The 54,449-nt window shown below is 70.8% G+C and carries 57 protein-coding genes, 2 tRNA genes and 1 other RNA gene (1 of these 60 only partly in view); 25 read left to right on the top strand and 35 right to left on the bottom strand.

From position 1 onward, the window contains the following. Positions 1–1,484: the 5' portion of an NAD-dependent malic enzyme gene (locus AC1DWP_RS11435; protein ID WP_477614575.1), read on the bottom strand. Its footprint begins 4 nt before the window's first position; only the first 1,484 of its 1,488 coding nucleotides appear in the window; its start codon is at positions 1,482–1,484; its stop codon lies off the left edge, out of view. Between the two features lie 120 nt (positions 1,485–1,604). Here AC1DWP_RS11435 and AC1DWP_RS11430 point away from each other — a divergent pair, with 120 nt between their 5' ends. The 4 genes from AC1DWP_RS11430 to AC1DWP_RS11415 all read left to right on the top strand — a co-directional run bounded on the left by AC1DWP_RS11430 (position 1,605) and on the right by AC1DWP_RS11415 (position 5,099). Further along, entirely contained in the window at positions 1,605–2,141 is a 537-nt protein-coding gene (locus tag AC1DWP_RS11430) for an NADPH-dependent FMN reductase (RefSeq protein WP_477614574.1), read from the top strand. A gap of 90 nt (positions 2,142–2,231) precedes the next feature. After that, positions 2,232–3,626: a Na+/H+ antiporter NhaA gene (gene nhaA, locus AC1DWP_RS11425; protein WP_477614573.1), complete on the top strand. Its 1,395-nt coding sequence runs from the start codon at positions 2,232–2,234 to the stop codon at positions 3,624–3,626. A 48-nt stretch (positions 3,627–3,674) separates the two neighbouring features. Continuing rightward, positions 3,675–4,106, top strand: coding sequence for a phage holin family protein (locus AC1DWP_RS11420; RefSeq protein ID WP_477614572.1), 432 nt, complete (start codon positions 3,675–3,677; stop codon positions 4,104–4,106). 81 nt (positions 4,107–4,187) lie between these two features. Beyond that, positions 4,188–5,099, top strand: a complete 912-nt coding sequence (locus AC1DWP_RS11415) for an alpha/beta fold hydrolase (RefSeq protein ID WP_477614571.1) — start codon at positions 4,188–4,190, stop codon at positions 5,097–5,099. 47 nt (positions 5,100–5,146) lie between these two features. Here the strand turns inward: AC1DWP_RS11415 and AC1DWP_RS11410 are convergent, their stop codons facing one another. Genes AC1DWP_RS11410 through nth form a run of 3 tightly spaced genes read right to left on the bottom strand, consistent with a single transcriptional unit; the run spans position 5,147 to position 7,799 of the window. Beyond that, complete coding sequence (locus AC1DWP_RS11410) at positions 5,147–6,358, bottom strand: MarP family serine protease (RefSeq protein ID WP_477614570.1); 1,212 nt, start codon at positions 6,356–6,358, stop codon at positions 5,147–5,149. Continuing rightward, positions 6,358–7,053, bottom strand: a complete 696-nt coding sequence (locus AC1DWP_RS11405; protein WP_477614569.1) for an NUDIX hydrolase — start codon at positions 7,051–7,053, stop codon at positions 6,358–6,360. The genes AC1DWP_RS11410 and AC1DWP_RS11405 overlap by 1 nt, the downstream gene beginning before the upstream one ends. Continuing rightward, the gene (gene nth, locus AC1DWP_RS11400) at positions 7,050–7,799 is read right to left on the bottom strand and encodes an endonuclease III (RefSeq protein ID WP_477614627.1); all 750 of its coding nucleotides are present in this window, start codon (positions 7,797–7,799) and stop codon (positions 7,050–7,052) included. The genes AC1DWP_RS11405 and nth overlap by 4 nt, the downstream gene beginning before the upstream one ends. A gap of 120 nt (positions 7,800–7,919) precedes the next feature. Here nth and AC1DWP_RS11395 point away from each other — a divergent pair, with 120 nt between their 5' ends. Continuing rightward, on the top strand, positions 7,920–8,597 hold the full coding sequence (locus AC1DWP_RS11395; protein ID WP_477614568.1) for a Crp/Fnr family transcriptional regulator: 678 nt from the start codon (positions 7,920–7,922) through the stop codon (positions 8,595–8,597). Between the two features lie 18 nt (positions 8,598–8,615). Here the strand turns inward: AC1DWP_RS11395 and AC1DWP_RS11390 are convergent, their stop codons facing one another. From AC1DWP_RS11390 to AC1DWP_RS11375, 4 genes are read right to left on the bottom strand one after another with little or no spacing between them, the layout of a single operon-like run. Continuing rightward, positions 8,616–9,434 (bottom strand): MBL fold metallo-hydrolase, encoded by an 819-nt coding sequence (locus tag AC1DWP_RS11390; protein ID WP_477614567.1) that lies wholly within the window; start codon positions 9,432–9,434, stop codon positions 8,616–8,618. After that, on the bottom strand, positions 9,431–10,294 hold the full coding sequence (locus AC1DWP_RS11385; RefSeq protein WP_477614566.1) for an NUDIX hydrolase: 864 nt from the start codon (positions 10,292–10,294) through the stop codon (positions 9,431–9,433). Before AC1DWP_RS11385 ends, AC1DWP_RS11390 begins: the two co-directional genes overlap by 4 nt. 6 nt (positions 10,295–10,300) lie before the next feature. After that, positions 10,301–10,777 carry a RidA family protein gene (locus tag AC1DWP_RS11380; RefSeq protein WP_477614565.1) on the bottom strand — a complete coding sequence of 159 codons (477 nt, stop codon included), beginning with the start codon at positions 10,775–10,777 and terminating at the stop codon, positions 10,301–10,303. Further along, positions 10,777–10,932, bottom strand: a complete 156-nt coding sequence (locus tag AC1DWP_RS11375; RefSeq protein ID WP_477614564.1) for a DUF4177 domain-containing protein — start codon at positions 10,930–10,932, stop codon at positions 10,777–10,779. The genes AC1DWP_RS11380 and AC1DWP_RS11375 overlap by 1 nt, the downstream gene beginning before the upstream one ends. Before the next feature lie 63 nt (positions 10,933–10,995). Between AC1DWP_RS11375 and AC1DWP_RS11370 the strand changes: the two genes are divergently transcribed. Genes AC1DWP_RS11370 through bagB form a run of 3 tightly spaced genes read left to right on the top strand, consistent with a single transcriptional unit; the run spans position 10,996 to position 14,009 of the window. Next, complete coding sequence (locus tag AC1DWP_RS11370) at positions 10,996–11,763, top strand: alpha/beta hydrolase family protein (protein WP_477614563.1); 768 nt, start codon at positions 10,996–10,998, stop codon at positions 11,761–11,763. A gap of 9 nt (positions 11,764–11,772) precedes the next feature. Then, a complete protein-coding gene (bagA, locus tag AC1DWP_RS11365) occupies positions 11,773–12,777 on the top strand; it encodes an ATPase BagA (protein WP_477614562.1) in 1,005 nt (334 codons plus the stop codon). Next, complete coding sequence (gene bagB, locus AC1DWP_RS11360) at positions 12,777–14,009, top strand: ATPase BagB (protein WP_477614561.1); 1,233 nt, start codon at positions 12,777–12,779, stop codon at positions 14,007–14,009. Before bagA ends, bagB begins: the two co-directional genes overlap by 1 nt. Before the next feature lie 104 nt (positions 14,010–14,113). Here the strand turns inward: bagB and AC1DWP_RS11355 are convergent, their stop codons facing one another. After that, a complete protein-coding gene (locus tag AC1DWP_RS11355; protein ID WP_477614560.1) occupies positions 14,114–14,449 on the bottom strand; it encodes a WhiB family transcriptional regulator in 336 nt (111 codons plus the stop codon). 271 nt (positions 14,450–14,720) lie between these two features. Here AC1DWP_RS11355 and AC1DWP_RS11350 point away from each other — a divergent pair, with 271 nt between their 5' ends. Further along, entirely contained in the window at positions 14,721–17,162 is a 2,442-nt protein-coding gene (locus AC1DWP_RS11350) for a transglycosylase domain-containing protein (RefSeq protein WP_477614559.1), read from the top strand. A gap of 76 nt (positions 17,163–17,238) precedes the next feature. Here the strand turns inward: AC1DWP_RS11350 and AC1DWP_RS11345 are convergent, their stop codons facing one another. Beyond that, a complete protein-coding gene (locus AC1DWP_RS11345) occupies positions 17,239–17,703 on the bottom strand; it encodes a GatB/YqeY domain-containing protein (RefSeq protein WP_477614558.1) in 465 nt (154 codons plus the stop codon). Positions 17,704–17,813: 110 nt separating this feature from the next. On the opposite strand from AC1DWP_RS11345, the gene AC1DWP_RS11340 reads away from it, so the two are divergent. The 3 genes from AC1DWP_RS11340 (at position 17,814) to AC1DWP_RS11330 (ending at position 19,684) form a co-directional block, all read left to right on the top strand. Continuing rightward, positions 17,814–18,749, top strand: a complete 936-nt coding sequence (locus AC1DWP_RS11340) for a metallophosphoesterase (protein WP_477614557.1) — start codon at positions 17,814–17,816, stop codon at positions 18,747–18,749. 103 nt (positions 18,750–18,852) lie between these two features. Further along, positions 18,853–18,929, top strand: a tRNA-Pro gene (locus AC1DWP_RS11335). 197 nt (positions 18,930–19,126) lie between these two features. Beyond that, positions 19,127–19,684 carry a dihydrofolate reductase family protein gene (locus AC1DWP_RS11330; RefSeq protein WP_477614556.1) on the top strand — a complete coding sequence of 186 codons (558 nt, stop codon included), beginning with the start codon at positions 19,127–19,129 and terminating at the stop codon, positions 19,682–19,684. 92 nt (positions 19,685–19,776) lie between these two features. Here the strand turns inward: AC1DWP_RS11330 and AC1DWP_RS11325 are convergent, their stop codons facing one another. Beyond that, on the bottom strand, positions 19,777–21,525 hold the full coding sequence (locus AC1DWP_RS11325) for a S8 family serine peptidase (RefSeq protein ID WP_477614555.1): 1,749 nt from the start codon (positions 21,523–21,525) through the stop codon (positions 19,777–19,779). 139 nt (positions 21,526–21,664) lie between these two features. Then, the gene (locus AC1DWP_RS11320; RefSeq protein ID WP_477614554.1) at positions 21,665–21,865 is read right to left on the bottom strand and encodes a hypothetical protein; all 201 of its coding nucleotides are present in this window, start codon (positions 21,863–21,865) and stop codon (positions 21,665–21,667) included. Positions 21,866–22,078: 213 nt separating this feature from the next. Here AC1DWP_RS11320 and AC1DWP_RS11315 point away from each other — a divergent pair, with 213 nt between their 5' ends. Next, complete coding sequence (locus AC1DWP_RS11315) at positions 22,079–25,372, top strand: S8 family serine peptidase (RefSeq protein WP_477614553.1); 3,294 nt, start codon at positions 22,079–22,081, stop codon at positions 25,370–25,372. Between the two features lie 95 nt (positions 25,373–25,467). Here AC1DWP_RS11315 and AC1DWP_RS11310 read toward each other — a convergent pair whose 3' ends face one another. Together AC1DWP_RS11310 and AC1DWP_RS11305 are read right to left on the bottom strand one after the other, a co-directional pair. Next, positions 25,468–25,929 carry a hypothetical protein gene (locus tag AC1DWP_RS11310; protein ID WP_477614552.1) on the bottom strand — a complete coding sequence of 154 codons (462 nt, stop codon included), beginning with the start codon at positions 25,927–25,929 and terminating at the stop codon, positions 25,468–25,470. A 34-nt stretch (positions 25,930–25,963) separates the two neighbouring features. Continuing rightward, complete coding sequence (locus tag AC1DWP_RS11305) at positions 25,964–26,233, bottom strand: DUF7218 family protein (protein ID WP_477614551.1); 270 nt, start codon at positions 26,231–26,233, stop codon at positions 25,964–25,966. 169 nt (positions 26,234–26,402) lie between these two features. On the opposite strand from AC1DWP_RS11305, the gene AC1DWP_RS11300 reads away from it, so the two are divergent. Together AC1DWP_RS11300 and AC1DWP_RS11295 are read left to right on the top strand one after the other, a co-directional pair. Continuing rightward, positions 26,403–26,918 (top strand): DUF6328 family protein, encoded by a 516-nt coding sequence (locus tag AC1DWP_RS11300; RefSeq protein WP_477614550.1) that lies wholly within the window; start codon positions 26,403–26,405, stop codon positions 26,916–26,918. A gap of 19 nt (positions 26,919–26,937) precedes the next feature. Then, positions 26,938–27,588, top strand: coding sequence for an MBL fold metallo-hydrolase (locus AC1DWP_RS11295; protein ID WP_477614549.1), 651 nt, complete (start codon positions 26,938–26,940; stop codon positions 27,586–27,588). 2 nt (positions 27,589–27,590) lie between these two features. On the opposite strand, the gene AC1DWP_RS11290 is transcribed toward AC1DWP_RS11295, so the two are convergent. Together AC1DWP_RS11290 and AC1DWP_RS11285 are read right to left on the bottom strand one after the other, a co-directional pair. Next, positions 27,591–27,740 carry a hypothetical protein gene (locus AC1DWP_RS11290; protein ID WP_477614548.1) on the bottom strand — a complete coding sequence of 50 codons (150 nt, stop codon included), beginning with the start codon at positions 27,738–27,740 and terminating at the stop codon, positions 27,591–27,593. A 100-nt stretch (positions 27,741–27,840) separates the two neighbouring features. Continuing rightward, a complete protein-coding gene (locus AC1DWP_RS11285) occupies positions 27,841–28,089 on the bottom strand; it encodes a DUF2630 family protein (protein WP_477614547.1) in 249 nt (82 codons plus the stop codon). Positions 28,090–28,147: 58 nt separating this feature from the next. Between AC1DWP_RS11285 and AC1DWP_RS11280 the strand changes: the two genes are divergently transcribed. After that, on the top strand, positions 28,148–30,127 hold the full coding sequence (locus AC1DWP_RS11280) for a DUF362 domain-containing protein (RefSeq protein ID WP_477614546.1): 1,980 nt from the start codon (positions 28,148–28,150) through the stop codon (positions 30,125–30,127). Next, positions 30,124–31,257: an NAD-dependent epimerase/dehydratase family protein gene (locus tag AC1DWP_RS11275; protein WP_477614545.1), complete on the top strand. Its 1,134-nt coding sequence runs from the start codon at positions 30,124–30,126 to the stop codon at positions 31,255–31,257. Before AC1DWP_RS11280 ends, AC1DWP_RS11275 begins: the two co-directional genes overlap by 4 nt. Here the strand turns inward: AC1DWP_RS11275 and AC1DWP_RS11270 are convergent. The 9 genes from AC1DWP_RS11270 to AC1DWP_RS11230 all read right to left on the bottom strand — a co-directional run bounded on the left by AC1DWP_RS11270 (position 31,205) and on the right by AC1DWP_RS11230 (position 39,484). Next, complete coding sequence (locus AC1DWP_RS11270) at positions 31,205–31,915, bottom strand: hypothetical protein (RefSeq protein ID WP_477614544.1); 711 nt, start codon at positions 31,913–31,915, stop codon at positions 31,205–31,207. The two genes, AC1DWP_RS11275 and AC1DWP_RS11270, sit on opposite strands and share 53 nt — an antisense overlap. Before the next feature lie 13 nt (positions 31,916–31,928). After that, on the bottom strand, positions 31,929–32,717 hold the full coding sequence (locus tag AC1DWP_RS11265) for a hypothetical protein (protein WP_477614543.1): 789 nt from the start codon (positions 32,715–32,717) through the stop codon (positions 31,929–31,931). Between the two features lie 5 nt (positions 32,718–32,722). Further along, entirely contained in the window at positions 32,723–33,445 is a 723-nt protein-coding gene (locus AC1DWP_RS11260) for a hypothetical protein (RefSeq protein WP_477614542.1), read from the bottom strand. Positions 33,446–33,452: 7 nt separating this feature from the next. Continuing rightward, positions 33,453–33,908: a hypothetical protein gene (locus AC1DWP_RS11255; RefSeq protein WP_477614541.1), complete on the bottom strand. Its 456-nt coding sequence runs from the start codon at positions 33,906–33,908 to the stop codon at positions 33,453–33,455. Then, entirely contained in the window at positions 33,908–35,170 is a 1,263-nt protein-coding gene (locus tag AC1DWP_RS11250) for a hypothetical protein (RefSeq protein WP_477614540.1), read from the bottom strand. The genes AC1DWP_RS11255 and AC1DWP_RS11250 overlap by 1 nt, the downstream gene beginning before the upstream one ends. Positions 35,171–35,350: 180 nt before the next feature. Then, a complete protein-coding gene (locus AC1DWP_RS11245) occupies positions 35,351–35,776 on the bottom strand; it encodes an NUDIX hydrolase (protein ID WP_477614539.1) in 426 nt (141 codons plus the stop codon). 187 nt (positions 35,777–35,963) lie between these two features. After that, the gene (locus AC1DWP_RS11240; protein ID WP_477614538.1) at positions 35,964–37,682 is read right to left on the bottom strand and encodes an AMP-binding protein; all 1,719 of its coding nucleotides are present in this window, start codon (positions 37,680–37,682) and stop codon (positions 35,964–35,966) included. 13 nt (positions 37,683–37,695) lie between these two features. After that, the gene (locus AC1DWP_RS11235; RefSeq protein WP_477614537.1) at positions 37,696–38,895 is read right to left on the bottom strand and encodes a pyrophosphate--fructose-6-phosphate 1-phosphotransferase; all 1,200 of its coding nucleotides are present in this window, start codon (positions 38,893–38,895) and stop codon (positions 37,696–37,698) included. 73 nt (positions 38,896–38,968) lie between these two features. Beyond that, the gene (locus AC1DWP_RS11230) at positions 38,969–39,484 is read right to left on the bottom strand and encodes a L,D-transpeptidase family protein (RefSeq protein ID WP_477614536.1); all 516 of its coding nucleotides are present in this window, start codon (positions 39,482–39,484) and stop codon (positions 38,969–38,971) included. Positions 39,485–39,566: 82 nt separating this feature from the next. On the opposite strand from AC1DWP_RS11230, the gene AC1DWP_RS11225 reads away from it, so the two are divergent. Beyond that, positions 39,567–39,794, top strand: coding sequence for a hypothetical protein (locus AC1DWP_RS11225; protein WP_477614535.1), 228 nt, complete (start codon positions 39,567–39,569; stop codon positions 39,792–39,794). A gap of 13 nt (positions 39,795–39,807) precedes the next feature. Here AC1DWP_RS11225 and AC1DWP_RS11220 read toward each other — a convergent pair whose 3' ends face one another. Beyond that, positions 39,808–40,437, bottom strand: a complete 630-nt coding sequence (locus tag AC1DWP_RS11220) for a M15 family metallopeptidase (protein WP_477614534.1) — start codon at positions 40,435–40,437, stop codon at positions 39,808–39,810. A gap of 1 nt (position 40,438) precedes the next feature. On the opposite strand from AC1DWP_RS11220, the gene AC1DWP_RS11215 reads away from it, so the two are divergent. Beyond that, on the top strand, positions 40,439–40,669 hold the full coding sequence (locus AC1DWP_RS11215) for a hypothetical protein (RefSeq protein WP_477614533.1): 231 nt from the start codon (positions 40,439–40,441) through the stop codon (positions 40,667–40,669). A 137-nt stretch (positions 40,670–40,806) separates the two neighbouring features. Here the strand turns inward: AC1DWP_RS11215 and AC1DWP_RS11210 are convergent, their stop codons facing one another. After that, positions 40,807–41,661 carry a LytR C-terminal domain-containing protein gene (locus AC1DWP_RS11210; RefSeq protein WP_477614532.1) on the bottom strand — a complete coding sequence of 285 codons (855 nt, stop codon included), beginning with the start codon at positions 41,659–41,661 and terminating at the stop codon, positions 40,807–40,809. A 148-nt stretch (positions 41,662–41,809) separates the two neighbouring features. On the opposite strand from AC1DWP_RS11210, the gene AC1DWP_RS11205 reads away from it, so the two are divergent. Continuing rightward, complete coding sequence (locus tag AC1DWP_RS11205; RefSeq protein WP_477614531.1) at positions 41,810–42,313, top strand: hypothetical protein; 504 nt, start codon at positions 41,810–41,812, stop codon at positions 42,311–42,313. A 21-nt stretch (positions 42,314–42,334) separates the two neighbouring features. Here the strand turns inward: AC1DWP_RS11205 and AC1DWP_RS11200 are convergent, their stop codons facing one another. Further along, positions 42,335–43,426: an aspartate-semialdehyde dehydrogenase gene (locus AC1DWP_RS11200; protein WP_477614530.1), complete on the bottom strand. Its 1,092-nt coding sequence runs from the start codon at positions 43,424–43,426 to the stop codon at positions 42,335–42,337. Continuing rightward, positions 43,423–44,694: an aspartate kinase gene (locus AC1DWP_RS11195; protein WP_477614529.1), complete on the bottom strand. Its 1,272-nt coding sequence runs from the start codon at positions 44,692–44,694 to the stop codon at positions 43,423–43,425. The genes AC1DWP_RS11200 and AC1DWP_RS11195 overlap by 4 nt, the downstream gene beginning before the upstream one ends. 154 nt (positions 44,695–44,848) lie before the next feature. Between AC1DWP_RS11195 and AC1DWP_RS11190 the strand changes: the two genes are divergently transcribed. Beyond that, positions 44,849–45,763 (top strand): ABC transporter ATP-binding protein, encoded by a 915-nt coding sequence (locus AC1DWP_RS11190; RefSeq protein WP_477614528.1) that lies wholly within the window; start codon positions 44,849–44,851, stop codon positions 45,761–45,763. Next, positions 45,760–46,911 (top strand): ABC transporter permease, encoded by a 1,152-nt coding sequence (locus AC1DWP_RS11185; RefSeq protein WP_477614527.1) that lies wholly within the window; start codon positions 45,760–45,762, stop codon positions 46,909–46,911. The genes AC1DWP_RS11190 and AC1DWP_RS11185 overlap by 4 nt, the downstream gene beginning before the upstream one ends. Positions 46,912–46,967: 56 nt before the next feature. Here the strand turns inward: AC1DWP_RS11185 and AC1DWP_RS11180 are convergent, their stop codons facing one another. From AC1DWP_RS11180 to AC1DWP_RS11160, 5 genes are all read right to left on the bottom strand, one after another. Further along, positions 46,968–47,354, bottom strand: a complete 387-nt coding sequence (locus AC1DWP_RS11180; protein WP_477614526.1) for a VOC family protein — start codon at positions 47,352–47,354, stop codon at positions 46,968–46,970. 116 nt (positions 47,355–47,470) lie between these two features. After that, positions 47,471–48,022: a DUF5063 domain-containing protein gene (locus AC1DWP_RS11175; RefSeq protein ID WP_477614525.1), complete on the bottom strand. Its 552-nt coding sequence runs from the start codon at positions 48,020–48,022 to the stop codon at positions 47,471–47,473. Continuing rightward, positions 48,015–48,614 (bottom strand): recombination mediator RecR, encoded by a 600-nt coding sequence (gene recR, locus AC1DWP_RS11170; protein WP_477614524.1) that lies wholly within the window; start codon positions 48,612–48,614, stop codon positions 48,015–48,017. Before recR ends, AC1DWP_RS11175 begins: the two co-directional genes overlap by 8 nt. Before the next feature lie 10 nt (positions 48,615–48,624). After that, entirely contained in the window at positions 48,625–49,188 is a 564-nt protein-coding gene (locus AC1DWP_RS11165) for a hypothetical protein (protein ID WP_477614523.1), read from the bottom strand. A gap of 8 nt (positions 49,189–49,196) precedes the next feature. Then, positions 49,197–51,512, bottom strand: a complete 2,316-nt coding sequence (locus AC1DWP_RS11160) for a DNA polymerase III subunit gamma and tau (protein WP_477614522.1) — start codon at positions 51,510–51,512, stop codon at positions 49,197–49,199. A 96-nt stretch (positions 51,513–51,608) separates the two neighbouring features. Here AC1DWP_RS11160 and AC1DWP_RS11155 point away from each other — a divergent pair, with 96 nt between their 5' ends. Together AC1DWP_RS11155 and AC1DWP_RS11150 are read left to right on the top strand one after the other, a co-directional pair. Then, positions 51,609–52,304 (top strand): ABC transporter ATP-binding protein, encoded by a 696-nt coding sequence (locus tag AC1DWP_RS11155; protein WP_477614521.1) that lies wholly within the window; start codon positions 51,609–51,611, stop codon positions 52,302–52,304. Beyond that, complete coding sequence (locus tag AC1DWP_RS11150; protein WP_477614520.1) at positions 52,301–53,704, top strand: hypothetical protein; 1,404 nt, start codon at positions 52,301–52,303, stop codon at positions 53,702–53,704. Before AC1DWP_RS11155 ends, AC1DWP_RS11150 begins: the two co-directional genes overlap by 4 nt. A 102-nt stretch (positions 53,705–53,806) precedes the next feature. On the opposite strand, the gene ffs is transcribed toward AC1DWP_RS11150, so the two are convergent. Continuing rightward, an RNA gene (gene ffs, locus AC1DWP_RS11145) (signal recognition particle sRNA small type) lies at positions 53,807–53,905 on the bottom strand. A 132-nt stretch (positions 53,906–54,037) separates the two neighbouring features. On the opposite strand from ffs, the gene AC1DWP_RS11140 reads away from it, so the two are divergent. Beyond that, a tRNA-Ser gene (locus tag AC1DWP_RS11140) sits at positions 54,038–54,125 on the top strand. Positions 54,126–54,449 lie beyond the last annotated feature (324 nt).

Here is a 54,449-nt window from a genome sequence, read left to right as displayed (position 1 = left end):
CGGGCCGGGGCCTGGCTCGTCGGGATGGCGGGGGTGGCGGCGGGCGGCGCGGTCGCCTCCCGCGTGGCGCTGCCGGTATGCCGCGTGGCCGGGTCGGCGTGCCGTCCCCCGGCCGCCTGCCGCACGGCAGCTGCCACCGAGGGCGCGACGTCGGCGTCGAAGACGCTGGGCACGATGTAGCTCGCGTTGAGCTCGTCGGGGTGGACGCAGTCGGCGATGGCCGCGGCGGCGGCGATCATCATCTCGTCGGTGATGTCGCGCGCGCCGGCGTCGAGCAGACCGCGGAAGAAGCCGGGAAAGGCCAGCACGTTGTTGATCTGGTTGGCGTAGTCGGAGCGTCCGGTGGCGACGACGGCCGCGTGGTGGCTCGCCGCGACCGGGTCGACCTCGGGGTCGGGGTTGGCCATCGCGAAGACGATGGCACGGTCCGCCATGGTGGCGATGTCGTCGCCGTCCAGCAGGTTCGGTGCCGAGACGCCGATGAAGACGTCGGCCCCGCGCAGCACCTCCTTGAGCGTGCCGGTCGTGCGGGAAGGGTTGGTGTTGCGGGCGATCCAGCCACGGAACTCGTCCGCGTGGTCGGCCTCCGGGTCCAGCGCACCGCGGCGGTCGCACCCGATGATGTCGGTCGCGCCCTGGGCGTCGAGGAGCCGGACGATGGCGTGGCCGGCCGCACCCACCCCCGAGACCACGATCCGCACGTCCTCCAGCGTCTTGCCCACCACGCGCAGGGCGTTGCGCAGGGCGGCGAGGGTGACGATCGCGGTGCCGTGCTGGTCGTCGTGGAAGACGGGGATGTCGAGCTCGTCACGCAGGCGCGCCTCGATCTCGAAGCACCGCGGCGCGCTGATGTCCTCGAGGTTCACGCCGCCGTAGACCGGGGCGATCGCCTTGACGATCATGATGATCTCCTCGGTGTCCTGGGTGTCGAGGCAGACCGGCCACGCGTCGACTCCGGCGAACTGCTTGAAGAGCGCAGCCTTGCCCTCCATGACGGGCAGGGCAGCGGCCGGGCCGATGTTGCCGAGGCCGAGGACGGCGGACCCGTCCGTCACGACCGCGACCGTGTTGCGCTTGATGGTGAGGCGGCGCGCGTCCTCGGGGTTCTCCGCGATCGCGAGGCAGACGCGGGCCACCCCCGGGGTGTAGGCGCGGGACAGGTCGTCGCGGTGCTTCAGCGGCACCTTGGGCACGACCTCGAGCTTGCCGCCGAGGTGGAGCAGGAAGGTGCGGTCGCTGACCTTGCGGACCGTGACCCCCGGGACCGCCGCGATCGCCGCGGTGATCCGGTCGGCATGGTCGGCGTCGGAGGCGTTGCAGGTCACGTCCACGACCAGCTTGTCACCGTGGGACTCCACGACGTCGAGGGCCGTGAGCGCTCCGCCCGCCGACGCCACGGCGGCAGCGACGGCACCCGTGGTGTCGATCGCGGCAGGCGCCTCGGCGCGAACGGTGATGGAATATCCCGGGCTCGGTGCAGACATCGCTCGACCTCAATCTTCCACGATACGGACTTCAATTTCTGTTCAACGGAACTCTAGAGCGATGAATCTCTCCAGACAAGGCCGCCCCGGGACCGAGCGGACCGCACCTAGCTTTCGCCCATGGCCTCCACGCGCGTCTCCGTCGTCATCGCCAGCACCCGCCCGCACCGGATCGGTCACCTCGTCGCGCAGTGGGTGCTCGACGCAGTCCCGGCGGGCTCCGAGGTCACCGTCCACGACCTGCGCGAGCTGGCGCTGCCGTTCCTCGACGAGCCCGGCCAGCCCGCGGACGGCAACTACGCCCACGAGCACACGCGGAAGTGGTCGGCCGCGATGCAGGCCACGGACGCGCTCGTGCTGGTGATGCCGGAGTACAACCGCGGCTACAACGCGGCGCTCAAGAACGCGATCGACTTCCTCTACGCCGAGTGGGAGGGCCTGCCCGTGGGCTGCGTCGGCTACGGCTGGCACGGCGCGAGCTATGCGAAGTCGGCCCTGCGCCAGACGCTCGAGCGCGTCAAGATGACGGTCGTCGACGGCCCCGGTCTGGCGTTCGGGAAGACCCTCACCCAAGAGGGTGAGGTGCTCGCCGGCGAGGCCGACCAGCTGGAGCTCGCCACGATGTTCGCCGAGCTGCTCGCCACGGCTCGCACGTAGGATGAGCAGCAGGAACAACTGGTGTGCCGGGAAGCCTGGTCGGCGGCGTCTGCGGACGTCTGACCCGACGTCGACCCCGAAAGGCCCGGTGTGAGCCTCAACCCCCTGCGCCCACGGCTCTTCGCCCGCACGACGTGGCAGGAGGCGCAGCGCGTCAGCGGCGCCCTGCGCACCGAGACCGTCGGCGGCGCCCTCCTGCTGTCCGCGGCGATCGCCGCACTGGCCTGGGCCAACTCGCCCTGGTTCGAGACCTACGCCTCGCTGCGCGACTGGCAGGCAGGCCCCCAGGCGTGGCACCTGCAACTCACCCTGGGGCAGTGGGCCGCCGACGGACTCCTTGCGCTGTTCTTCTTCGTCGCCGGCCTCGAGCTGAAGCGCGAGTTCCTCGTGGGCGAGCTGCGCACCCCCGCAAGGGCCGCGCTGCCCGTGGCCGCCGCCCTGTGCGGGGTCGCGCTTCCCGCGATCGTGTATGCCGTGACGGTCACCCTCCTCGGTGCCGGCGCTGGTGCCGGTGGTGCGGCCGTTGGTGGGGCGGGTGGCGGGGCGTTGCGCGGTTGGGCGGTCCCGACGGCGACTGACATCGCCTTCGCGCTCGCCGTGCTGGCGGTGATCGGGACGCACCTGCCATCGGCCCTGCGGAGCTTCCTGCTGACCCTCGCCGTCGTCGACGACCTCGTGGCGATCACGATCATCGCGATCTTCTACACCCGGAGCCTCGACCTGGCCGAGCTCGCGCTCGCGCTGGTGCCGCTCGCGCTGTTCGCTGCACTGGTGCAACGACGGGTGGCGCACTGGTGGCTGCTGCTCCCGCTGGCGGCCCTGACGTGGGGGCTCGTGCACGCCTCCGGCATCCACGCCACCGTCGCCGGGGTGCTGCTGGGGCTCGTCGTGCCGGTGAAGCCCCGGGGTCGGGCCTCGCGGGTGTCCCGGGTGCCGCGGGTCCGCCCCCTGGACGCCGACGTCGACGTGGCCGAGCGGTTCGAGCACCGGTTGCGACCCCTGTCGGCCGGGGTGGCCGTGCCGGTCTTCGCGTTCTTCGCGGCCGGCGTGCGGGTGGTGGGGGGTGGCTTCGGCGACAGCCTCGGGGACGAGGCGGCCCTCGCGGTGGTGCTCGGGCTCGTCCTCGGCAAGCTGGTCGGTGTCTTCGGTGGCACGTGGGCGTTCGCCCGGTTCACCAGGGCCGAGCTCGACGACGACCTCGCGTGGTGGGACGTCTTGGGGCTGTCCCTCCTGGCCGGGATCGGCTTCACTGTCTCGCTGCTCGTGGGCGAGCTGGCGTTCGGGACGGGCAGCCCCCGTGACGAGCACGTGAAGCTCGCCGTCCTGGTCGGGTCGGCCATGGCGGCGGTCCTGGCGACCGTCGTGCTGCGTGCCCGGAACCGCGTCTACGGGCGCCTGGCCGAGCTCGAGTCCCGCGACGACGACGGGGACGGGGTGCCGGACTGCTTCGAGGTCTCGGATGTGGAGCCCGGACGACGCCGTTAGGGTTGGGACGCCGCACCACCGGACTTCAGGAAGCGCAGGTGAACGCGCATGGCCACCAACCGCGTGAACGACCAGACGGGCACCCAGGCGGGCACCGGCTCAGGCGCCGAACGGACCATCGGACAGCTCGTCGCCGATGCGACCCACGACGTCTCGACGATCGTCCGCAGCGAGATCGCGCTGGCCAAGGCCGAGATCGCGGCCGACCTGAAGAAGGCCGCCGCCGGTGCGGGGATGTTCGCCGCGGCGGGCTTCGTCGCCCTGCTCGGCCTGATCTTCCTGTTCCACACCGTCGTCGCCGTGATCGACATCTGGCTCCCCGAGTGGGCCGGCTACCTCATCACCACCGGGCTGCTCTTCCTCGTCGCGGCGGTCCTGGCGATCGTCGGCCGCAACAGCGTGAAGAAGATCAAGGGCAAGCCCGAGCGCGCCATCAAGAACGCCCAGGACACCGTCACCGCCGTCAAGTCCGGGTCCTGACCCGGCCAACGCCCCCCTTTTCGACCCGGCCAGCACGACACGCGACCCGCCCCCGTCACCAGCCGAACGGCATACCCAGTCATGAGTCTCGATGCCTCGATGGCCCTCATCGAGGGCCCGTGGGAGCACCGGTTCGTCGCAGCGAACGGTGCCCGCTTCCATGTCGCCGAGCAGGGTGAGGGGCCGGTCGTCCTGCTGCTGCACGGGTTCCCGCAGTTCTGGTGGGCCTGGCGGCACCAGATGCAGGCGCTCGCCGACGCCGGCTACCGGGCGTGCGCGATGGACCTGCGCGGCTACGGCGCGTCCGACAAGCCACCGCGCGGCTATGACACGCGCACGTCGGCCACCGACGTCGCCTCGGTGCTGCGCTCTCTCGGGGCCTCGCGCGCGGTCGTCGTCGGTCACGGGTGGGGCGGCTGGATCGCCTGGAGCATGCCGACCCTGCAGCCGACCGTCACCCGCGCCATCGCGTCGCTGTCGATGCCGCACCCGCTGGTGTTCCGCAGGGCGTCCTTCGCGAACCCCCGCCAGCTCAAGGCCAACGCCTACCTCGGCGGCCTGCAGCGGCCGTTCGTGCCGGAGCGCCAGATGACGGTGCACGGCGGCTACGTCCAGCGGCTGCTGCGCGAGTGGGCCTCACCCGAAGGCATCTGGCCCTCGCCCGAGGAGGCGCGGACCTACGCCGACGCGATGGCCCTGCCGTTCGTGGCGCACTCGGCGGCGGAGTACTACCGCTGGGTCGTCCGCAGCCAGATCCGCCCCGACGGCTGGCGGTTCGCCGCGAGGATGCGCACGACCATCACGCTCCCCGTGCTCCAGCTCCACGGCGAGCACGACCGGGCCGTGCTGCCCGACACGTCCAGCGACTCGGCGGACTACGTCACGGGTCCGTTCCAACGACACCTGGTGCCCGGAGCCGGCCACTTCCTGCCCGAAGAGGCTCCGGCGGTCGTCAACGACCACCTCTGCGCCTGGCTCGCCACCCTCCGCTGACCCGCTGACCCGCTGCCGCGCGGGAGCAGCGGGGTATGCCGCGTGGGTCAGCCGGCGACGCAGGCGCCGGTGTCGACCGGCGAGGCGGCGCCTGACGCTGCATCGAGGACCGGACGGGCCTCGTCCATGGTCAGGGCATAACCCGTCCTGGAGTCGTCCAGGGACTTGGCGAAGACCACGCCGACGACCCGGCCGTCCGAGGACAACAGCGGACCCCCGGAGTTGCCGGGCTGGATCTGGGCGAAGAGCGAGTAGACCTCACGACTGGTCCCCGGGCTGCCGTAGATGTCCGAACCCCGCGCGTCGACGACCTCGCGGACACGGGCCGCGTCGAGCCGGTAGGGCCCGTCCAGCGGGAAGCCGGCCACCACACCGCTGTCGCCGCGGGAGAGGTCCGGGCCCTGGCGCAGCGGCTCAGCGGGAAGGCCGGGCACCGAGAGCACGGCGAGGTCGCGTTTGGCGTCGAAGACGACGACCTTGCCGGTGTAGGACCGGCCGGTGCCGTGGATGCGCAGCGTGGCGCTCTCCATGCCGGCCACGACGTGGGCGTTGGTCACCACCCGCTCGCGGGCGACGACCCAGCCGCTGCCCTCCTGACCGCGGTTGCAGGCCGCCGCGACTCCGGTGATCTTGATGACTGAGGCCGCGGCGTCACGAACTCCGGCGGTCTGCGCCACGGACGGGTCCGGGGGCGCGACCGGCGCGATCCGCTCAGTCTCGAGCCCGTCGAACACCCGCGGGAATCCCTCGCGGTCGAGCACCTCACGGAACGATGCGAAGAGCCTCGACGTGCCGGGGGGCACCACGTTGTCGATGGTGCGCAGCACCCGGGACTCACCGATCGCCTTGGCGATGGGTGCCGGGGCGCCACCGCGCAGGGCGCCGGCGATGAACCACACGAGGATCGCTGCGGACAGCACGACGGCCACCGCTCCGAACGTCGCGTCGAACCACTGGGCCGGCTTGATCTTGAGCCGCGACCGAAGCGATCCGCCGATCGCCACGGCCACCGCCTGCCCGCTCGAGGCGAGGATGAACACGCCGGCGATGAGGACGACCGAACGCAGCAACGGTGACGACTCGAGCTCGGTCCAGTGGCCGATCGCCAATGGCAGCAGCCACATGGCGAGTGCACCGCCGAGGAAGAAGCCGGCGAGGGACAGCACGCTGACCACCAGACCCTGTCGGAAACCGGTGAGGCCGTAGCTGATGAAGAGCAGGATCAGGAGGTAGTCCAGGACGGTCAGTCCGAGGAACATCAGGCTCGGCCTTCCGTCGCGGTCTTGGTCAAGGCGTCCTGTGCCCCACCCGGCCGGGAGCGGTCGGGGAGTGGACGCTCAACGCTACGGTCCCACGGAACGGTCAAACCTCCGAAATCGAGCACAGCGGACAACAGCCCCGCGGTGAATCCCCACACGAAGAGGCCGTCGAACTCGAAACCCGGCCCTCGGTAGCCACTCGGGTGGGACACGGTGAACCGGGCTGCCGGGTCGAGCAGGTCGGCCAGGGGCGCCCGCACGGCCCGGTGCACCTCGACCGGGTCGACGGCATCGAGCGGCCCGGCCTCGCGCCACCACCCCAACACGGGCGTGACGACGAACCGGCGTGGGCTGAGGTAGATGTCAGGAAGGGTCGCCACCACGTCGATCGTCCCCGGGTCGATGCCCACCTCCTCCTGCGTCTCGCGCAGGGCGGCCGCGGCGGCCGAGGCGTCCGAGGGCTCGCGCTTGCCACCGGGGAAGGAGATGTCGCCGGGCTGGGTGCGCAGGGTGTGGGCGCGCTCGGTCAGCACGACGTCCTCGCCCTGGCCGTCGTCGGAGGGGCCGAACAGGATCATGACGCTGGAGCGCTGCCCGCCCTCGGGCGGCGGCGCGAACGTCTCGAAGTACCCCTCGTCGGCGGCCGCGATCGCGTCGCGGGCACGGTCCAGCCAAGCGGGTCGTGCCGTGGTCACGAGGCGGAGACCTCCGCCGCGGGTATGCCGCGTGGCTGCGGCGGCGCGGCACCGGGGGCGGGTGCCGCCGCGGCATACGGATTGGTCGCGCCCGGGGCGAGCTCGAACTTGAGCAGCTTGTCGGCCTTGACGGGGTCGGTCTCGCCGATGCCGTACGACGGGCACAGCCGCGCGACGGGACAGGCTCCACAGGCGGGCTTCTTGGCGTGGCAGGTGCGCCGGCCGTGGAAGATGAGGACGTGCGACAGCATCGTCCACTCCTTGCGCGGGATCAGCGCCCCGACGGCGTGCTCGACCTTGACCGGGTCGTCCTCGGCGGTCCAGCCGAACCGGCGGACCAGCCGCCCGAAGTGGGTGTCCACGGTGATGCCCGGGATGCCGAAGGCGTTGCCCAGCACGACGTTGGCCGTCTTGCGCCCCACGCCGGGCAGCGTGACGAGGTCCTTCATGCGCGGGGGGACCTCGCCGTCGAAGCGCTCGACGAGCTCGGCGCCGAGCTTCATCACCGAGCTGGTCTTGGCGCGGAAGAAGCCGGTCGGCTTGAGCAGCGTCTCCATCTCCTCGCGGTCGGCACCGGCGAGCGCGGCCGCGTCGGGGTAGCGCGCGAACAGCTGGGGCGTGACCTTGTTGACCATGACGTCGGTCGTCTGGGCGGACAGCACGGTCGCCACCAGGAGCTGGAGGGGGTTCTCGAAGTCGAGCTCGCAGTGGGCGTACGGGTAGTGCTCGTGGAGCGCCCGGTACATCCGCCGGGCACGCCTGGTGAGGGCGACGGGGGACTCTTCACGGGCGGCCGGCACAGGGGATCCAGACACCTCCACAGACTACGGGGCGGCGCGGACATCCGACGTGGCACACTGTCGCCCGTGGATCACGACGTGGTGAAGAAGGCCCCTCTGTTCGCTGCGCTGGACGACGAGGCGTCCTCGACGCTGATGGCCTCGATGACGCAGACCCGTCTCGAGCGCGGCGACGTGCTGTTCCACGAAGGCGACCAGGGCGACCGGCTCTACGTCATCCGTGAGGGCAAGGTCAAGCTCGGTCGCCGCAGCGCCGACGGCCGCGAGAACCTCGTGGCCATCCTCGGGCCCGGCGAGATGTTCGGCGAGCTGAGCCTGTTCGACCCGGGCCCGCGCACCATGACGGCGACCGCGGTGGCCGAGACCCAGCTGCTCGGCATCGGCAACGACGACCTCAACGGCCTGCTCGAGGGCCGCCCCAGCGTGGCGAAGGTCCTACTCGCGGCCCTGGCGAAGCGACTGCGGCGCACCAACGAGAACCTCGCGGACCTGGTCTTCACCGACGTGCCCGGCCGGGTCGCCAAGGCGCTGCTCGACCTGTCGGCCCGCTTCGGCCGTCCCGTCGAGGAAGGGGTGCTGGTCGCCCACGACCTCACCCAGGAGGAGCTGGCCCAGCTGGTCGGCGCCTCCCGCGAGACCGTCAACAAGGCCCTCGCCGACTTCGCGACCCGCGGGTGGCTGCGCCTCGAGGCCCGCGCAGTGCTGCTGCTCGACGTCGAGCGCCTCCAGCGTCGCGCCCGCTGACTCCGAGCGCCCGGTGACTCAGCGCAGGTAGTCCAACTGGGCTGCCACGCTCTGAGCCGCTGCCGGCCAGACCTCCCGGGGCACGTCGGCATACACCCGCTCGACCACGGCCTGGACCACGTCCGGCGCCTCCGCCGCTCCGTCAGCCAGCGCCTGCCGCACCTGCTCCAGCCGTTCGGCGCGGTGGGTGCGGTAGAACGCGACCATCGCCGCGGCGTCCGGCACGACCGGCCCGTGCCCGGGGAGGATCGCGGTGACCTCCCCGTCGCCGGTCAGGCGGGCGATGCGCTCCAACGACGCGAGGTATGCCGCCAGCTCACCATCGGGGTGCGCCACCACCGTGGTGCCGCGGCCCAGGACGGTGTCGCCGGTGAGCAGCGCATGGTCGGCTGCCAGGGCGAAGGACAACGAGTCGGAGGTGTGACCGGGGGTCGCGACGACCCGCAGCTCGAGGCCGCCGGCCGTGACGAGGTCACCGTCGGCGAGGTCGTCGTGCCCGCGCCCGACCGCCCGGGTCGGGGCACCAGTGAGCTCTGCGAAGCGGCCCGCACCTTCGGCGTGGTCGGCGTGACCGTGCGTGAGGATCGTCTGGGCGACCCGGGCCCCGCGGGCCGACACGGCCTCGACGACCGCCTGCAGGTGGCCCTCGTCGAGCGGGCCGGGGTCGATGACGACCGCATCGGTGGCACCGGGCTCGAGCAGCACCCAGGTGTTGGTCCCGTCGAGGGTCATCGGGCTGGGGTTCGGGCACAGGACACACAGGGCACGTTCGGTGACCTGACCGCCGTGCCAGTCGCCGAACGCCGCCGACGGAGCAGGCGGCTGCGCCAGGCTCATCGCGGGAGTTCCGCCCGCATCACCAGGCCGTCGCCGGTGTCGACCAGCTCGGGCTGCACGGGGGCGATCACGGGACGTTCGGCGATGAACTCCGCGGCCGACGTCGCGGCGGCGACCTCTTCGACGGCCACGACGGTGGGCGGCAGCATCAGGGCGGCGCCGTCCTGCCAGGCTCGCAAGAGGTCCGCAGGGCGGACCCAGTCTGCGACGTCCGCCTCCGTGGTGTCGTCGTCGGCACGCTGGCCCTGCGGGACGGCCGCGCTGAAAAACCGGGTGTCATAGCGCCGCACCTCGAACTCGGGGGTGACCCAGTGGGCGCGGTAGCCGAGCAGGTCGGACCGCAGCAGCAGGTCGTGCTCGCGCAGCACCTCGGACAGCGAGGCCTCGCGCTGGAGCAGGCGTCGGCGCTGCTCGTGCCAGTGCGCCCCGCTGACGTCGGCGATCACCCGGTCGGGCGTCGGACCGGCCAGCAGGACCCCGCACTCCTCGAAGACCTCGCGGACCGCAGCCGCCACGAGCACCCGAGCCGTCGCCTCGTCCACGTCGAGCCGCGCCGCCCACTCGGCCGGCGTCGGTCCGGCCCACGGCAGACCGGGGTCGGCGTCGCGCGGGTCGACCCCGCCACCGGGGAACACCATCATCCGCGGGGCGAACTCCATCGTCGCGACCCGGCGCAGCATGAAGACCTCGACCCCCGAGTCACCGTCGGAGGCCCAGTCGCGCACGAACATGACCGTGGCGGCCCGCTTGGGCACCACCGGGCCGTCGGGCGAGGGCGCACTCAGCCAGGAGTCCGCCCTGGCCCGGAGCGATGGTGAGTCGGCGATCGGGAACTCGCGCCTGACCAAGCGCCGGACCACCCGGGACTACTCGTCGGCGAGGGCGACGACGATCTCGACCTCGACGGGGGCGTCCAGGGGGAGCACGGCGACCCCGACGGCCGACCGGGCGTGGATGCCCGCGTCGCCGAAGGCCTTGCCCATCAGCTCGCTGGCGCCGTTGATGACGCCGGGCTGACCGGTGAAGGACGGGTCGGAGGCGACGAACCCGACCAGCTTGACCACCTGGGCCACCTTGTCGAGGTCGCCCACGATGCTCTTGACCGCGGCGATGGCGTTGAGCGCACAGATCTCCGCCAGCTTCTTCGCGTCCTCCGGCGGCACGAGGCCGTGGCCCTCGCCGACCTTGCCGGTCTGCACGATGGCACCGGAGACCATGGGCAGCTGCCCGGAGGTGTAGATCCGGCGCCCGTCCTGGATCGCGGGGACGTAGGCGGCCACCGGCTTGGCGACGTCGGGAACGGTCAGGCCGAGCTCGGCCAGACGATCTTCAACTGCACTCATCAGGCTCTCTCCCGCTTCAGGTAGGCGACCAGGCCGTTGCCGTCGGGACCGGTGAGGACCTGGACGAGCTCCCAGCCGTCCTCACCCCACTGGTCGAGGATCTGCTTGGTGGCGTGGACGATGAGCGGCACCGTCGCGTACTCCCATTTCTGCATGTCCCGCAGCCTATCCCCGTGATGACCGGGCGCCGACGGGCAGGAGTGCACGAGGATGGCCCCATGGCCACCCACCGCGACCCCAGCCAGGTGCTCGACGAGGTGGCCGCGCCCCCCACGCGCACGACAGCCTACGGCGACGATCCCGCGCAGGTGTACGACGTGCGCCTGCCCGACCGGGTCACCCGCGGCCTCACGGTGGTCGTCGTGCACGGCGGGTTCTGGCGTCCCGAGTACGACCGCACCCATGCCGGTCGGCAGGCCCAGGCGTTCGCGGATGCGGGCTACGCGACAGCCGTCGTCGAGTACCGCCGGCCGGGCATGCCCGGTGGCGGGTGGCCGGGCACCGCTGACGACGTCGCCGCCGCCATCACCGCCGTGCGCCGCGACCCCGACCTGGGCCACCCGCCGGTGCTGGTCGGCCACTCCGCGGGTGGCCAGCTCGTCGCCTGGGCCGCCGCCCAGCCGTGGGCCCACGGCCTGCGCGGCATCGTGAGCCTCGCGGGCGTCCTCGACCTCGGCCACGGCGCCGAGACCGGCGTGGGCGACACCGCCATCACCGACTTCCTCGGTGGATACCCCACGGACGCCCCGGATGCCTACGCCGCGGCCGACCCCGTCAGGCTCGCACCCGGCATACCTGCGCTGTTGGTGCATGCGCGCGACGACGACGTGGTGCCCTTCGACCAGAGCGAGCGGTATGCCGCGGCCCACCACGCGCCGAACGTGCGCCTCACGCCGGTGAACAGTGGCGGGCACTACGGGCTGATCGACCCGGAGCACCCGGCGTTCGCGCAGGTCCTCGCAGCGGTCGACCTGCTCGCCTCCTAGGCTGGCGACATGCCCGAGACCACCCACGACCTGTCCAAGGTCCGGCTCCACGTGGTCACCGGCAAGGGCGGCACGGGGAAGACCACGGTGGCTGCCGCGCTCGCGCTGGCCCTCACCCGGCAGGGCAAGCGGGTCCTGCTGGCCGAGGTCGAGGAACGCCAGGGGATCTCGCAGACGTTCGACGTGGCGCCCCTGGGGCACACCGAGACGCGCATCCTGACCGACCGCAGCGGCGGACAGCTGTGGGCGATCTCGATCGACGCGAAGGCCTCGCTGCGGGAGTACCTCCAGAAGTTCTACAAGGTCGGCAAGGCGATGACCGTGCTCGACCGGTTCGGCGCGGTCGACTTCGCCACGACGATCGCACCCGGGGTCCGTGACGTCCTGCTCATCGGCAAGGTCTACGAGGCCGCGGGGCGCCGCAGCGGGAAGGGTCCGACGGCTCCCGCCTACGACGCCGTGGTGCTCGACGCCCCGCCGACCGGGCGCGTGGTGCGGTTCCTCAACGTCAACGCCGAGGTCGCCGACGTCGCCAAGGTGGGTCCGATCCGCTCGCAGGCAGACTCGATCACCCGGATGCTCCGCAGCCACACCACCGCGGTCCACGTGGTCACACTGCTCGAGGAGATGCCCGTGCAGGAGACCGTCGACGCCCTGGCCGAGCTGCGCCGCACCGACCTCCCGCTGGGTGCCATCGTCGTCAACCAGCTGCGCGACCCGCTGCTGACCGACAAGGCCTTCAAGGCGGTGCGCGGCCGGCGGACCGCCAAGCTGGTCGAAGGGGTGGCCGCAGACCTGGCGGGCGTCGGCGTCCGCGTCACGAACGGCATGGTCGCGGGCCTGCTCGCCGACGGCGCCAACCATGCCGACCGGATCGCCCTCGAGCGCGAGCAGGACGCGATCCTCGAGGAAGAAGGCCGGCTCACGATCCGGCTCCCCTTCCTGGCGGAGGGCACCGAGGCCGGTGGCATCACGGTGCTGGCGCAGTCGCTGGACGAGCAGGGGATGGTCTGATGGCCTCGCGCACGCCCACCCGGACCACGCCCACCCGGGGCACGCCCACCCCGGGCAGAGCGGCCACGCTCGACCTGGCCGCTCTCCTGACCGACCCTCGGACGAGGATCGTCGTCTGCTGTGGAGCGGGTGGCGTCGGCAAGACCACGACCGCGGCCGCGCTGGGGCTGTGGGCGGCGGAGCACGGCCGCAAGGTCGTCGTCCTCACCATCGACCCGGCTCGTCGGCTCGCCCAGTCGCTGGGCCTGACCGAGCTCGACAACACGCCTCGTCCGGTGGCGGGGGTGCGGATGAACGGCGGTCCCGGCGACCCGGAGCCCGGCGGATCGCTCGACGCGATGATGCTCGACATGAAGCGCACCTTCGACGAGGTGGTCGAGCAGCACGCCACCCCTGACAAGGCCGCCCAGATCCTCGCGAACCCCTTCTACCAGGCGGTCTCCAGCTCGTTCGCGGGCACGCAGGAGTACATGGCGATGGAGAAGCTGGGACAGCTGCGAGCCGAGGCGGGCCGCGACGGCCGCTGGGACCTCATCATCGTGGACACGCCCCCGTCGCGGTCGGCGCTGGACTTCCTCGACGCACCCAAGCGGCTCGGCTCGTTCCTGGACGGCCGCTTCATCCGGCTCCTCTCCGCCCCTGCCAAGGCGGGTGGGCGCGCGGGTTTCAAGGTCTTCAGCGTCGGGGTCAACGTCGTGACCAACACCTTGTCAAAAGTGCTCGGCGGCCAGCTGCTCCAGGACGTGCAGACCTTCGTCGCGGCCCTCGACACGATGTTCGGTGGGTTCCGCGAGCGAGCCGACCAGACCTATGCGCTGCTCAAGAACTCGGAGACCGCGTTCGTCGTGGTCGCCGCCCCCGAGCGCGACGCGCTGCGCGAGGCCTCCTTCTTCGCCGGCCGCCTCGACGAGGAGGGTATGCCGCTCGCCGGGCTCGTCGTGAACCGGATCCAGCGCGTGGCCGCACCCACCCTGACGGCCTCACGAGCCCTGGCGGCCGCGGAGCAGCTCGCCGATGCCGACGACCCCTCCCCCACGGCGGCGACGGCCGAGGGCCTGCTCCGCCTGCACGCGTCCCTGGCCGAGACGGCGGCGCGACAGGAGCGGCTGGCCGCCCGGTTCACGGCTGGACACCCCGGCATACCGGTCGTCGAGGTCCCGGCGTCCGCGCAGGACATCCACGACCTCGACGGCCTGCGCGAGATCGCCGCTGCCCTGACCCGAACGCCCTGACCCGCACACCCCAGTCGCGCACACCCCTGACCCGCACACCCCAGACACGACAAAGTCCCTGGAACCGGGGGGATGGCCAGGGACTTTGTCGGGCTGTGAGGGAGTCAGGCGCTCTCGGCCTCGGCCGGGGTCTGGCTGCGGGCCTGGGCGAACAGTGCAGCCCAGGAAGAGATGTTGGGTCGGCGCTTGAGCAGCGCCCGACGCTCGCGCTCGGTCATCCCGCCCCAGACGCCGAACTCGGTGCGGTTGTCGAGGGCGTCCGCGAGGCACTCGGCGATGACCGGACACCGCTGGCAGACGACCTTGGCGGTCTGCTGCGCGGCCCCCTGGACGAACAAGGCATCAGGGTCGGACTTGGAGCAGGAGCCCATGGGCGCCCAGTCATCCATCCATGCCGTGCCGACAGCCTGTCCGCCCGGTCGCGCTGGTGCGATGGTCATCTCAGTGCCTCCAGATACTGCTGATTCAGACGCTTCACAGTGCGTCTTATGTCCGTATCGACGTTTGAAAACGATAGGAAGTAAAGGCACCTTCATGACATGGCCCATTCGTGTAGTTCTGCGATGGCCAAAGGGACTAGTCATTTCGAACCATGCCTTCCCTGCACGGAGGGGTGATGGCCAAACACGGCAAACGTCACGAGTGGGAGCAAATCGAAGCGCTCGTCGTCCGGAGCCGGGTTACCCCATGTTCGGCAGTTACCCTGTGGCCATGCACGAACGCGCCACCGACCTCGGAAAAGTTGTCAGCCTGCTCGGAGCCTTCGTCGCCACGGCGATGGTTGCGGGCATCTTGGCGGCCGGTCTGCTGATCCCCGCAGCCTTCGCCACGGGCCGCACGGCCACCGGTGGAGTGAAGATGTTCGACGACCTCCCGGGGGAGTTCACCGCCACCCAGCTGTCGCAGCAGTCCACGATCAAGGACGCGCGCGGCGGGATCCTGGCGACTCCCCAGCAGGAGAACCGGATCATCGTCAACCTCAAGGACGTCGCGCCGATCATGCAGAAGGCGCAGATCGCGATCGAGGACAGCCGCTTCTACGAGCACGGTGGCGTCGATCCCCGCGGCATCCTCCGCGCGGTGGCGTCCAACGCCCAGGGCGGTGACGTCCAGGGTGCCTCGACGCTGACCCAGCAGTACGTCAAGCTCACGCTGCAGGAGAACGCCCTGCGCAACAACGACGAGGAAGCCGCCCAGGCGGCGGTGCGCAAGAGCGCCTCTCGCAAGGTGCAGGAGATCAAGTACGCGGTCACCCTGGAGAAGGAGATGACCAAGGACCAGATCCTGCAGGGCTACCTCAACCTGGCCTACTACGGGGACCTGGCGTACGGCATCGAAGCCGCAGCCCAGCACTACTTCAGCGTCAGTGCCAAGAAGCTCAACCTCCCCCAGGCAGCCCTGCTGGCCGGCCTCGTCCAGAACCCGGGCAAGACCGACCCCCGCAACAACCCCGAGAAGGCCCAGGCCCGCCGCGACGTCGTCCTGGACCGGATGCGCGCCCTCAACATCATCACGGACAAGGAGCTCAAGGCCGCCAAGGCCATCCCGGTCCGCAAGATGCTCAAGCTGAAGAACCCGCTGAGCAACTGCGCCGCGTCGTCCGAGCCGTACTTCTGCAACTACGTCATGGCCTACCTCAAGGACACCAGCAACCACGCCCTGGACGCCCTCGGCAAGTCGGAGCCGGAGCGGATCAAGAACATCACCGGCGGTGGCCTCACCATCCAGACCACCCTCGACCCGGTCGTGCAGAAGATGGCGCTCAAGGAGCTGACCAAGCGCGTGCCGGTCGGCAACAAGGCGCTCCGGCGGGCCAAGGGCGACAAGTCCAAGAGTGGCAAGACGCAGTTCGTGGGCGCCGCGGCCAGCGTCGTGGCACCGGGGACCGGCCGGATCGTGGCCATGGTCCAGAACACCAGCTTCCCCAGGTCCAGCAAGGACACCAGCGTCTCCTACAACCAGGTGAACTTCAACGTGGACCGCAAGTACGGCGGCACGGTCGGCCAGCACTTCGGCTCCACCGCCAAGATGTACGCGATCGTCACGGCGTTGCAGAAGGGCATGTCGGTCAACGGCACCGTCCCGTCCAAGTACGCCAACACCAAGCGGCCGGCCGTCTACACCCCCCAGGAGCAAGGGTCGTGTGGCTCCCAGGTCCCGTGGGAGGTCCGCAACGACGAGTCGATCGGCGGCAAGCCGATCCCCTTCAAAACCGCCACCGCGAAGTCCGTCAACACGGCGTTCGCCTCACTGGTGCTCAAGCTGGGTGTGCCGAACGTCCGCAAGACGATGACGACGATGGGGCTGCACCAGGGCAGTGGCGCACAGATCGAGTGCTACCCCTCCCCCGTGACGCTCGGCTCGTCCGACGCGACCCCGCTGACCCTGGCCGCGTCCTACGCGACGCTCGCCGCGGACGGCAAGTACTGCCCGCCGAACCCCATCCTGTCGATCACCACCGCGGACAAGAAGCCGCTCAAGATCGGTGCCAATCCGTGCAAGCAGGTCATCGACAAGGACATTGCCCGCGGCACGACCGAGCTCCTCAAGGGCGTCATCAAGGACGGCACCGGTAAGGGCGCGTCCCTCGGCAGCCGGCCCGCCGCGGGCAAGACCGGAACCACGGAGGACAACGCCGAGGGCTGGTTCATCGGCTACACCGCCCAGCTCTCGACGGCGGTCTGGATCGGCACCCCCGACAGCCAGTCCAGCCTGCGCAACCTGACGCTCGGCGACCGCAGCTACGGCGACATCTTCGGTGGCACGCTGTCGGCCCCGACGTGGCGGGCGATCATGCTGGGAGCCTCCGAGGGGATGCCCGAGCGCCAGTTCGGCGAACCCAGCACCAAGGTGCTCAACGGCGATCGCATCGCGGTGCCGGTCGTGAGCGGCATGTCGGTCGCCGAGGCCAGCGCGCGGCTCAGGGAAGCCGGCTTCCTTGCCCAGATCGCCGGCCTGACCAACAGCGGACTCCCGCAGGGCGTGGTGGTCTACACCGACCCGAGCGGCACAGCCATCCGCGGGTCGACGGTCGGCCTCTACGTCTCCTCCGGTTTCGCCCCGATACCGAAGCCGACGAAGACCCCGGACCCGAAGCCGACCAAGCCCAGGAAGCCCGGCCCCGGGCCGGGCCAGACGCCGCCACCTCAGTGAGCAACGGGGCCCCTCACCACAGCGGTGAGGGGCCCCGTTCGTTCGGTATGCCGCGGAGCCCGCCCCGCGGCATACCTCAGGCTTTGGTGAGTGAGGCCTTGACGGCAGCGGCCACGCGGCCGCCGTCGGCGCGCCCTGCCACGACGCCCTGGGCGACCTTCATGACCTGGCCGAGCTGCGGCATACCGGTCGCGCCGGTCTGCTCGATGGCAGCGGCGACGATGGTCGTGAGCTCCTCGTCGGAGAGCTGGGCGGGCAGGTAGGCCTCGAGCACGAGGAGCTCGGCCTCCTCCTTGGCCGCGAGCTCGGGACGGGCCGCGCCGGCGTAGGCAGTCGCGGCCTCCTTGCGCTTCTTGGCCTCCTTGGCGAGGACCTTGAGGACCTCGTCGTCGCTGAGCTCACGGGCTTCGGTGCCGGAGACCTCTTCGTTGGTGATCGCGGTCAGCGCCAGGCGCAGGGTGCCCGAACGCACCTGGTCGCGCTGACGGATCGCGTCGGTGAGGTCGCTCTGGATGGTGGCCTTGAGGCTCTGCTCGGTCATGCAGCCAGTCTCTCAGGCGGGTGGTGGTCCGACCTACGGGGTTTCGTCGTGAAGGCAGGGAGCCTGCACGCATTTCGTGTGCGAGCAGGGCGTTTGCAAGGATGGCGGCGATGAACACGATCCTGGGGGCAGCAGCCGGCGTCGCCGCGCTCGGCGTGGCCGGTGTCGGCTATGCGAGCGTGGTGGAGCGGAACTGGTTCGCGCTGCGCCGGTTCACCGTGCCGGTCCTGGCTCCGGGCGCTCGTCCCCTGCGGATCCTCCAGATCTCCGACCTGCACCTCGTGCCCCGGCAGCGCCGTCGCATCGAGTGGGTGCGTGGGCTCGCGACGCTGTCACCCGATCTGGTCGTCAACTCCGGTGACAACCTCGCGGCGCTCGACGCAGTTCCGGGGGCGCTGCACGCGATGGAGCCGTTGTTCGCGTTCCCCGGCGTCTTCGTCATGGGCTCGAACGACTACTACGCGCCCGTCCCCAAGAATCCCGCTCGCTACCTCACGCGGCGCCACGCGGAGGCGCCGGCCAGCCTGGTGCACCTGCCCATCGAGGACCTGCGCGCGGGCCTGCGCGACGGTGGCTGGGTGGACCTCGACAACGTGCGGACGACGCTCACGGTGGCGGGCACCGAGGTCGAGCTGGTCGGCACGGACGACGCCCACATCCGCAAGGACAGGTATGCCGCGGTCGCCGGACCCGCATCCACCTCGGCTGCGCTGACCATCGGGGTCACGCACGCGCCGTACCAGCGGGTCCTGGACCCGATGGCGGCCGACGGTGCGCGGCTGCTGATCGCGGGGCACACCCACGGTGGGCAGCTCGCGCTGCCGTTCCACGGTGCGCTCGTGACCAACTGCGACCTGCCGACCGACCGCGCCAAGGGGGTCTCGCGGTGGTGGCCTGGGGCAGGTTCGGCGCCCTCCTCGGCGGCCCCGGCGGACGCCGCGTGGCTGCACGTGTCGGCCGGGCTGGGCACCTCGCCCTACGCACCCGTGCGGTTCGCCTGCCGCCCGGAAGCCAGTCTGCTGACCCTGGTGCCCGTCGGCTCCTGAGCAGGCCCCGGGCCGCCGGCATACCGATTGGGAGCGGCCGGGTGTGGTGGGCTATCCTTCACTGTCGCTGCTCCCGTCGAACTGGCGTGGGTGGCGATTGCCACGGGGTGTGGCGCAGCTTGGTAGCGCGCTTCGTTCGGGACGAAGAGGCCGCAGGTTCAAATCCTGTCACCCCGACCAACAAAACCGCAGGTCAGAGGCCCTCCGTCAGCACCGCGACGAGGGCCTTTGTCGTGCCTGAGTGCGTGCCTGAGTGACCAACTGGCTTCCACGGATCTCGAAGTCCGCCACCTCGGAGGCCGAGGTGGCTGCGAGACTTCTCATCGGCTGCGACCGCCGGTGACAACGCGCTGCGCGCATCAAGGGAGGTCAACGAGATGAGACCACTTCGCTACTCGATCAACGTCACCCTCGACGGCTGCTGCCACCACGAGGCAGGGCTCCCACCCGACGAGGAGTCGATGCGCTACTGGACCGCTGAGATACAACGAGCCGATGCCCTGCTCTTTGGCCGGGTGACCTACGAGATGATGGAGTCGGCGTGGCGGCAGCCGGCCACGGGCGGGTGGCCCGAGTGGATGGACGAGGTGCAGATCCCGTTCGCCGAGGCCATCGACCGGACCAAGAAGTACGTGGTGTCGAGCACGCTGAGCAGGGTCGACTGGAATGCGGAGCTGGTGCGAGGCGACCTGGGGGCGGCTGTTCAGCGGCTCAAGCAGGAGCCGGGTGAGGGCCTGTTCGTGGGTGGCGTGACCCTTCCCCTGGCGTTGGCAGATCTGGGACTGATCGACGAGTACGTGTTCGTGGTGCAGCCGGTCCTTGCCGGACACGGGCCGACGTTGCTCGCCGGTCTGCGCGAACGCATCCAGCTCGAGCTCGTGGATCGCCGTGAGTTCCGGTCGGGGGCCGTCGCCCTCCGATACCGGCCCAGGTGAGTTGGCGGCTTGACGTGACTTGTCCTGACCCAGAGAACGCAGAAGGCCCCGGCCATTGGGCCGGGGCCTTCCGCGTTGGACGAACTCCGTTGCTACTGCACCACTCCCAGGGCGTTGACGATCCCCGCGCCGTAGAAGGCGTTGAAGTCGTCGGTGCCGTTGCAGGTGGCGGTGTATGCGGCCGAGCGGCCCTCCTGCAGGTAGGACTGCACGCCGCCCGGCGGGCAGGCGTGGTTGGTGGCGGTGGCCATCATGAGCGAGGCCACTGCGTCAGGCGACATGGTCATGCCGCGGTTGCCGTCCACGGTGCCGTGGGCGCTGACCGCGAGGGCGGCGACGCCGGCGGCGTGCGGTGACGCCATCGAGGTGCCCTGCAGGAACTGGTAGTAGCCGCAGGCGGTGTTGGCGCCCTTGGTCACGCAGTCACGCTGGACGCCCGCTGCCAGGCCGTCCTCGTTGATGGTCCCGTCGGCGTCGACCAGACCCTCGGCCTGGAGCACGTGCAGCGGAGCCGTGGAGAGGATCAGGTTGCCGTTGGTGCGGTAGGTCGGGGTGCCGAAGCCGTCACGGAACCATCCGCCCGGAGCAGACACCTCGAGCTCACCGGACGTGAGGTCGGTGGCCCAGTTGGAGTAGTCCGACTTCTTGCCCGACGGGCCGAGTGCGGAGACGCCGATGACGTGCGGCCCCTCGACCGGCAGGTCCTTGCAGGTGGCGTTGTCGATGGTCCGCTCGTAGGGCGTGTTGTCCCAGGAGAGGGCCGGGTTGTCGTAGTCCGGGCTGGAGAAGTCGTGCCGCGGGCTCGAGATGTTGTCGTGGTCGTTGCCCAGGGCCGCGACCTGCGTCACTCCGTGGGCGTACGCGTAGTTGAGCGCACGCGTCATACCCTCGATGATGACCTGCTGGTCGGCCACCGCCGGAGCTGAGTCCTGCGGCGCACCGTTGGCGCAGTTGTAGAGCCACGGGTCGACGTAGAAGGACATGTTGACGACGTCGATGCCGGTGTCGCCGGAGTAGGTGAGCGCACTGGTCACCGGGCCGAGGAAGAAGTAGCCGCTGTCCTGGCCGCCGCGGACGTTGACCAGGGTGACGCCGGGGGCCACACCACTCACGCCGAGGCCGTTGAGGGCCGCGCCGATGGTGCCGGCGACGTGCGTGCCGTGCCCGTTGTCGTCCACATCAGCAGGGTCGACACAGCCCGCGTACTCACAGGGACCGTCGATGCCGACGATGTCCGTGGTGAAGTTCCGCGACTTGGCGAAGTCGAAGTTGGCCTTGAGGTCCGGGTGGTTGCCGTCCACACCGGTGTCGATGATGCCGACGGTGACGCGCTTGTCGCCGCTCTCGATGGCGTGGGCCGCGGAGCGGTTCAGCATGTCCATGCCCCACAACTGGTTGTCGAGGGGGTCCTCGCCGGACTTGCGCGCCTCGTGCTTGGCCTGCCCGGAGCCCTTCGTGGTCGAGGCGGCGGCGAGGTGCTCGCGCTCCACGGCGTCCTTGGACACGGCGCCCTGCGGAGTGGAGCCGATGGACACGTCGGACGCGACCCCCTTGACCCCGGAGATGGCGCCGGCGGAGGCGCGGAATGCACTGTCGCGTGACGTCACGCTGATCAGGCCGATCGCGGTGTTGGCCCGGGTGACGGTGGCTCCGGCGGCGCTGAGCTGGGCGGCGACGGCTGACGTCGACGCACCCGCGTCGAGCAGGACCACGTAGTTTGCCGCAGCACCGGCGGCGGTGACCGCCGTCGTCGCTGCCGAGGCTGTGGTCACTGCACCGGTGATTCCGGCCGCAACCATCGCCCCGGCGGTAGCCGTGGCGAGTAGGCGTCCTCTACGCATGGGTAACTCCCTTCGTGTGTCACGACCTCGTTGTCGCGCACGATTTGCAACCTACGACCCTTCGACGCCAGGCGGAAGATGCAGCGGGGGGACAGTGCACCGGGAGTGGTGGGCCCCTGCGGCTGGGCCGACGCCGTCGTCATCCGCCTCCACTGATGCCGTACGCGACGACACCCAGGAAGGCCACGAGCACGAGCAGGAGGACGGGGATACTCAGCGCGGTGGCCACCCAGCCCTGAACGTCAGCGAGGGCCATCAGATGTGGCGTGACCGCCACCAGTGCCACCACCACGGTCCACCCCTGCTCGGGGCGTTGACCGCGCTGGCGCCGCGTCGACACAACTCGACGATAGGGGCTGCGCGCCACACCGTCACACCTGGCAACGCACGTCGGCGCGGGGCGCTGACCAGCAGTTACTGACCAAGAATTTACCCATACCACCCATATCGCCGGCCACAACTCGGGTCACACTGACTCGGTTCGCCCCCGGCCAACCCGGGTGCGACGCCTGCAGCTCAGGAGGACCTGCAGGATGACTGAAGGGACACCACCGTGACCGGACGCATCACGCGCCGCGGCATCACGACGATCGCTGGGATCGCTGCGGCAGGACTTGTCGCAGCAGCAACCGCCCCCATGGCGGGCGCAGACCCCGGAGACCGCGTAGCCGGAAATGACAAGACCCCCACGGCCCAAACGGCCCAGGGCAAGATCAAGAAGCCGAAGGCGAACGACAAGCTCGGTCAGCACGACCGCGAGCTGCTCACCCGGGCCCAGGACAAGGGCACCCCGCGGGTGACCATCATGGTCGCCACCGGCAAGGGGCAGGCCACCGCAACCGCCAAGAGCATCAAGGCCGCCGGCGGCTGGGTCGCCAAGGTCAGCGACAAGTACGGCTACGTGAGCGCCAGCGTGCCGACCGGCAAGGTCGACGCGCTGGCCAAGTCCTCGTCCGTCCTCGCGGTCGACCTCAACGAGTCGATCCCGCTCCCCAAGCCCGAGGCGGAGCAGCCCGCCGGGGCAGCCCTGGCCGCGCCGCAGCCGGCACCTGGTGCGGGCACGCCGAACGACAACCCCTACATGCCGACCCGCGACATCGGCTCGATCGCCTTCAAGAACGCCCACACCACGTGGGACGGGCGGGGCATCACGATCGGTGTCATCGACTCGGGCGTCGACCTGGACCACCCGGCCCTGCAGACCACCAGCACCGGCGAGCGCAAGATCGTCGACTGGGTGACGGGCACCGACCCGCTGATCGAGAGCGACGGGTCCTGGCGCGCCATGCTCACGAGCGTGACCGGTCCCAGCTTCACCGTGGCCGGCGTCGCCGGCACGTGGACCTCGCCCGAGGGCACCTACAAGTTCCAGCGCGTGGCGGAGAGCATCTCGGCCAACGACGAGGCGGCCGGTGACTTCAACCGCGACGGTGACAAGACCGACCGCTGGGGCATCCTGTACAACGAGACCACCCACGACATCTGGGTCGACGCCAACCAGGACCAGACGTTCTCCGCCGCCGAGAAGATGCGGCCCTACAAGGAGCACTTCGACGTCGGCCACTTCGGCACGGACAACCCGGCCACGGCGATCGCCGAGTCGATGCCCTTCACCGTCGAGTACCGCGAGGACGTCGACCTTGCCCCCGCGGGCCTGCCCGGCCAGAAGGCCGACTTCGTCAACATCGGCGTCGTGGAGGCCGCCCACGGCACCCACGTCGCCGGCATCGCAGCCGGGCACAGCCTTTTCGGCGGAGCGATGGACGGTCAGGCGCCCGGCGCCAAGATCGTCTCGACCCGCGCCTGCTCGTGGGGCGGTGGCTGCACCGCCGTCGCGCTGACCGACGGCATGGTCGACCTCGCCGAGAAGCGCGGCGTCGACGTGATCAACATGTCGATCGGTGGCCTGCCTGCCCTCAACGACGGCAACAACGCCCGGGCCCGGCTCTACGACGCCATCATCGACGGCGGCGTCCAGCTGGTCATCTCGGCCGGCAACAGCGGCCCCGGCATCAACTCGATCGGTGACCCGTCGGTCGCCACGAAGGTCATCAGCGTCGCCTCCTCGGTGACGAAGGAGACCTGGCTGTCCAACTACGGCGCGGAGGTCTCGTCGGCCTTGGCACTGCACAACTACTCCTCGCGCGGCCCTCGTGAGGATGGTGGCTTCAAGCCCAACGTCATGGCCCCCGGGTCGGCGGTCTCCTCGATCCCGACCTGGCAGCCTGGTGGCGCCGTCCCCGAGACCGGCTACTCGCTGCCTCCGGGCTACGCGCACTTCAACGGCACGTCGATGGCTTCGCCGCAGACTGCCGGCGGCGTGGCACTGCTCCTGTCGGCTGCCAAGGCCACTGGTGTGGACGTGACCACCCGACAGCTGCGCGACTCGCTCTACAGCTCGGCCGACTACGCCACGAACGTCGAGGCCATCGGGCAGGGCGCCGGTCTGGTGGACATCCCCGGAGCCTGGGAGCTGCTCAAGACCAAGCCGTCCGCGCAGGACATCACGACGACGGCCCCGGTCTGCACCCCGCTCTCGGACCTCCTCGCGACGCCCAACGAGGGTCCGGGTGTCTTCAACCGCTGCGACGCAGCGCACGGCGGCCAGGTATCCGGCGAGACCAAGACCTACATCGTCAAGGCGACGCGCACGAGCGGAACCGGTGGCCGGGTGGCGCACAACCTGCGCCTCGTCGGCAACGACGGCACGTTCTCGCTGCCGACCACCAGCCGTCCGATGCCCAAGGGTGAGTCGGTCGACATCCCGGTGAAGGCCCGCACGAGCACCCCGGGTACGCACTCGGCGATCCTGGAGATCGACGACCCGGCGACCAAGGTCGTCGACCAGCGCGTGCTGCTCACCGTGGTCCTCTCGCAGGACCTGGCGGCACCGTCCTACGCGAAGTCCACGTCCGACTCCGTCGAGCGCAACCTCACCAAGAAGGTCTTCGTGACGGTCCCGCAGGGCGCCAAGGCCCTGCAGGTCAACCTGAGCGGTGTGCAGGCAGGTGGCCAGGTTCGCTGGATCGCCTTCAACCCGTATGGCGTTCCGGTCGAGTCGACGTCGTCGCTGGTGTGCTTCACCAACTTCAGCGACCCGTCGTGCAACAGCACCTCACGGAGCTATGCCAACCCGCTTCCCGGCATCTGGGAGCTGGAGGTCGAGGCCCGGCGCACCACGCCGACCCTCGCCAACCCGTTCACCATCGCCGCCGCGGTCCAGGGTGTGGTCGTCGACCCGGCGTCCCAGACCCTCGCCTCGGTGACGGCGGGCCAGCCGGCTCCCGTGTCGTGGACGGTGACGAACCAGTTCGGCCAGGTCAGTGCCACGCCTCAGGGTGGGGTCCTCGGCAGCGCGGTCTCCGGCCGCAACACGATCGCCAACCACGAGGTGAAGGAGTTCCAGGTCGTCGTGCCCGCGGGCGCCACTCGCCTCACGGCAACGATCGGGCGGCCGTCCGACCAGGGCGCCGACCTCGACCTGTTCGTCCTGCGCGGCGGCGCGATCGTCGCCCAGCAGGCCGACGGCGACTCCGAGGAGTCGGTGACCATCACCAACCCGGTGGCGGCCACCTACACCGTGCGGGTCGACGGTTACGCCGTACCGAGCGGCAGCACCCAGTACGACTACCTCGACGTGTTCTTCAGCCCGGCGCTGGGTTCGTTGACGGTCCCCGCGACCGCCCTCGACCTCGCCCCCGGTGCCTCGGCGCCGGTCTCGGGCCAGCTCACGGCGAACGCAGCACCCGCTGCCGGTCGTCAGCTCTTCGGTGAGATGCGCGTCCTCTCCGACCAGGGCGCGGTGCTCGGCACCGGCTCGGTCGTGGTCGGCTCCGTCACGCCGTAACCACCTCACCACTGGACCCCGCAGCCCTCGTGGCTGCGGGGTCCAGTGCTTTCTCGCCGGTATGCCGCGTGCCCGAGCACCCGGCCCACGGAAAGTCAGCGCTCCAGCACCTCGTCCACCCAGAGCGGCCGGCCCTGTTGGCAGGTGGTCGCCATCCCGGTCACCGCGGTGCCCCGCAGGGTGACCGTGTCACCGGCCGCCAGCCCCGCCGTGTGACCCACCAGGAGCCACAAGCCTTCGCCCTCGCCCAACAGCAGGCAGCCGGCCCCCACCCCCTCGACCACCGTGCCGGCGACCGTGATCACTCGCCCCCGGCCCGCGGGAGAGGTGACAGTGAGGTCCTCGGTGAAAGAGGACGGCGAGGACGAGGCCGACGACGCTGAGGACGACGACGCTGGGGTGGTCGACGCTGGGGTGGTCGACGCTGGGGTGGTCGACACTGGGGTGGTCGACACTGGGGTGGTCGAAGTCGGGCCCAGCGCAGGGGTGTCCCCGGCCGCGCTGCAGCCCGTGACCGCCAGCAGCAGGCACCCCGAGATGACCATCCGCATCCTCACGCTCCCATCATCCCCCGTGCAGGACTCCCGTCACTCAGTGGCTGCGCAGGGCGTTGACCAGCTCGGCCTTCGACATGGAGGACCGACCGTCGATCCCGATCTCCCTCGCACGCTTCATCAGCTGGTCCTTGGTCCAGTCGTCGTAGTCACCACTCTTCCCGCCCTTCTTCCCGACCGCGGAGCGGGACGAGTTGGCAGCGGCGTTGGAGATGCGGGCGGCCTTCTCCTTGCTGGCACCGTCGTCGCGCAGTGCTTCGTACATCTCCGGGTCCTTCACGGACGGCCCTGGCTTGCGTTGCGGCATGACAACCTCCTGATCCGTCGGGGCGCCGGTCGGGGACTCCGACCGGGCGACTTCCACGCTCAGCCTCGTGCCCACCGACCGCCACCCCAAACCCGTCCTGGGCCGGATCGGGTGACGAGCTTTGCTGTGGTGGTGGTTTGGACCGGCACCTGTGAGGTACATGTGGACCATGACCGAGGACACTCTCAACCGTGGGCGCCACGAGACCCCAGAGGAGAGGCTCGACCGCAACTGGGACGAGCTGCTCCAGGAGCTGCGCGTCGTGCAGACCGGTGTGCAGATCTTGGCGGGCTTCCTGCTGACCCTGCCGTTCCAGCAGCGGTTCACCGAGATCGAGGACGTCGACCGGACGGTCTACCTCGTCGCGTTCTGCCTCACGGTGGTGGCCACGGCGTTCCTCGTCGCTCCGGTTGCCTCCCACCGCCTGTTGTTCCGCAGACGTGAGAAGGCCACCCTCGTCGCCATCGCCCACGTCTGCGCGCGCATCGGCCTGGTCGCCCTCGCCCTCGCGGTCAGCACCGTGGCCTTCGTCATCTTCGACGTCGTCACCGGCACGGGCGGGGCGGTCACCGCCGCGACGGCCATCCTCCTGCTCTTCCTCGTGAACTGGCTGGTGCTGCCCCTGGGGCTGCTGCGCCGCGACCAGGCCTCCGGGCGACGGGCCTCCGCGGGTGACCACACCTGAGGTGCGCGAGGATGAGGGTATGCCGGACATCGCACCTTCCCCGGGCGGCGTGCGCATCCAGCGCGTCGTCACCGCAGGCACCTTCGACCGACCCGAGGGCGCCCTCACCCTCGAGAACAACACGTGGGTCATCGGCGACGACTCGGAGTGCCTGGTCATCGACGCCGGCCACGACGGCCGCGCCATCGTGAAGTCGATCCCGCGCGAGCAGCGGGTCCAGGGCGTCCTCGTCACCCACGGTCACTTCGACCACCTCGATGCGGTCGGTGAGGTCTGCGACGGCACCCGCGCCCCGGCATACCTGCATCCACGGGACCGGTTCCTGTGGGACGAGCTCTATCCGGTGACGCCGGACCGCGAGCTGGCCGACGGCCAGACGCTGACGGTCGGCGACGTGGAGCTGCACGTCCTCCACACGCCGGGCCACACGCCCGGGTCGTGCTGCTTCCACGCACCCTCGCTCGGGGTCGTCTTCACCGGCGACACCCTGTTCCCGGGCGGGCCCGGCGCGACGCGGCACGACTACAGCGACTTCGCCACGATCATCGAGTCGGTGCGCAGGCTGTTCAGCCTGCCCGAGGACACCGTGGTCCTTCCCGGGCACGGGGACTCGACCGTCATCGGCAGGGAGCTACCCCACCTGCAGGAGTGGGTCGAACGAGGCTGGTGAGGTCAGGTGAAGAGCAGCACGCCGGCGATGACGAGCAGGACCGCAGCCGCGTAGACGAGCAGGACTGCGACGGCGATGGCAGCGGCGCTGTGGCTGAGCCACCACTTGGTCTCGTGGTGGGGGACGTGCAGGTGGGCGAGTGCTGTGCGCATGGGCGCACCCCCTCGGGGTTGGGAACCGGCCTGCTTCGAGAGTAGGACGCCCACCCGATATGTCCAGTCAGCCACGCCGCCCACCGGGTGGCCGCGGGCCTCAGCCCCGGTAGTTCTCCACCGTGCCGGCGTCTCGCACCTCGGCGCTGGCGGGGTCGTCCCCGAACTCGCGCTTGGCCCGTCGCTGACGAAGCAGGTCCCAGCACTGGTCCAGCTCGACCTCGATGGTGCGAAGCCGCTGGTTCTCCTCCTCGACGCTGATCTCGCCGGCGCCCAGGCTGCTCCGGAGCCCGTGCTCCTCGTCGATGAGTCCCCTGATGTGCTGCTGGATGTCGATGTCGTCGGCCACCCGATCACTATGGCACCGCCCACTGTCGGTGGCGAGGACGCGCTGGTTTCATTGACGCGTGGCACCGCTGGGCGTGCCGAGCCGGGATCCGCTGGCCTGCATCGTGGTCAGGGGCGGGGACGTCGACGCCCTGGCCACCGCCGCCCGCCGGCTGGACGCCTCTAGGCAGGGACCCGCCCTCGTCCTCGCCCGCCTCTGCCAGCCGACCCCCGTGAGTGTTGTCGCGGTCCACGCGGTGGTCGACCTGCTGCACGATCGGGGATGCGCGCCGGTGACGGTCGGCACCAGCCTGCATGCCTACGACCGCGACCGCGGGCACCACTCGGTGGCCGACCTCGCGCGCCGGGCCGGCCTGCAGGGCCGCACGTCGCGGGGCTTGGCCTACGACGTCGTCGACCTCGGCGCAGCGCTCGTCGAGGCGCCGGTGCCCGACACGAGCGTGCTGTCCGGTCACCAGGTCTCGCGCCTGTGGGCCGAGGCCGGTGCGCGGGTGGTGCTCGCCCGAGCCGTCACCGACCTCGTGCACGGGTATGCCGCGTGCCTGGCCACCCTGCTGGGTGCGGCACCGGAGGTCGCCGGCGCAGATCCCGGCGACGTCGCGGCCGACCTGCTCGCGCACCTACCCCCCACCATCGCGGTCGTGGATGCCCTGTCCGCCAGCGTGGGACCGGACGGCGCCCGACTCCCGCGGGTCATCGACAGCAACGTGATCGTGATCGCGACCGACGTGCTCGCCGCCGACAGCGCGTGTGCCGCCCTGCTCGGGCTGGACCGCTCCGCGTCAGGCCTGATGGAGAGGTCGATCCTGGCCCACGGCGCCCCGGCGGGCCGCACCGAGGGGCAGCTGGYGCCCCTCGCCGGTGCGCACGCGGCGCACCCCCTCGCCCGCGCCGCCGCGCGATCGGTCGCTGCCGAGCCCCGACTGGCGCGAGTGCTGAGCGCGGCCACCGGAGGTCCGGACGAGGGGGCGCGACCTCCCGACCCGGTGCTCTCCACTGTGCGAGCCGTGCTGACCCCGCTCGTGGGCGCGGCGGACGACACCGTGGGACACCTGCCCCTCACGACGATCCTCGGTGGTGTCGCCACCCTGCGACAGGGGACGCTCGCCTGGGCGACCAGCGCGGACAAGGCGACCGTCGACCGCCGGGAGGTGCCGCTGGGCTTCGACCTCGCGGCATACGAGGAGGCGGCCTTCGACGGACTCCCTGCCTTGGTCGCGCCGTTCGAGGCCCTGCTCGAGGGCGTGCCGGACAACGCCGACGGAATGCGCTGGCGGCTCGTGGACGGCGCCACGGTCTTCGAGGTGGGGCGCGACATCCGGGCCGACTTCGACGAGTTCGTCGCCCGCGTGGACGTGGCGGCCGGGATCAGCCTGATGGCCGACTACCTGGGTGGCCGACGGGTCGTCCTGTCGAGTCCGGCCGGCGGACCGGGGAAGGCCGCCGTGGCTCGCACCAGACAGGCCGAGCGCAACCTCTACCTTCCGCAGCCCAACTACCTTGCCGCCTGGGGCGGCGAACCGATCGACGTCTGCAAGATCGAGCTCGTCGAACGAAGCGCCGACTGGCACCGGCTCACGTGGCGAACTATCAAGAGCCCCAACGGTTCTGCCGAGTTCGACGACGGCAGCCTGACGTTCAGCCGCACCACGTCAGGCACGCACGCTGTCGTGCGTGGCCGACAGCTGTTCGCCCTCCCCAACGCTTGGGCCGGGGTGGACCTGGCGGCACTGCCGGAGCTGCGCAACCCACTCCTCGAGGAGGCCTACCGGAGGTTCTTCACCACGACGTTCGACAACCTGGAGGCCTGCTTCGAGGGACGCGAGTTCCGCATCGGGCGCCCACCGATGGACCCCACCGAGCCGCTGCTCACGCAGTCCCTCGACCTGCTGCTCGGCGCCGTCAGCCAGTGGCTGGGAGACACGACCGACCGCGGAGACCCCGCGACTGCGGCCGGGCGCCGCGGACCGGGCACGGTCGGGTCGGCCGTCGACGACGTGGACTCCCAGGGCTTCCGGCACGTCAGGGGGCACCGGTGAAGGTCGCGGTCACGGGCGCCACGGGCATGGTCGGCGGACAGGTGGCGAGCGCCGCGCTCGCGGCCGGTCACGAGGTCCTGGCCGTCACCAGGCCCGACCCCGAGCGCCGCGAGGCGACCCTCCGGATCGGCGGACACCCGGTGTCGAGGGCCGCGGCGGCCCTCACAGACAGCGCATCCCTCACCCGAGCGCTGCGCGGCTGCGACGGCCTGGTCCACTGCGCCGCTGTCTACGCCTTCGGGGCGGCGCGCGCGGGAGAGGTCGAGCAGGTCAATGCCGAGGGCACCCGTGCCGTCCTCGAAGCTGCTGCTGCCGCGGGCATCTCCCGCGTCGTCGTGACCACCTCGTCAGTCACGTGCGGTTCGAGCCTGCTCCCCCGGGCGAGGTCGGAACACGACCACCTCGGCACCGAGCCGGCCCCCGCCTACTACGCCAGCAAGGTCGCCCAGGAGGAGGTGGCGCTGGAGACCGGGCAACGCCTCGGCCTACCGGTGGTGCTGGCCCTGCCGACCGTCGTGCTCGGCGGGCCGTTCACCCGCTTGGCACCCAGCAACGCCATCGTGCTGCGCTACCTCCTCGACCCCACCCGCAGCACCTTCGCGGGTGGCTGCAACGTGGTCGACGCGCGCGACGTCGGCGCCGGACACGTCGCGCTGCTCGAGCGCGGCGTCGCCGGCGAGCGCTACCTCCTCGGCGGCGAGGACCTCAGCTGGCGGATGCTGCACGCCCTCGTCTCCGACCTGGCGGGGCTGCCCGGACCGTTCGCCGAGATGCCCGCCGGGAGCGCGTGGGCCCTGTCCGCCGCCGCCGAGTGGTGGGCCGGGCTGCGCGACGAGACCCCGCTGACCACGCGCGAGGAGGCCTCCACGGTCGGCCGGTTCTACTGGTACACCTCGGCCAAGGCGCAGGACCTCGGGTATGCCGCGCGACCGGCTCGCGCCGCCGTCGCCGCCTCGCTGGCGTGGTTGGCCGTCAGCCCCGACCTGCCGAGGTGGGCGCGGGAGGGCCTGCGGCTGCACCCCGAGGTGCGCGCCGCCCGAGAGCTGGTGGCGGCCCCGCCGGCGGGTGCGAGCGACCTCAGTCCGCGACCTCGACGGTCACCTCCAGCGTGGCCTCGTCGCCGCCGCTGACCTCCACGCGCCCGACGTACTGCTCACCCGGCTGGACCACGTTCTCGTCGAGGTTTGCCTCGATCCGCACCTGGTACTCACCGCCGGCAGGGATCGTGACCCGGTCGGGGTCGACGGTCAGGGTCACCGCCACCACGGTGCCGGTGGCGTCACGCAGCTCGCTCGGCTCCAGCTCGACTCGACGCGCGCGCGGGTGGCGGTTCACGATCGTGACCGAGGACTGCGCGGTCTGCCCGACTGCGGCCCGCAGGAGCACCCGCGCCCGCCGCACCCCGTCGTCCTCGTCGTGCGGGGGTGCCGGCGGGGCTGCGCCGTTGCGGGTCTCCGCGGCCCCTCGGCGCGTCCGGGAGCCGGCACCGGCCGTCGTGGCGTCGCTGATGATCCGGGCCGCGCTCCGAGTGCCCAGCGCCATCAGGTCACTCGCGTAGTCGAAGCCGAGCGCGCCTGCCTCCCGCCAGTAGCGCGCACCCTCGCGACTCACGGCGTCGAGGTAGGCCCGGCTCGTCGACGACCGGTCCACGTCGCCGGACAGGGTGGCCCGCCCCAGCTCGAGGGACTGCTTGGCGAGGGCCGCCTGGGCCTGAAGGGCTTGTCGGGCGAGCTCGGTGATGCGCGCCAGGGTCTCGTCCGCAGCGGCGGTGTTCTTCGAGTCGGTCATCTCGGTCCTCCTGTCAGCAGCAGCATCCGCAGTCACACCCGACCTCGACGGCGTCGCAGTCCGCCGGGAGCACCACGACGGCCACGCGCTGCGACCGGGCGCACCCCTCGAAGCGGACGTCCGCGTAGGCGCTGGCGCACGAGTCCACGTCGGTCGCCCGTCTCGTCCTTGCGACCGTGACGTCACCGGCGACATCGAGCGTGGCTGTCGCGCCCCTGCCCTCCTTGGTGTCCTTGGTGTCCTTGGTGTTCGACGAGCCGTCGTCGGCTGAGCCACGGGTCGAGAGGAGCAACCGGACGACCCGGTCCTCACACGGCCCCAGGACGAGCTTCTTCTCCTCCAGCTCGGCGCGGATCTGGAGGTCGTCGCCCGAGCAGCGGTGCCATGGCCCGATCTCCAGGGACACCTCGCGCTCCCGGCGCCACGGGTTGTGCAGCCGGAAGGGCACCACCCGCACCTCACCAACCCTGGCATGCACGACGACATCGGCCTCGGGTACGCAGCAGTCGCACGCGTCGCCGCACCCACAGCTGTCGTGACACCCACAGTCCTTCGCGCCGCAGTCCCTCTCGCCATGGTGGTGACCCTCGTGCTGGTGACCCTTGTGGTGGTGACCCCCGTGCTGGTGACCGCGCGCGCCGCCGGGAGCACCCGGCATACCCAGGCCGGCGGCGGCCACCACCGGCGACCAGGCCTGTGACCACTGGTCCCAGGCCGCGGTCGACTGGTCCATCCACTGCTGCACGGCGCCGGCGAACCCGTCGCGGAGGGTGGTGAGGTACTCGGGTGCGGTCGTGCTCATGCTGATCACTCCGATGGGTCGTGGGGCAGGATGATGACGTCGAGATCGGCTGTGCCGACAGGGATCCGTGCGGTATGCCGCCTGGTCGGGTCGAGCTCCTCAGGCACCGTGAGGTGGCCCTCGAGGACGGTCGTGCTACCGGGTGCCAAGGTCGCCGCAGCAGTCAGCGTCAGGGTGACGTCTGGACCGGCGTCGGGGTCCGGGCTGCCGTCGTCGGTGTGAGCGCGCACGACCGAGGAAAGGGGGATGGTGATGTTGCCGTCGTTGGTGACGGTCAGGGTGAGCGCGTTCGCTCCCACCTCGGCGAGGACGCGGCGCGGCGAGACGTGCATCGAGAGGTCGGCCTCGACCCGGAGCACCGCTTCCCGGCGGATGCCCCCGACCTCGACCTCCGCGGCGTACTCGCCCGGTGGGGTGTCCGGATCGAGCCGGAACGACACCGGCAGGTCGGCCGTGGCGCCGGGCGCGATGACCGCGGCGCCAGACCCGGTCAAGGCCGCTCGACCAGTGCGGTGCAGGGTCAGTCCCCGGACGGCGACCCGTTGGTCGACGGCGTTCTCGACCGAGACCGTGGCGCGCACCAGGCTCGGCGGCCCGGTCAGGACGATGGTGTCCACGGCTGGCTTCTTCGCGGGAGCGCGCGTCGCGCCCGCGGCCGCCTTGGTCGCGGCGGTGGTCGCCTTGGTCGCGGCGGTGGCCTTTGTCGGCTTGCGTCGGGCGGTCGTCATGGAGGGCTCACAGGTCGATCACGACGGGACCGTGGTGCTCGGGCCGGATGTGCGTCGTGGTGCTGCCGCGCACCGTGATCGCGAAGAGCTCCAGTCCGAGCACCGTCCAGCCCCAGGTCTGTTCGTACGGCATGCAGACCTCGGTCGCCGGCGGGGGACCCAGCTCGAGCCGGACGCAGGTGTCCACCGCCACGGGCTTGAGGTCGACCGAGGACGTGGAGTCCACGCTCGAGGTGGTGTTGACGGTCGACGTCGTCGTGACGGGTTCGAGCGTGACGGGTTGGAGGGTGATCGTCGAGTCGGTGTGGACGGTGTTCTCGCCGTTGTTCGTGTTGGTGGTGCCCCCGGCGAGGGTGAGGTTCATCTTGTCCAGCCCGGTCAGGGTCGAGGTCACGTCCGCGGTGACGTCGGAGCTGAACGTGTTCCCGCCGAAGACGGTGGTGTCGATCGAGTAGTCGGCCATCAGAGTGCTCCTGCGGGACGGTGTGCATCGGACGAGGGTGCGTCTGCGTCGGGGCTGACGAGGTAGGAGTGGTGGAAGCCCAACCGGGGGTCGCCCCAGGCCCCCAACCGCGAGTCGAACTCCTGGAGCTCGGGCATGACGATCCGGTCGCGGACCTCCAGGGACGGGTAGTCGTAGACGGTGATGTGGTTCTGCCCGCGGTTCGCGGTGAACAGCAGGGTCTGGTCGGCCGAGAGCTGGCAGGCGTAGATCCCGTCGACCAGGGCGCCACGGCTGACTCGCAACGACTCGGCATACAGCTGGGAGTTGCTGAAGAAGTTGCCCCGCATGACCGACTCGGCCAAGGTCGTGGCCGACTGGCGGGTGAGCGCGAGGCTCTCCAACGCCCCCGGGTGCTCGTCGATGAGCCGGTGCTGGCTCAGCGTGAGCAGGTCGACGAAGACCACGGTGTGGCTGCCGCCGGTGCAGAAGATGAGCTCGGAGTCGGAGATCGTCACGTCGGAGTTGATGTGGGCCGGCAGGTCGCGGTCGGCTGCCCAGTGGCGCACGATGCGGCCGTCCTCGGCGTCGATCTCGAAGGCGTACTGCCGGAGCCAGGCCATCCCCCAGTGCTCCCAGTCGGAGCGGTCAGCAGCATTGACCCTGAAGGAGATTGCGTAGAAGACGTCGAGGACCGGGTGGCAGACCACGTGCCAGCAGGTCGTGGGCAGCACGATCCGGCGAACCTCCCCCGTGACCGTGTCGAGGATGCCGACCTCCTTGGCCTCACCCCGGGTCGGGTGGTCCATCCCGCCGTAGACGATGTACCGACCGGAGGCGGTCCGTTTCATGGCGTGGGGGATCTTCAGTCCGTGCGGCGCGATCTGCTCGGCCTTGGTCAGCCGGTTCACGTCGAGCTTCCAGAGGTGCTCGCCGATCGAGGTGACGAACTGGGTGTCGTCCAGCCAGACGACGTGGGTGCTGCCCTTGATGGTGGTGTCGGGGACCTCGAAGCGCAGGGTCGAGACGCGGTCGGCCTCCTCCAGCGTCGCGAGATCGTAGAAGAGCAGGTGCTGGCCGGTGTTGCCCAGGAAGCCGATCCGCCTGCTCGGGTCCACGCTGGGCGCGTGACCACCCGAGGCGCCTGCGAAGTAGGTGACCTTGTAGGCATGGTCCCCGGTCACCGGGTCGTAGTGGAACAGGCACACGCCAGCCCTGCCCTCGAGACCGTTCAGTCCGTTGCCGTCGAGGGCGACGTGAAACGCGTATGGGTAGGTCCGCACAGGCAGCCCCGGCCTACTCGAGTACCCGACGGACCCCGGCGGACCGCCGCTTTCACCGTACTCGGGGTCCAACGGCCTCGAAAGGGCCCAAGGGCCACCCAGTGAGACCAACCGGGTCCACCCACACCAGGATGCCCGTAATGTCGGAATGACCGGTGCAGTCGCCCCAGTCGAGTCCGATCAGGTGTCGGGCCAGATCATCGACCACCGCGAAGCGAGAGCCTTGCGCGTCCGGGGCGACAGGTTGAGGCCGACGATCTCCGGCAGGCTCCACCACAGCGCGGACGACCCGGTCACCGTGGGCAGCAGGGAAGGCTCGGCCCCGCACTCGAAGACCAGGTGCACCACGTGCTGGTCTCCGTCGACGACGCTGTCGACGTCGATGACCTCGGCCCTGGTGGCTGTCAGCGCACCCGCCGCGGAAACCAGCCGCCGGACGCGGATGACCGGGTCCTCACCCACCTCGATGACTGCGCTGGGCAGGCCCCAGAACGGCTGCTCCGGCGCCTTTGCCCGGTCGAGGAGCACGCGACGGTCGGGGTCGATGCTGAGCACGTGGACGGCGATACAGGTCCTCACCGGCACGGCTTTGGCCAGTCGTAACATGCCAACTTCCCATCAGGCAAACGGTCGGTAACCCCCCAGTCCCCACTGTTTGTCGGACAGGACCGCTCCCGGTTCCGGTTCGACGGCGCCAGACTAGTCGAGCGGCCCGGTCAAAGCCACGGGCGTCTCGCGGGCCCCTCCCGCTCCGACCCGACACCCGCGTCCCTCGGCCCCGGAGCGCCGCTGGTCACGCCTTGAGGTCGGCGAACTGGTCGTCCCGGAACTCCTCCGACAGGGACCTCCCACCGTCGAAGGCCTGCTGCTCGCGGTCGCGCAGCTCGACCCGGCGGATCTTGCCGGAGATGGTCTTGGGCAGCTCGAAGAACTCGACGCGGCGCACCCGCAGGTAGGGCGCGAGGTGCGTGCGGGCGTGCGCCAGGATCGCCTTCGCGGTGTCGGCGTCGGGCTCCCAGCCGGGAGCCAGCGCGATGTAGGCCTTCGGCACCGCCAGCCGGGTCGCATCGGGCGCGGGCACGACCGCCGCCTCGGCCACCGCCGGGTGCTCGATCAGTACGCTCTCGAGCTCGAACGGCGACACCTTGTAGTCGCTCGCCTTGAAGACGTCGTCGGTGCGGCCGATGTAGGTGATGTAGCCCTCCGCGTCCCGCTGGGCCACGTCCCCCGTGTGGTAGTAGCCACCGGACATCGCCTGGGCCTGCCGCTCGTCGTCACCGAGGTAGCCGGTCATCAGGTTGACCGGGTGCCGGGACAGGTCGAGGACGATCTCCCCCTCGTCGGCGGGCTCGCCGGTCAGCGGGTCGACGAGAGCCACGGGCACACCGGGCATGGGTCGCCCCATCGACCCGGGCTTGAGTGGCTCACCGGCGATGTTGCCGATCTGGAGGGTCGTCTCGGTCTGGCCGTAGCCGTCGCGGATGGTCAGGTCCCACGCGCGCTGGACCTGGCTGATGACTTCGGGGTTCAGGGGTTCGCCCGCAGCCAGCAGCTCTCGCAGGTCACCGCTCCCACCGCTGAGGTCGGCCTGGATCAGCATGCGCCACACCGTCGGTGGCGCGCAGAACGTCGTGACCCCGGCCCGCCGGATCTGGTCCAGCAGCGCCCCTGCGTCGAACCGCGTGTAGTTGTGGACGAAGATCGTGGACTCCGCGATCCACGGCGCGAAGAAGCACGACCACGCGTGCTTGGCCCACCCGGGCGAGCTGATGGCCAGGTGGACGTCGCCGGGTCTGGCACCGATCCAGTACATCGTCGACAGGTGACCGACCGGGTACGAAACCTGAGTGTGCTCAACGAGTTTCGGCTTGCTGGTCGTGCCCGAGGTGAAGTAGAGCAACAACGGGTCCGTTGCCGCGGTGACGGTCTCGAAGGGGTGCGGCTGCACGGCATACGCGTCCGTGTAGGTGTGCCAGCCGTCCACGTCGCCGACGCTCACCCGCACGTAGTCGCCGGGCACCTCCTCGAACTTGGCGGCGTCCGCGCCGTTGGCCACGACCACCCGGGCGCCCCCGCGCTCGACGCGGTCGCGCAGGTCCGCCGGACCGAGGGCCGCCGTCGTCGGCATGATGACGGCGCCGAGCTTGAACACCGCGAGCATCGTCTCCCACAGCTCGACCTGGTTGCCGAGCATGAGCAGCACCCGGTCGCCCTTGGCCACGCCGAGCCCCGACAGCCAGACCGCGACCTGGTCGGAGCGCGTGGCCATCTCGTCGAAGGTCAGCCGCTGCTCGGAGCCGTCCTCCTCCACGAGCCACAGCGCCGTCGCGTCGTTGCCGCGGGCGATGGCGTCGAACCAGTCGACCGCCCAGTTGAAGCGCGCCCCGACGTCGGGCCAGCTGAACTCGCGGACAGCCCGGTCATGCTGCCCGCTGAGCGCGACGAGCGTGTCGCGAGCCTTTCGGTATGCCGTCGTGCTGGGACTGGGCTCGGCCGCGGACGTGGGTGCCATGGCACCGACTGTGCTACGCCTGCCCGAGGTCAGCAAGCAGGGTGGTGAACCAGTCGACGGAGGAGTCGAACGCCTTGCCCCCCTTGATCCGGTCGAACTCGATGGCGCGCAGCGTGTCGCCGCGCTCCTCGTCGTGCCCCACCACACCGGACTCGCCACGCAGCGCCGCGTCCACGGCATACGTCGTGCAGTCCTTGATGAGGGCGAGGTCCGCGTCGTTGGCCGCGGCCGACCGCGCGAAGTAGCCGCTCTTCTGCACGAGCACCTTGTCGGCCCCGAGCTGGTCGGCGAACTGCTTGGCGAACCACGCCCCCGGGTTCACCTTGTCGAGCTGGACGTGGCCGAACGGGTCGCGCGGCACGTCCTGCCCGGCGGCCTCCATCGCCTCGACGATCTCGGTGACGCCAGCGCCCTCGGAGACGAAGAGGTTCACGCCGTCGTAGTCGTCCATGACGCTGCGGAGCCGCTTCGCCTCGCTCGCGATGTCCAGCGGGCGTTCCGGCACGAAGACACCGTGGACGTCCCACCGCTCCGCGGAGTTCTCCAGCCAGCCGCTGAACTCGGCGCCCTGGACCCACCTGTGGTGTGCGAGAGCCGTTGCGGCAGTGAGCCATCCGCAGTTGCGGCCCATCACCTCGTGCACGATGAGCATGCGAGGGTTGGCGGAGTGCTCGGCGATCACGTTGCGCGCGAACGACGCGCCCTGCTCGGCGGCGGTCCAGGCTCCGAGGGACTGCCGGATCGGGATCACGTCGTTGTCGATCGTCTTCGGGAGCCCGACGACCGTGAGCTCGTAACCGTTGGAGTGCAGGAAGGCCGCGAGATCGGCCGCCGTTCCGTTGGTGTCGTCGCCACCGATCGTGTGCAGGACGTCGACGCCGTCGCGGGTGAGCTGCTCGGCCGCGACGTGCAGGGGGTCCTGGCCCTCCTGGACCAGGCCGCGCTTCACGCAGTCCTTGACGTTGGTGAGCTTGACGCGGCTGTTGCCGATCGGGCTGCCGCCGAAGCCGTGCAGCAGGTGCGCCTTGGCGCGCACCTCGTCAGTGACCTCCACGGAGTCACCGGTGAGCAGGCCGGCATACCCGTTGCGGTAGGCAATGAGGCGCACGTCGGGCGCGACCTCGGAGTAGCGCTCGATGAGCCCACCCACAGCGGACGAGAGGCAGGGGGCGAGGCCACCAGCGGTGAGCATGGCGACGGTTTTCACGGTCATGGGCCCACTCTGCCGTGTCGGAGAGGGCACGGCCACCGTGGTCTCAGCTGGTCGACTCAGCTGGTCGCCGGGCTCAGCTGATCGACATCACGGCGCCGGACCGTTCCCAGCGCATCACGGCCAACAGCGCCGAGGTCGGCAGGGAGACGCAGCCGGCCGTCCCCCTGCCGGTGTCGACGTGGAAGAAGATCGCCGAACCCCGCCCGGGCGTCCGCCCCTCGTTGTAGCCGATCACCTGGGCGTAGTTGTAGGCAGGCGTGTTGAGCAGGTTCTCCGCCGAGTTCCACCGGCCGTTGACCGGCTTGCGCTGGTGGGTGTTGTAGAGGCTCGACTGGCTGTCGTCGACCCAGACGTCGGAGCCGTCGACGCGGAACCAGCCTTGGGGGAGACCGGGATTCGCGCGGGCACCGAAGCCTCCCCGCAGGGGGAAGGTGCCCGCCGGTGTCTTGAGGTCACCCTCGCGCTTGGACCAGCTGACCCCGTTGAGCCCGACGTGGCCGTGGTAGGGCCCGAGGTCGAGGACGTAGCCGGCGGAGGTCCGGCGGCAGGCGCGTACGGTCGCGCTGGAGCCGGCCGACCTGACGGTCACGACCTGCGACGCGCGCACCCCCGAGGGAACGGAGCAGCTCGGCGCGGCCTGGGGTTTCGGACTGGGCTTCGGACTGGGCTTGGTGCTCGGCGGGGTGGATTTCGGCGTCGACCGGGTGGTGGTGGACGGCTTCGGCTTGGGTGCCGTCGTCGTCGTCGTGGTCGAGGTGGTCGCGGCCGGTGTCGTCGTCGAGACGGTGGCGCGCGACGTCCGGGCCGTGGCCTCCGGCTGGCCAGAGCAGGCGGGGAGCGCCGCGACCGCCGTCAGGCAGAGCGCAGCCGACACGGCATACCTGCCACGTGGGCGGTGAGGGAGAACCCGCGTCATCGGTCGAAATGCTGGTAGTCGGGGTGTGACCACAGGCCGCCCCAGCGCAGGCCCTGGCTGGTGAACGCCCGCACTGCGGCACTCCCGCTGGACGAGAAGACGCCGGGCGCCGGGCCGCGCCGGCTCAGCCAGTAGCGATCGGGGTAGACCGTCCCGTTGTCGGCGACGTAGGGGTTCTCGAAGTCGTTGACGTCGATCGCCGTGCCGTAGGCGTGCTTGCTGTAGACCTTGCTCGCTTCCTGACCCCCGACGTAGCGGCAGTTGAACGCGGAGGTGTTGTCCGCCTCCATCGCCGCGTAGTCGTTGGCGCCCGGGCCCTTGGGGTTGCGGCCCCACGACGAGTCCATCGGCTTCATCTGGCGGATGCGGAACTGCAGTGCGTAGAGCCGGGCGAACGCAGCGGCCGTCTCGTCGGCGATCGACGCGTTCACGACGAGCGACCCCCTCGACCGCTTGCCGTCGAAGCCCCAGAAGTTGACCCGCACGTACCGCAGCTGCGAGCGCCCCACCGGGCACCCCGCGGTCCACGAGTAGCCCACCATCGCGTTCCAGACGCCGTCAGGGACGCGGGCGACCGAGGCGTTGGCGCCCGAGCCGACTGCGGGTTCGTTCCGGGGGAAACGCACCGTGGGCTCGGCACCCGCCCGCGGGACCGGTGCCAGGCTCGTGGCCGCCGGGGGCTTCGGAGCAGGCGTCGTATGCCGCGTGGCCGGCGCCGGGGGCTTGGTGGCCTTCGATGGCGTGGCGGCAGGCTTCGTGGTGGTGGTCGTCGTGGTCGTCGCGCTCGTCGTGCTCGTCATGGCCGAGGTCGGCGCGGGCGACGTGGACGCAGCGGTGGTGTCGGCGGAGTCGGGCTGACCGCCACCGCACGCGGAGGCGAGGACGGCACACAGGAGGGAAACGGCATACACAGGGCGAAACGTCATGGGGCACCCACTGTGCCTGTTCGCCCGCTCCGATGCCAAGCCCGGGACGCGGACGCTCTCAGGTCGTGGTCACTTGCAGGGACGAGCCACCGTGGGCACCGCCTGCGTGGGTCGGGGAGGCAGCGGGGGCACGTCGGCGACCGGAGTCAGCTCCGTGAACGCGTTGCCGATGACGAGGTCCACCCCTGCTCCGAGGCGGTCGTCCTTGACGAGCTGGGCGCCCGGGACGTGTCCCTGCAGCAGGGTCGCGGCCAGGTCACCCTCCTCGCCGTAGCGGATGACGGCGGTGCCCATCTGCAGGGTCCGCAGCGGGTCGTTGGACACGTCCTTGACCTTGAACCCGCGGGCGGCGACGGCGTCGGCGACGGTCTTGGCCAGCCCGGTCTTGTAGGTCGTGTTGTAGACGTTGACCTTGACCTCGGACGGAATGGGCTTGAGCCGCGCCGGAATCGCAACCAGCTGCTGGTAGCCCAGGCCCACGACGACGTCGACCGAGGTGCCCGTCCGGGTGTCCGCGAACAGCTTCGCGCCGGGGATCTGGGAGGCCGCCAGGAGCGCCTGGTCGAGCCCCTTCGGGCCGTGGTGAACGACGGCGGTCTGGGTGACGTACCAGGACTCGGGAGCGTTGCTGATGCCCCCGACGGTGAACTTGCGCTTGGCCAGGCCGACGGCCACCTCTGCAGCCACGCCCTGGCGGCCGGTGGCGTTCATGACGTTGACGGTGAAGGAACCTCGTGCCGGCGCGGGGACGACGACAGGGGTGCAGGCGGGCTTGGGCGGCGGCGGGCTCATCCAGCCCGCTGAGTAGGCCGCCGTGATGCTGGCCGTGCCCAGCAGGACGCCGGGGATGGTGACGAAGAGCATGACCTGGCGCATCCGGTGCTTGCGCCACAGCTGGGTGGGTGTGAGGTCCTCGTCCTTCATCTGGTGCCCCCTGGCTCGTCTCTGATCGTGAGTCACAATCGTCACACCAATCACACCAGTCACATGTCAATCGACACGCGGACGACACGATTCGTCATCCACCCGTGATCCCGCGGCCCGACGAGGGCGTGCGCGAGGATGTGCGCCCATGACCCCCACCAGCACCCAGGCCGCGAGCGCCCCGCGACGCGGTCTCGTCGGCGCGATCGCGACCGTGCTGCTCGCCGTCCCACTGGTGACCGTGGCGGGTTGCGGCGGACCGGACGGGATCGAGGGCCAGGTCATCGCGGTCGACGACACCGGCCAGAAGGACCGGCCCCTCGGGGGCGGTTGGGTGGCCGTGCTCGAGGACGGCTCGCTGTTGGACTTCCTCGGGAAGGCCGGCATCGACGTCCCCAGCAGTGACGACCTGCCCTACGTAGGCGGACGCGTCCTGCACGACGACGTCACGGCTGCCGGCGGTGTCCTGGCGACCATCGACGAGGACGGGAAGTTCGCGCTCGAGGTGAGCGGGCGGCATACCGTGTGCCGGATGACGGAGGCGGCGCAGGTGGACGTGCTGCACGGCTGTGCCGTCGTCGACCTGCCGCAGGACGGCAGGCTCCAGCTGTCGGTCGGGGAGGCCGGCCTGCGCGCGACCCTCGACGACTGAGGGCCAGCCGACGACTGACGGTCAGCCGACGACGGTCAGGTCCTTCGCGACCAGCTCGGCGACCTGCACCATGTTGAGCGCAGCGCCCTTGCGCAGGTTGTCGCCGCAGATGAAGAAGTCGAGGGTGTTGGGGAAGTCCAGCGCCTGGCGCAACCGCCCCGCGAAACGCGGGTCGGAGCCGACGATGTCCGACGGCGTGGGGAACTCGAGACTGTCGGGGTCGTCGAGCACCACCACCGCGGGCGCCTCGACCAGGGCCTGGCGGGCTTCGGCCACGTCGATCTTGCGGGCGAACGTGGCGTGGACCGCGACCGAGTGCGTCGTGATGACGGGGACCCGCACACAGGTCGCCGAGACGCGCAGGTCGGGCAGCCCGAGCACCTTGCGGGTCTCGTTGCGGATCTTGAGCTCCTCGGATGTCCAGCCGTCCTCGGCCGCCACCCCGATCCAGGGGATGACGTTGAGGGCCAGGGGCGCCGGGAACGGCGACTCGGCACCGAGCTCGTGCTCGATCAGCCGCCGCACGTCACCCGGCTGGTGGCCGAGCTCGCGGTGGCCGGCGACGACCTCGAGCTCGTCGTAGAGCCGGCCCATGCCGACCCGTCCGGCACCGGAGGCCGCTTGGTAGGAGGCCACGACCAGCTCGGTGAGCTCCCACCCGGCGTGCAGGACGCCGAGCGCGTCGATCATGGTCAACGTCGTGGCACCGGGATTGGCGATGATGCCCTTGGGCCGGTTGCGGATCTGCAGGGGGTTGACCTCGGGGACGACCAGGGGGATGTCGGGGTCGCCGCGCAGCGCCGAGCTGTTGTCGATGACGACCGCACCACGGGCTGCGGCGATGGGCGCCCACAGGGCAGCCACCGGGGCGGGGACGTCGACGAGGGCGATGTCGACGCCGTCGAAGAACTCGGGCGACAGCTCCTGGACGACCACCTCGCGGCCGCACACGACCAGCACGGTCCCGGCATCCTCGGCGCAGGCGGCGGCCCGGATCTCGCCCCAGATGTCGGCCCGCATCGCGAGCACCTGCTGGGTCACCGCCCCCACGGCTCCGGTGGCTCCGACCAGTGCGAGGGTCGGGCGCGGGGCCCTCGAGGCGAGTGAGGTCACCGGCCGGTGCCCCCGTAGACCACGGCTTCGCCCTCGGTGGAGTCGAGCCCGAAGGCCGAGTGGACCGCTCGCACGGCGTCGTCGAGGACCTCGGCCCGCGTCACCACCGAGATGCGGATCTCGGACGTCGAGATCATCTCGATGTTGACGCCGGTGTCGGCCAGCGCCTTGAAGAACGTCGCCGAGACTCCCGGGTGCGACCGCATCCCGGCGCCCACCAGCGACAGCTTGCCGATCTGGTCGTCGTACTGGATCGAGGCGAAGCCGACCGACTCCTGCACCTTCCTCAGCGCATGCACCCCGGTCTGGCCGTCCGTCTTGGGACAGGTGAACGAGATGTCCGTGAGGCCGGTCTCGGTCGCGGACACGTTCTGCACGATCATGTCGATGTTGATCTCGGCGTCGGCGCAGGTCTGGAAGATCGCCGCCGCCTTGCCGGGATGGTCCGGGACGCCGACGACGGTGATCTTGGCCTCGCTGCGGTCGTGGGCGACACCGGCGATGATGGGGGCTTCCACGGTGTCTCCTTCAACTGGTTTGTCCGTGACGATGGTGCCCTCCTTCGCTGAGAAGGAGCTGCGAACGTGGATGGGGATGTCGAAACGGCGGGCGTACTCGACGCTGCGCAGGTGCAGGACCTTCGACCCCGAGGCTGCCAGTTCGAGCATCTCCTCGTTGGAGATGCGGTGGATCTTCCTGGCCGCCGGGACGATTCGCGGGTCGGCCGTGAAGACCCCGTCGACATCCGTGTAGATCTCGCACACCTCTGCGTTGAGGGCGGCTGCCAGCGCGACGGCAGTCGTGTCGGTCCCGCCGCGGCCGAGCGTCGTGATCTCCTTGGTGTCCTGGCTGACGCCCTGGAACCCGGCGACGATGACGATGTGGCCCTTGTCGAGGGCGTCGGTGACCCGACCCGGGGTCACGTCGATGATGCGGGCCCTGCCGTGCGAGGAGTCGGTGATGACGCCCGCCTGGCTGCCCGTGAACGAGCGCACGGTGTAGCCCAGGTCGGCGATCGCCATGGCCACGAGCGCCATCGAGATGCGCTCCCCCGCAGTCAGCAGCATGTCCAGCTCGCGGGGCGGGGGCTGCGGGCTCACCTGGTTGGCGAGGTCGAGCAGCTCGTCGGTGCTGTCGCCCATGGCGGACACGGCGACGCACACGTCGTTCCCGGCCTTCTTGGCCTCGACGATCCGGCGGGCGACACGCTTGATGCTGGCTGCATCGGCCAGCGATGAGCCGCCATATTTCTGGACGACGATCGGCACGGTTGGAACTCCTGTGGACCCGAGACGGCGGTGCGGCGGTGCGGAGTCGCCAGCATAACTGCCGTCCTCATCGTGGGACGTGGGTGCCGCATGCCGGACGCGGGTGAGTACGAAAGCCCATGGCAGGCGGGTCCTGCACCGCTAGCCTTCGCGCATGAGCATCGAGGTACAGGGGGTGCGGCGAGCGTTCGGGGACGTGCTCGCCGTCGACAGCATCAGCCTCACGGCCCAGCCGGGCGAGGTCACGGCGTTGATCGGTCCCAACGGTTCGGGCAAGACGACGCTGCTGCTGATGATGGCGACGTTGCTCGTGCCGGACCAGGGGCAGATCCGCATCGACGGGCTCGACCCCGTCAGCCAGCCGACCGAGGTCCGGGCCAAGATCGGGTGGATGCCCGACGGCTTCGGCACCTGGGACGCGCTCACGGTGCGCGAGGTGCTGCACACCATCGCCGCGGCATACCGGATGCCTGCGGACCGGGCACGGGCCCGCACCGACGAGCTGTTGCACACAGTGCACCTCGACGACCTCGCGGACCGTCGCGCGCGGGTGCTCTCGCGAGGGCAGAAGCAGCGGCTCGGCCTGGCCCGCGCCCTCATCAACGACCCCAGCGTGCTCCTGCTCGACGAGCCGGCTTCCGGACTGGACCCGCGCAGTCGCATCGAGCTGCGCGATGTGTTGAGATCCCTTGCGGCACAAGGCAAGACCGTGCTCGTTTCCAGTCACATCCTCACTGAGCTCCAGGAGGTCGCCGACCGCGCCGTCATCGTGGCGCGCGGGCGGAGCCTCGAGACCCAGAGCCTCGACGCGGACTTCGTCGCGACGGCGATGGCCTCCTGGCGCATCGACTCGCTCGACCCTGAGGACCTCACCAGCTGGCTCGAGGAACACCACGTCCCCGCGATCCGGGTCGGAGGCGGCCTCACCGAGGTCGAAGTGGCCGGGGAGGAGAACGCCGCGCGGCTGCTCGCCGACCTGGTCCGCGACGGCATCCGGGTCATCGCCTTCGCTCCCAGTCAGGGCGCCCTCGAGTCCGCCTACCTCGCAGCGACGGAGGACCGGCGATGAGCTGGCACGGCATCAGGACGATCGCAGCCCTCGAGCTGCGTCAACGTGTCCGCACCTCGCGCTGGCCGATCGTGCTGGCGGTCTGGGTCATCCTCATCGCGGGGGTCACCTTCCTCGCCTACTGGGCGACGAACGACCCCGACCTCAGATCGGGATCGGCGATGTACGACATCGTCGTCTTCTTCGTGCTGGGCCTGTCCATGCTCATCGTTCCCTCGCTCACCGCGACCTCGGTCAACGGCGACCGCGAGCACGGGGTCCTCGCGACCCTGCAGACGACGCTGCTCTCACCCTGGGACATCGCGCTCGGCAAGCTGCTCTCGGCGTGGGCGATCTCGCTGGCCTTCCTCACCAGCGCGCTGCCGTTCCTGGCCTGGGCGTGGTTCGAGGGAGGCATCTCGGCGGGGGGCATCGTGATGTCCCTGGTGGTGCTCGTCCTCGTGCTGGCGGTGGTCTGCGCGATCGGCCTGATGTTCTCCACGCTGACGGCGCGACCTGTCGCCTCGGCCGTGCTGACGTACCTGACGATGGGAGCCCTGGTCTTCGGCACCACCATCGGGTTCGGACTCAGCGCCTTCCTCGTGACCCAGGAGGAGACCCAGAAGGTCTTCGGCATCCCCGAGTCGTGGTACCAGACCCACCAGGCCCCCGCCTTCGACCCCAACGACCCCAACCTCACCCCCGAACAGCTCGAGCAGATCCAGAAGAGCCAGGTCGAGCCGACGCGCGCGGACTGCACCACATTCACGCGTCGCGCGACCGTGGCGCACACGGAGCGCATCTGGTGGATGCTGCCGCTCAACCCGTTCGTCGTGGTCGCCGACGCCGCGCCCTCCCAGCCCCGCAAGACCAACGGGATGTACTCCAGCGGCTTCACCCCCATGCGCTGGATCAGCGCCGGCTCACGGATGGCGCGCAACGGGCCGGACGCCGTGGCGCAGGAGTGCGCGAACTTCGTGGGCCAAGGTCAGGGGGACTTCACGGACGAGAGCTATGTGGACCCGCTGGACGAGGCCCTCGACACCGCTCCGGTGTGGCCGTTCGGTCTCGGGTTCCTGCTGATCGCCGGCGTCGGCGCCGGGGTGGTGGCGGGTCAGCGGCTGCGGACGCCGATCCGCCGACTGCCCAACGGGACCCGCATCGCCTGACCGCTCGCGCCGCCGGAGATGCGTCGCACTTCCGGCGAGACGGGTATGCCGTACCTCTAGTACGTCGAGCCCCTGCGCCAGGCCATCTCCTGCAGCTCGAAGCTGTTGCCGTCAGGATCGGAGAAGTTCGCTCCCTTGACACCACCGCCGAAGTCGTGGATCTCGCTGACCTCCACGCCTCTGCGGACGAGCTCGGCACGGGCCTCCGTGATGTCCTCCACGACCAGGTGCAGGCCCCTGGCACTCCCCGGCTCACCCGCGTACACCTCCAGCCCCGTCCCGAAACCGATCGAACAACCCGAGCCCTCTGGCGTCAGCTGGACGATCCGGACACCCTCGGCGGGCCGCACGTCAACGTCCTTGGTGAAGCCGAGCTTGTCGCCGTAGAAGGCGATGGCCCGGTCAACGTCCGCCACCGGGAGCGGAATCAGTTCCAGCTTCATCTGCATCGCAGTCGAACCCCCTCGGTCTGCTCTCGATTCACGTGCTCTTGCAGCACGTCTTTACGTGATCTTGCAGCACGCCCGGACGCCCGGACGTCCGCACCGCCGCGCGGGTGTCAGGGGTGCAGGGCGTCGAACTCGGCCTCGGAGACCCGCTCCTCGTCGGCGTCGAGCCGGATGTGGCCGAGCAGGGACTGCAGGACCCGCAGGGCGGAGGCCGCCCGCTCGCCCCAGTCGGAGAGATAGCTGAACTGCCACCACCAGAGCGCCTCGGACATGCGCCCGGCGTCGTAGTGCCGCAGCCCGTGGGCGAGTGCGGAGGCGACGACCGTCACGTCGTTGGACAGTGATCCGGTGGCGAGCTCGGTGGAGGTGACGGGGTCGACGAGGTCGGCGTACTCGTCGAGTCCCTCGAACAGGTTCGCGACGCCCGTGCGCAGCGGGTCGAGCTCGGCCTCGACCGTGTCGGCCTCGAACCGCTCCGCCGGGAGGATGTCCTCGATGGCGCCGAGCCGGGCACCCATGACGAGCGCCTGGGACAACGCGAGGAGCGTCATCGGGATCGCCGCGTCCGGCGCCGTCCCCGAGGCCACCTCGGTGACCGTCGAGAGATAGGCGCGGGCGTCGGCGGCCGACTCGTCGGCCAGCACCCGCAGGTCGTCAGACATCGAGAAGCCTCCTGCCTTCGAACGCCCGGCCGAGGGTGACCTCGTCGGCATACTCCAGATCGCCACCCACGGGCAGACCCGACGCGAGCCGGGTCACCCGCAGCCCCATGGGCCGCAGGAAACGGGCCAGGTAGCTGGCCGTCGCCTCGCCCTCGAGGTTGGGGTCGGTGGCGATGATGATCTCGGTGACCTCGGCCGACGCGAGCCGGGTCATCAGCTCCTTGATGCGCAGGTCGTCCGGCCCGACACCGTCGATCGGGCTGATCGCCCCACCCAGCACGTGGTAGCGCCCGCGGAACTCGCGGGTGCGCTCGATGGCGACCACGTCCTTCGGCTCCTCCACGACGCAGATGGCGGTGCCGTCACGGCGCGGGTCGGCGCAGATCCGGCACTGCTCGGACTCCGCCACGTTGCCGCAGGTCTCGCAGAACCGCACCTTGGCCTTGACCTCGGTGAGCACCTCGACGAGGCGCTTCACGTCGACCGCGTCGGCCTGCAGCAGGTGGAAGGCGATCCGCTGGGCGCTCTTGGGACCGACTCCGGGCAGTCGCCCGAGCTCGTCGATCAGGTCCTGGACCACGCCTTCGTACACACCAGTGAGCCTATGCCCTCGCGGTGTCGCTGGTGGGCTGGACCCGCTCGCGAAGCCCTGCCGCCAGGCCCATGACGGTGAGCTGGTCGAACAACCCGCCCAGGTGCTCCGCCACGAACCGGTGCCTGACCGGCGCCAACCGCAACCGCAGCTGCACCCGGGTGCGTCGGTCACCGACCGGTGTCAGCCGCAGGCACCAGGTCAGGTGGGTGCGGCCGCGGGTCGAGCCGTAGAGCAGGTGCCGGGCCGGTGCGAGCTCTACGACGGTGAACGTCGCGTCCGCTCCACCCCAGTCCGGGATGACGTCGCCGACCGAGAGTGCCTGGTGGCGGTCATCGAGCCTCCGCAGCCCTCGACGGGCTGGCGGCACGAACCGCTCGACCGCCGCGGGGAGGTACCACCCGGCTCGCCGCTTCCCCAGCTGGACGATCCACGGCCACACGGCGTCGGGGGGAACCTGCAGGGTGAAGGCACGGTCCATCACGACGTCCGCGGGGGCCACGACGTCGTCGCCGGGCAGCGACGACGCCCGCTCGGCTGCGGTCGGACGCGTGAGGAGCTCGGCGACCTGCATCGCAGCGGTCAGGGACCTTCGTCGATGACCTTGCCGCCGAGCAGTCGCTCGATGACCGGCCTGCCGACCTCGCCCAGCTCGGCGATGTCCTCGTCGTCGGCACTGGCGGCGCTGTCATCGGCGACATAGGTGTCAGGCGTGCGCGCTGGCTCCTCCGCCGCCACGGCAGCCTTCGCCGCGGCCAGCCTCGAACCGGTGCCCGGCTCGGCGGCGGGCGCGGTCGCCGGCTCGGGGGGTGGTGTCGACGCAGCCCCCGCCACGTCGTCGCTGGCCCAGCTCGGGCCGTTCGACGGGCCGGACGAGGCGGTCGCCCAGCCGCCACCTGTCTCCGGGGGTGGGCTCGAGGCAGCGAGGCCCGCGTATGCCGCCGGGCCGCCAGAGCTTCCCGCCGCACCGCCGTCCGTCCCGCCCCGGGGGCGCGACGGCGCGGGGTTGTCGCCCTTGACTGCCGGGTCGTCGGACGGGAACCGGTTGGCGGGAGCGACGGTGGGGTGGGCCTCGCCGCTCGGTGCGGAGACGGCGGCATCGGGGGTGGGGATCCCCTCGACGCGTGCGTCCACGCCGAGCACGTCGATGAGCGCCTGACGGACCAGGTCGGCGTGCGGGCCGTGCCGGAAGGTGTTGGCGATGCCGACGGTCGAGATGCCCAGGACCACCTTGGAGCCGTCGTAGTCGTAGACGGTCGCATGCTCGGAGAGCAGGGTCCACGTCGTGCGCTTGTGCTTGAAGATCCAGCCGAGGATGTCCGGCCACGCCCGGCGGATGGCCGCGACGTCGATGCCGCCGGTGGGGGTGCTGGTGCGCGGCGCCTCTGCGGCAGCGGCCGGCTCGGTCGCCACTGGCTCGGTCGCTGGGGGCTCGGTCGCTGCGGGCTCGGTCGCCACCGGCTCGGTCGCTGCGGGCTCGGTCGCCAGAGTGCCGCGAGCAGGCTCGGCAGCCACAGGCTCGGTGGCCACACGCTCGGGCGACCCTGACTGGTGCTGCGGCTCCGTCGACACGTCGTGCTGCTCGATGGCCCGCGTCGGTGCGGGGGTCGGGACGGGCTCGGGCGGGGACTCGGACGCAGGCACGGCTACCGGCTGCGGGGTGGCCGGCGCCGCGGGGGCCGAGGGCGACGTGGGGGGGACGGGTGCTGCCGCTGCACGGGCCACTGAAGGGACGCCCTCGACGTCGAGGCGACGTTCGAGGCGGTCCAGGCGCGCGGCATACCCGGACTCACCGGAGGCGGCGGGGAGCAGCACGCGCGCGCAGATGAGCTCGAGCTGGAGTCGCGGCGCGGTGGCGCCGGTCATCTCGGTGAGGCCGGCGTTGACGATGTCGGCGGCGCGCGACAGGGCCCCACCGCCGAAGGCGGCCGACTGCTGACGCATGCGTTCGAGCTGGTCCTCGGGCACGCCGCGCAACACCGAGGACGCGCCATCGGGAACCGCCGCCACGACGATGAGGTCGCGCAACCTCTCCAGCAGGTCCTCGACGAACCGACGCGGGTCGAGGCCGGTCTCGATGACGCGGTCGACCTGGTGGAAGACCCCTGCGGCGTCGGCCGCGGCGAACGCGTCGATGATCGCGTCGAGGAGCTCGGCATCGGTGAAGCCCAGCAGGGCGGCCGCACCCTCGTAGGTCAGCCCCTCGTCGCTCGACCCGGCGATGAGCTGGTCGAGCACCGACAGCGAGTCACGCACCGAACCGCCGCCCGCGCGCGTGACGAAGGAGAGCACGCCGGGGGCCACCGCGACGCCCTCCTGCTCGCACAGGCTGCCCATGTAGTCGGAGAGCTGGCCGGGGGGGACCAGCCGGAACGGGTAGTGGTGGGTGCGGCTGCGGATCGTGCCGATGACCTTCTCGGGCTCGGTCGTCGCGAAGACGAACTTCACGTGCTCGGGCGGCTCCTCGACGATCTTGAGCAGCGCGTTGAAGCCCTGCGGCGTGACCATGTGGGCCTCGTCGATGATGTAGATCTTGTAGCGGCTCTGCGCCGGACCATAGGACGCGCGTTCGCGCAGGTCACGGGCGTCGTCGACACCACCGTGGCTGGCGGCGTCGATCTCGATGACGTCGACGCTGCCGGCGCCACCGCGGGCGAGCGCGACGCACGAGTCGCACGTGCCGCACGGGGTCGGCGTCGGCCCCTGCTCGCAGTTGAGGCAGCGGGCCAGGATGCGGGCGCTGGTCGTCTTGCCGCACCCGCGAGGCCCCGAGAACAGGTAGGCGTGGTTGACCCGGCCCGTGCGCAGCGCTTGCATCAGGGGCTCGGTGACGTGCTCCTGGCCGATGACGTCGGCGAAGGTCTCGGGCCGGTAGCGGCGGTACAACGCGGTGCTCACCTCGGGAACCCTAGTCGCCCCCGACGACATCCGCGGCGTCCGCGCGCGTCGGGCGTTCAGACCCGGGTGGCACACTGACGGCGACGAAGGAGGCAGATGTTCGCACGGCGCAGACAGCCCACCGCCGAGCCGGATCCGGGCGGGGAAGGGACGACCCAACCGCTGACCCTGACGGCCACCGGAGTCGCCAAGGAGATCGACGGCAACGTGCTCCTGCGGCCCGTCGACCTGGCCGTCACCTCCGGGCAGTGCGTCGTCCTGCGCGGGGAGAACGGCAGCGGCAAGACCACCCTGCTGCGGATCCTCGCCGGCACCCTCGACGCCTCGTCGGGCACTGCCGGCCTCGACGGGCAGCCGCTCGACGAGCGCGACCCGGCCACGCGCGCCCGGGTGGCCGCGCTCATCGGCTCGCCCACGGCATACCGCGACCTGACCCTCATCGACCACCTCGTCCTCATCGACTCGACGTGGGGCGGGGCCATCGGCACCGCGGACGAGCGGGCGGACGCGATGCTGGCCGAGCTGGAGGTGGACCACCTCTCCGAACGGTTCCCCCACGAGCTCTCGTCCGGGCAGCAACACCTCTTCCACCTCGCGATGGTGCTGTTCCGCCCGGCCCGGGTGCTGCTGCTCGACGAACCAGAGCAGCGGCTCGACACCCACAAGCGCGCGCTGCTCACCGACATCCTGCTGGCCCGCAAGGCCACCGGCGCCGCGCTCGTCGTCGCCTGCCACGACCCCGCCATGACGGCCGCCCTGGGTGACGCGGTGGTCGACATCGTCGGCCCATGAGCGACCCCTCCGTCGAGGTCGCCGGACCGGCGACCGACCGCGAACGCCTCGCCCAGGCGCGCGAAGTCATCCGGGGCGGCCTGCCCGACAAGGGCAACGGCAATGCCGTGTATGCCGCCTACGTCGCCGTGATCGCGTCCCTCGTCTACGGGGTGCCGGCGTCGCGGGCCTTCTTCGAGTTCGTCGACCCGGCGTGGCTCTCACGTCACCTGACCGGGGTCCAGGGTGTCCTCGTCGTCGGTGCCGTCGTCGTGGCACTCCTGCTGCTCGCGCACCGGCTCGGCTCGGTGCGGGGCCCGGTCGTGCCCGACCTGCCCTACCTCGACCACGTCGTGGTCAGCGGCCTCGACCGCGCCGTCGTGCTGCGCCGCTCATGGCGGCTCAGCCTCCTCGGCTGCCTGGTCGGCGGGCTGCTCACCGGTGCGGTGATCGGCACCGGCATGGTGGTCGCCGCAGTGGCGTCGCCGCTGGCCCTCGTCCCGACCACTCTCGGGGGCCTGGCGGTCGGGCTCGGCTTCGCCGGCGCGTGGCTGTGGGGGCAGGTACGGTCCTGGCCCACCGGCACGAGAGGTCCCGGGACGGTCCTGCGCGAGGTCCGTTCGCTGCGGGCCCTGCACCACGTCAGCCTGCGGACCCAGGCCGCGCGCGCCGTGACGATCGGGGGTGCGGTGCTCGCGGGTGACCTGCGCGCTGCCCGGCTCGACGTCGCCTCCCCCACGACGCGGCTTCGTCGTCGGCGGCTGCGTGCCCGCGGGCCGGTGGCCGTGGTCGCCGCGCGTGACTGGCTGGGGCTGCGACGATCACCCGGAGCGCTCATGGTCGGCGCGATCCTTTCCGGTGGCGGGTGCTGGGCGCTCGCCCACGCGGCGACCCCAGGGGTCCCGAACATCGTCGCCTTCGTCGGCATCGTCGCCTGTTACCTCGGCTACGGCGCCTGGGCCGAGGGGATGCGACTGCAGGGGGACAACGCCGGGACGACGCCCCTCATCGGGCTGGCGTACGGGCAGGAGGCGCTGGCCCACCTGGTCGCCCCCTCCCTGTTGTATGCCGTCGTGGCGCTGCTCGCGGGCGCCGCGGTCGCGTTGACGTCGACAGGCGGCGTCGCCGTGGTGGTCTGGCCCCTTGCCATGGTCGCCCTTGTGGCGGGCGCGCACCTCATGGCCGCCTTCCGCGGCCTGCCGCCGGTGTCCTTGTTCTCGCCGGGCTCGGCCGTGATGTCGGTTGCCTTCTGGTACGCCCGCCCGCTGCTGCTCACGGTCATCGGCGGGGTCGCCGCCTCGGCGCTGCTCACCCGGTCCGGCGCGTCGAACGCGCTCATGGTCCTGGTGCTCGCGTCCTACGCGGCCGTCACCTTCGGCCGGCGCCGCGTCCGGCTGCTCGACGAGGGCCACCGGACCTGAGCCGGCCGCGCCAGGCATTCGGGGCGAGTGGCCGAAAGTACGGCGTCAGGACCCGCCAAGCGCCCGTGCTTTCGGGCGAGTGGCCGAAAGTACGGGCGGGCACACACGGGGACACCCCGCGTACCTGGAAGAGCTCTCCTACCCTTGCTGCATTCCTGCCCTGGGGGAGTTCGGAGAGGTACCACCACACGGGGTGCCTGCGGCCAGTGTAGACGTGGGGCCAGCGGGTCTGCGAATCCGCTGGCCCGACCGGCACGCCGGACCTGGCCGGCCCTGGCCGCGCCATCTGAGGCGATTTCAGGGCAGGCCGTTCGCTCAGGTAGCCTCCTCGGCGGAGGATTCGCATAGTGGCCTAGTGCGCACGCTTGGAAAGCGTGTTGAGTGAAAGCTCTCAGGGGTTCGAATCCCCTATCCTCCGCCAACCAGTGACAGGGCCCCCCACGCAGGTGCCCTGTTCGGCTTTTAGTGTTGGTTTCGGGGCATCGGCGCCGGCTCTCCCGTACGCTCGACCAGATGGTCGAGCCGGGAGGGCCGGCGCTTCATCGTTCCCTGGGGGTTGGCTGTGGCGGGTGTCGAGGTGGCTACTGCGTCGGTGGAAGGTGCCGGCACAAGTGGTGCTGCTGCCGACTCCGGAGGTTCCTTGCCACCTGCTCAGCTCGAATCTGTCGCCTGCCCCGACCCGGCCCACACCAGGGGGCGGGTCCGCCGGCGCGGGTTGCGTCGCGCTAAGGGTGCCGCGAAGCAG

This window comes from Pedococcus sp. P2_F6 (genome assembly GCF_056403675.1).
The sequence above is the reverse complement of the archived record's forward strand: the minus strand, read 5'-3'. Positions and strand labels throughout refer to the sequence as shown.

Bases quoted from the DNA above. Each gene is read 5' to 3' on its own strand.
- bagB (WP_477614561.1), top strand. From the start codon at position 12,777: ATGGCCTCGCGCACGCCCACCCGGACCACGCCCACCCGGGGCACGCCC.
- AC1DWP_RS11245 (WP_477614539.1), bottom strand. From the start codon at position 35,776: ATGTTACGACTGGCCAAAGCCGTGCCGGTGAGGACCTGTATCGCCGTC.
- AC1DWP_RS11325 (WP_477614555.1), bottom strand. From the start codon at position 21,525: ATGCGTAGAGGACGCCTACTCGCCACGGCTACCGCCGGGGCGATGGTT.
- AC1DWP_RS11185 (WP_477614527.1), top strand. From the start codon at position 45,760: ATGAGCTGGCACGGCATCAGGACGATCGCAGCCCTCGAGCTGCGTCAA.
- AC1DWP_RS11345 (WP_477614558.1), bottom strand. From the start codon at position 17,703: ATGACCGAGCAGAGCCTCAAGGCCACCATCCAGAGCGACCTCACCGAC.
- AC1DWP_RS11295 (WP_477614549.1), top strand. From the start codon at position 26,938: ATGCCGGACATCGCACCTTCCCCGGGCGGCGTGCGCATCCAGCGCGTC.
- AC1DWP_RS11265 (WP_477614543.1), bottom strand. From the start codon at position 32,717: ATGAGCACGACCGCACCCGAGTACCTCACCACCCTCCGCGACGGGTTC.
- AC1DWP_RS11165 (WP_477614523.1), bottom strand. From the start codon at position 49,188: ATGCAGGTCGCCGAGCTCCTCACGCGTCCGACCGCAGCCGAGCGGGCG.
- AC1DWP_RS11430 (WP_477614574.1), top strand. From the start codon at position 1,605: ATGGCCTCCACGCGCGTCTCCGTCGTCATCGCCAGCACCCGCCCGCAC.
- AC1DWP_RS11150 (WP_477614520.1), top strand. From the start codon at position 52,301: ATGAGCGACCCCTCCGTCGAGGTCGCCGGACCGGCGACCGACCGCGAA.
- AC1DWP_RS11380 (WP_477614565.1), bottom strand. From the start codon at position 10,777: ATGAGTGCAGTTGAAGATCGTCTGGCCGAGCTCGGCCTGACCGTTCCC.
- AC1DWP_RS11350 (WP_477614559.1), top strand. From the start codon at position 14,721: ATGCACGAACGCGCCACCGACCTCGGAAAAGTTGTCAGCCTGCTCGGA.
- AC1DWP_RS11255 (WP_477614541.1), bottom strand. From the start codon at position 33,908: ATGGCCGACTACTCGATCGACACCACCGTCTTCGGCGGGAACACGTTC.
- AC1DWP_RS11190 (WP_477614528.1), top strand. From the start codon at position 44,849: ATGAGCATCGAGGTACAGGGGGTGCGGCGAGCGTTCGGGGACGTGCTC.
- AC1DWP_RS11415 (WP_477614571.1), top strand. From the start codon at position 4,188: ATGAGTCTCGATGCCTCGATGGCCCTCATCGAGGGCCCGTGGGAGCAC.
- AC1DWP_RS11235 (WP_477614537.1), bottom strand. From the start codon at position 38,895: ATGACCGTGAAAACCGTCGCCATGCTCACCGCTGGTGGCCTCGCCCCC.
- AC1DWP_RS11180 (WP_477614526.1), bottom strand. From the start codon at position 47,354: ATGAAGCTGGAACTGATTCCGCTCCCGGTGGCGGACGTTGACCGGGCC.
- AC1DWP_RS11370 (WP_477614563.1), top strand. From the start codon at position 10,996: ATGGCCACCCACCGCGACCCCAGCCAGGTGCTCGACGAGGTGGCCGCG.
- AC1DWP_RS11240 (WP_477614538.1), bottom strand. From the start codon at position 37,682: ATGGCACCCACGTCCGCGGCCGAGCCCAGTCCCAGCACGACGGCATAC.
- AC1DWP_RS11290 (WP_477614548.1), bottom strand. From the start codon at position 27,740: ATGCGCACAGCACTCGCCCACCTGCACGTCCCCCACCACGAGACCAAG.
- AC1DWP_RS11410 (WP_477614570.1), bottom strand. From the start codon at position 6,358: ATGTTCCTCGGACTGACCGTCCTGGACTACCTCCTGATCCTGCTCTTC.
- AC1DWP_RS11210 (WP_477614532.1), bottom strand. From the start codon at position 41,661: ATGAAGGACGAGGACCTCACACCCACCCAGCTGTGGCGCAAGCACCGG.
- AC1DWP_RS11340 (WP_477614557.1), top strand. From the start codon at position 17,814: ATGAACACGATCCTGGGGGCAGCAGCCGGCGTCGCCGCGCTCGGCGTG.
- AC1DWP_RS11205 (WP_477614531.1), top strand. From the start codon at position 41,810: ATGACCCCCACCAGCACCCAGGCCGCGAGCGCCCCGCGACGCGGTCTC.
- AC1DWP_RS11355 (WP_477614560.1), bottom strand. From the start codon at position 14,449: ATGACCATCGCACCAGCGCGACCGGGCGGACAGGCTGTCGGCACGGCA.
- AC1DWP_RS11260 (WP_477614542.1), bottom strand. From the start codon at position 33,445: ATGACGACCGCCCGACGCAAGCCGACAAAGGCCACCGCCGCGACCAAG.
- nth (WP_477614627.1), bottom strand. From the start codon at position 7,799: ATGTACCGGGCGCTCCACGAGCACTACCCGTACGCCCACTGCGAGCTC.
- AC1DWP_RS11420 (WP_477614572.1), top strand. From the start codon at position 3,675: ATGGCCACCAACCGCGTGAACGACCAGACGGGCACCCAGGCGGGCACC.
- AC1DWP_RS11330 (WP_477614556.1), top strand. From the start codon at position 19,127: ATGAGACCACTTCGCTACTCGATCAACGTCACCCTCGACGGCTGCTGC.
- AC1DWP_RS11270 (WP_477614544.1), bottom strand. From the start codon at position 31,915: ATGACCGACTCGAAGAACACCGCCGCTGCGGACGAGACCCTGGCGCGC.
- AC1DWP_RS11175 (WP_477614525.1), bottom strand. From the start codon at position 48,022: ATGTCTGACGACCTGCGGGTGCTGGCCGACGAGTCGGCCGCCGACGCC.
- AC1DWP_RS11305 (WP_477614551.1), bottom strand. From the start codon at position 26,233: ATGCCGCAACGCAAGCCAGGGCCGTCCGTGAAGGACCCGGAGATGTAC.
- AC1DWP_RS11155 (WP_477614521.1), top strand. From the start codon at position 51,609: ATGTTCGCACGGCGCAGACAGCCCACCGCCGAGCCGGATCCGGGCGGG.
- bagA (WP_477614562.1), top strand. From the start codon at position 11,773: ATGCCCGAGACCACCCACGACCTGTCCAAGGTCCGGCTCCACGTGGTC.
- AC1DWP_RS11375 (WP_477614564.1), bottom strand. From the start codon at position 10,932: ATGCAGAAATGGGAGTACGCGACGGTGCCGCTCATCGTCCACGCCACC.
- AC1DWP_RS11390 (WP_477614567.1), bottom strand. From the start codon at position 9,434: ATGAGCCTGGCGCAGCCGCCTGCTCCGTCGGCGGCGTTCGGCGACTGG.
- AC1DWP_RS11300 (WP_477614550.1), top strand. From the start codon at position 26,403: ATGACCGAGGACACTCTCAACCGTGGGCGCCACGAGACCCCAGAGGAG.